The sequence below is a fragment of the Nostoc sp. NZL genome (assembly GCF_015714705.1).
Lineage (GTDB): Bacteria > Cyanobacteriota > Cyanobacteriia > Cyanobacteriales > Nostocaceae > Nostoc > Nostoc foliaceum_A.
Genome location: NZ_WBKL01000041.1, coordinates 1 through 48,272, shown reverse-complemented (window position 1 = coordinate 48,272; position 48,272 = coordinate 1). Strand labels below are relative to the sequence as shown.

Annotated in this window: 37 protein-coding genes, 1 tRNA gene and 3 pseudogenes; 16 read left to right on the top strand and 25 right to left on the bottom strand. The window is 41.7% G+C overall.

Annotated elements, in window-relative coordinates:
* Positions 1-280 precede the first annotated feature (280 nt).
* Both F8R90_RS33785 and F8R90_RS05940 read left to right on the top strand, forming a co-directional pair.
* Positions 281-1,113: pseudogene (locus F8R90_RS33785) on the top strand (IS982 family transposase).
* A 61-nt stretch (positions 1,114-1,174) separates the two neighbouring features.
* Positions 1,175-2,671, top strand: a complete 1,497-nt coding sequence (locus tag F8R90_RS05940; protein ID WP_196509988.1) for a hypothetical protein — start codon at positions 1,175-1,177, stop codon at positions 2,669-2,671.
* Here the strand turns inward: F8R90_RS05940 and F8R90_RS05935 are convergent.
* Together F8R90_RS05935 and F8R90_RS05930 are read right to left on the bottom strand one after the other, a co-directional pair.
* Entirely contained in the window at positions 2,662-4,023 is a 1,362-nt protein-coding gene (locus tag F8R90_RS05935; protein ID WP_196509987.1) for a cytochrome P450, read from the bottom strand. The two genes, F8R90_RS05940 and F8R90_RS05935, sit on opposite strands and share 10 nt — an antisense overlap.
* A 76-nt stretch (positions 4,024-4,099) precedes the next feature.
* Complete coding sequence (locus F8R90_RS05930) at positions 4,100-5,053, bottom strand: Rieske 2Fe-2S domain-containing protein (RefSeq protein ID WP_196509990.1); 954 nt, start codon at positions 5,051-5,053, stop codon at positions 4,100-4,102.
* A gap of 337 nt (positions 5,054-5,390) precedes the next feature.
* Between F8R90_RS05930 and F8R90_RS05925 the strand changes: the two genes are divergently transcribed.
* The 3 genes from F8R90_RS05925 to F8R90_RS05915 all read left to right on the top strand — a co-directional run bounded on the left by F8R90_RS05925 (position 5,391) and on the right by F8R90_RS05915 (position 6,746).
* Positions 5,391-6,047 (top strand): TetR family transcriptional regulator, encoded by a 657-nt coding sequence (locus F8R90_RS05925; protein WP_196509986.1) that lies wholly within the window; start codon positions 5,391-5,393, stop codon positions 6,045-6,047.
* Between the two features lie 127 nt (positions 6,048-6,174).
* Positions 6,175-6,414 (top strand): hypothetical protein, encoded by a 240-nt coding sequence (locus F8R90_RS05920; RefSeq protein WP_196509985.1) that lies wholly within the window; start codon positions 6,175-6,177, stop codon positions 6,412-6,414.
* Entirely contained in the window at positions 6,411-6,746 is a 336-nt protein-coding gene (locus F8R90_RS05915; protein ID WP_230966132.1) for a type II toxin-antitoxin system VapC family toxin, read from the top strand. The genes F8R90_RS05920 and F8R90_RS05915 overlap by 4 nt, the downstream gene beginning before the upstream one ends.
* A gap of 73 nt (positions 6,747-6,819) precedes the next feature.
* Here F8R90_RS05915 and F8R90_RS05910 read toward each other — a convergent pair whose 3' ends face one another.
* From F8R90_RS05910 to topA, 5 genes are all read right to left on the bottom strand, one after another.
* The gene (locus F8R90_RS05910; RefSeq protein WP_196509984.1) at positions 6,820-9,573 is read right to left on the bottom strand and encodes an HD family phosphohydrolase; all 2,754 of its coding nucleotides are present in this window, start codon (positions 9,571-9,573) and stop codon (positions 6,820-6,822) included.
* 327 nt (positions 9,574-9,900) lie between these two features.
* The gene (locus tag F8R90_RS05905) at positions 9,901-10,845 is read right to left on the bottom strand and encodes an ADP-ribosylglycohydrolase family protein (RefSeq protein WP_196509983.1); all 945 of its coding nucleotides are present in this window, start codon (positions 10,843-10,845) and stop codon (positions 9,901-9,903) included.
* 150 nt (positions 10,846-10,995) lie between these two features.
* A complete protein-coding gene (gene aroQ, locus F8R90_RS05900) occupies positions 10,996-11,496 on the bottom strand; it encodes a type II 3-dehydroquinate dehydratase (protein WP_196509982.1) in 501 nt (166 codons plus the stop codon).
* On the bottom strand, positions 11,471-11,611 hold the full coding sequence (locus F8R90_RS05895) for a hypothetical protein (protein ID WP_167407621.1): 141 nt from the start codon (positions 11,609-11,611) through the stop codon (positions 11,471-11,473). Before F8R90_RS05895 ends, aroQ begins: the two co-directional genes overlap by 26 nt.
* A gap of 258 nt (positions 11,612-11,869) precedes the next feature.
* Entirely contained in the window at positions 11,870-14,518 is a 2,649-nt protein-coding gene (gene topA / locus F8R90_RS05890; protein ID WP_196509981.1) for a type I DNA topoisomerase, read from the bottom strand.
* A gap of 414 nt (positions 14,519-14,932) precedes the next feature.
* Between topA and F8R90_RS05885 the strand changes: the two genes are divergently transcribed.
* The 3 genes from F8R90_RS05885 to F8R90_RS05875 are packed head-to-tail and all read left to right on the top strand — an operon-like array spanning position 14,933 to position 16,027.
* Positions 14,933-15,226 carry a hypothetical protein gene (locus F8R90_RS05885; protein WP_196509980.1) on the top strand — a complete coding sequence of 98 codons (294 nt, stop codon included), beginning with the start codon at positions 14,933-14,935 and terminating at the stop codon, positions 15,224-15,226.
* Complete coding sequence (locus F8R90_RS05880) at positions 15,213-15,668, top strand: hypothetical protein (RefSeq protein ID WP_196509979.1); 456 nt, start codon at positions 15,213-15,215, stop codon at positions 15,666-15,668. Before F8R90_RS05885 ends, F8R90_RS05880 begins: the two co-directional genes overlap by 14 nt.
* Positions 15,662-16,027 carry a hypothetical protein gene (locus tag F8R90_RS05875; protein WP_196509978.1) on the top strand — a complete coding sequence of 122 codons (366 nt, stop codon included), beginning with the start codon at positions 15,662-15,664 and terminating at the stop codon, positions 16,025-16,027. The genes F8R90_RS05880 and F8R90_RS05875 overlap by 7 nt, the downstream gene beginning before the upstream one ends.
* 162 nt (positions 16,028-16,189) lie before the next feature.
* Here the strand turns inward: F8R90_RS05875 and F8R90_RS05870 are convergent.
* The 4 genes from F8R90_RS05870 to F8R90_RS05855 form a co-directional block, all read right to left on the bottom strand.
* A tRNA-Phe gene (locus F8R90_RS05870) sits at positions 16,190-16,262 on the bottom strand.
* Positions 16,263-16,337: 75 nt separating this feature from the next.
* Positions 16,338-17,219 (bottom strand): metal ABC transporter permease, encoded by an 882-nt coding sequence (locus tag F8R90_RS05865; RefSeq protein ID WP_196509977.1) that lies wholly within the window; start codon positions 17,217-17,219, stop codon positions 16,338-16,340.
* Between the two features lie 26 nt (positions 17,220-17,245).
* A complete protein-coding gene (locus F8R90_RS05860; RefSeq protein ID WP_196509976.1) occupies positions 17,246-18,022 on the bottom strand; it encodes a metal ABC transporter ATP-binding protein in 777 nt (258 codons plus the stop codon).
* Positions 18,023-18,065: 43 nt separating this feature from the next.
* The gene (locus F8R90_RS05855) at positions 18,066-19,004 is read right to left on the bottom strand and encodes a metal ABC transporter substrate-binding protein (RefSeq protein ID WP_230966137.1); all 939 of its coding nucleotides are present in this window, start codon (positions 19,002-19,004) and stop codon (positions 18,066-18,068) included.
* 405 nt (positions 19,005-19,409) lie between these two features.
* Here F8R90_RS05855 and F8R90_RS05850 point away from each other — a divergent pair, with 405 nt between their 5' ends.
* Positions 19,410-21,029 carry an iron uptake porin gene (locus tag F8R90_RS05850; RefSeq protein ID WP_196509974.1) on the top strand — a complete coding sequence of 540 codons (1,620 nt, stop codon included), beginning with the start codon at positions 19,410-19,412 and terminating at the stop codon, positions 21,027-21,029.
* A gap of 522 nt (positions 21,030-21,551) precedes the next feature.
* On the opposite strand, the gene F8R90_RS05845 is transcribed toward F8R90_RS05850, so the two are convergent.
* Complete coding sequence (locus F8R90_RS05845; RefSeq protein WP_196509973.1) at positions 21,552-23,279, bottom strand: Rqc2 family fibronectin-binding protein; 1,728 nt, start codon at positions 23,277-23,279, stop codon at positions 21,552-21,554.
* A gap of 644 nt (positions 23,280-23,923) precedes the next feature.
* A pseudogene (locus tag F8R90_RS05840) lies at positions 23,924-25,159 on the bottom strand (glycosyltransferase family 4 protein); the annotation flags it as partial.
* A 680-nt stretch (positions 25,160-25,839) separates the two neighbouring features.
* On the opposite strand from F8R90_RS05840, the gene psaK reads away from it, so the two are divergent.
* Complete coding sequence (psaK, locus tag F8R90_RS05835; protein ID WP_190733200.1) at positions 25,840-26,100, top strand: photosystem I reaction center subunit PsaK; 261 nt, start codon at positions 25,840-25,842, stop codon at positions 26,098-26,100.
* Between the two features lie 84 nt (positions 26,101-26,184).
* On the opposite strand, the gene F8R90_RS05830 is transcribed toward psaK, so the two are convergent.
* The 7 genes from F8R90_RS05830 to F8R90_RS05800 all read right to left on the bottom strand — a co-directional run bounded on the left by F8R90_RS05830 (position 26,185) and on the right by F8R90_RS05800 (position 33,298).
* Positions 26,185-26,937, bottom strand: coding sequence for a metallophosphatase (locus F8R90_RS05830; protein ID WP_196509971.1), 753 nt, complete (start codon positions 26,935-26,937; stop codon positions 26,185-26,187).
* 95 nt (positions 26,938-27,032) lie between these two features.
* Positions 27,033-27,845, bottom strand: coding sequence for a metallophosphoesterase family protein (locus F8R90_RS05825; protein ID WP_196509970.1), 813 nt, complete (start codon positions 27,843-27,845; stop codon positions 27,033-27,035).
* Positions 27,842-28,618: a GTP-binding protein gene (locus F8R90_RS05820; protein ID WP_196509969.1), complete on the bottom strand. Its 777-nt coding sequence runs from the start codon at positions 28,616-28,618 to the stop codon at positions 27,842-27,844. Before F8R90_RS05820 ends, F8R90_RS05825 begins: the two co-directional genes overlap by 4 nt.
* Positions 28,619-28,755: 137 nt before the next feature.
* Positions 28,756-29,496, bottom strand: coding sequence for a DUF3891 family protein (locus F8R90_RS05815; RefSeq protein WP_196509968.1), 741 nt, complete (start codon positions 29,494-29,496; stop codon positions 28,756-28,758).
* Between the two features lie 420 nt (positions 29,497-29,916).
* A complete protein-coding gene (locus F8R90_RS05810) occupies positions 29,917-30,609 on the bottom strand; it encodes a manganese catalase family protein (protein ID WP_196509967.1) in 693 nt (230 codons plus the stop codon).
* Positions 30,610-31,041: 432 nt separating this feature from the next.
* Positions 31,042-32,424, bottom strand: a complete 1,383-nt coding sequence (gene hemN / locus F8R90_RS05805; RefSeq protein ID WP_196509966.1) for an oxygen-independent coproporphyrinogen III oxidase — start codon at positions 32,422-32,424, stop codon at positions 31,042-31,044.
* Between the two features lie 157 nt (positions 32,425-32,581).
* Complete coding sequence (locus F8R90_RS05800) at positions 32,582-33,298, bottom strand: biliverdin-producing heme oxygenase (RefSeq protein WP_196509965.1); 717 nt, start codon at positions 33,296-33,298, stop codon at positions 32,582-32,584.
* 422 nt (positions 33,299-33,720) lie between these two features.
* On the opposite strand from F8R90_RS05800, the gene acsF reads away from it, so the two are divergent.
* From acsF to F8R90_RS05785, 3 genes are all read left to right on the top strand, one after another.
* A complete protein-coding gene (gene acsF / locus F8R90_RS05795) occupies positions 33,721-34,797 on the top strand; it encodes a magnesium-protoporphyrin IX monomethyl ester (oxidative) cyclase (protein WP_196509964.1) in 1,077 nt (358 codons plus the stop codon).
* Between the two features lie 500 nt (positions 34,798-35,297).
* A complete protein-coding gene (locus F8R90_RS05790; RefSeq protein ID WP_196509963.1) occupies positions 35,298-37,565 on the top strand; it encodes a DUF1796 family putative cysteine peptidase in 2,268 nt (755 codons plus the stop codon).
* Between the two features lie 5 nt (positions 37,566-37,570).
* Positions 37,571-37,888, top strand: a complete 318-nt coding sequence (locus F8R90_RS05785; protein WP_196509962.1) for a hypothetical protein — start codon at positions 37,571-37,573, stop codon at positions 37,886-37,888.
* A 134-nt stretch (positions 37,889-38,022) separates the two neighbouring features.
* On the opposite strand, the pseudogene F8R90_RS32675 reads toward F8R90_RS05785, so the two are convergent.
* The 4 genes and pseudogenes from F8R90_RS32675 to F8R90_RS05770 form a co-directional block, all read right to left on the bottom strand.
* Positions 38,023-38,124, bottom strand: a pseudogene (locus tag F8R90_RS32675) (type II toxin-antitoxin system VapC family toxin); the annotation flags it as partial.
* A 40-nt stretch (positions 38,125-38,164) separates the two neighbouring features.
* Complete coding sequence (locus F8R90_RS05780) at positions 38,165-39,649, bottom strand: acyl-CoA synthetase (protein ID WP_196509961.1); 1,485 nt, start codon at positions 39,647-39,649, stop codon at positions 38,165-38,167.
* Between the two features lie 60 nt (positions 39,650-39,709).
* The gene (locus F8R90_RS05775; protein WP_196509989.1) at positions 39,710-40,690 is read right to left on the bottom strand and encodes a magnesium transporter CorA family protein; all 981 of its coding nucleotides are present in this window, start codon (positions 40,688-40,690) and stop codon (positions 39,710-39,712) included.
* Between the two features lie 108 nt (positions 40,691-40,798).
* Complete coding sequence (locus tag F8R90_RS05770; RefSeq protein ID WP_196509960.1) at positions 40,799-42,856, bottom strand: serine/threonine-protein kinase; 2,058 nt, start codon at positions 42,854-42,856, stop codon at positions 40,799-40,801.
* A 372-nt stretch (positions 42,857-43,228) separates the two neighbouring features.
* Here F8R90_RS05770 and F8R90_RS05765 point away from each other — a divergent pair, with 372 nt between their 5' ends.
* Positions 43,229-44,107 (top strand): hypothetical protein, encoded by an 879-nt coding sequence (locus F8R90_RS05765; protein ID WP_196509959.1) that lies wholly within the window; start codon positions 43,229-43,231, stop codon positions 44,105-44,107.
* A gap of 35 nt (positions 44,108-44,142) precedes the next feature.
* On the opposite strand, the gene F8R90_RS05760 is transcribed toward F8R90_RS05765, so the two are convergent.
* Entirely contained in the window at positions 44,143-45,951 is a 1,809-nt protein-coding gene (locus F8R90_RS05760; protein WP_196509958.1) for an aspartate kinase, read from the bottom strand.
* A 240-nt stretch (positions 45,952-46,191) separates the two neighbouring features.
* Here F8R90_RS05760 and F8R90_RS05755 point away from each other — a divergent pair, with 240 nt between their 5' ends.
* Entirely contained in the window at positions 46,192-46,959 is a 768-nt protein-coding gene (locus F8R90_RS05755) for a red chlorophyll catabolite reductase (RefSeq protein ID WP_196509957.1), read from the top strand.
* A gap of 24 nt (positions 46,960-46,983) precedes the next feature.
* Positions 46,984-48,018: a nitrilase-related carbon-nitrogen hydrolase gene (locus F8R90_RS05750; RefSeq protein WP_196509956.1), complete on the top strand. Its 1,035-nt coding sequence runs from the start codon at positions 46,984-46,986 to the stop codon at positions 48,016-48,018.
* Positions 48,019-48,272 lie beyond the last annotated feature (254 nt).

The following is a 48,272-nucleotide window of genomic DNA, read 5'->3' as shown; positions in this document are numbered from 1 at the left end:
GAAACGAGCGACGCTCGTTTCTCTCCCACCCTTTTTATGATTATCATTATTGTATTGTTTTCTGAATAGGTATACTACACAATAATTGTTAAAGGTCAGGATGCTTTAAGGCTGACAAGATAATATTTTTAACCTCTAATTTCTTTTGATTTGCGTTCTCTCCTATCGCTTTTAGTCTAAACTCCAGTAGTAACTCAAGTTGCTAGTTACTCTGGAAGAGGGATGACATAGGGGTAGAAAAAAAAGAAAATCCCTCCAAACAGACAATGAGGAGGGAGATATGTTAAATGAAATAGTTACGATCTATTCTGTGATAGATGACCTATTAAAGGCGATTGGACATGATCAGGATATTCGTTGTGAAATGAGTGATGCAGAAATTATCACAACGGCAATAATTGCAGCTATGTACTTTAGTGGTAATCATAGTAAGGCTTGCAGCTACATGAAAGATCATAATTTGATACCACGAATGTTAGAAAAGTCACGATTTAATCGGCGATTGCATCATGTCTCAATGTTAATTAACGATTTATTCCATCAAGTAGGAATGGCACTGAAAGAAATTAGTGAAAATACGGAATATCTTTTAGACTCGTTTCCCGTACCGATATGTGATAACATTCGTATCTTTAATGCGAAGCTCATCCAATCGAAAGAATATCGGGGTTATATCGCATCCAAGAAACGTTATTTTTATGGAGTGAGAGTACAGTTATTAACTACCAAAACAGGTATTCCAGTGGAATTGAATTTGTGTTCATGCCAGCCAGTGCGACAGATATACGGGGATTGAGTGCTTTACCTTTGAATTTACCACCTGGGACTCAGGTTTATGCCGATTCTGCCTATCTTGATTACACTGTGGAAGATGACTTAATTGAAACTAGTCAAATCTCGATGCAAGTCATGCGAAAAAGTAACTCTAAACGTCAAGATGCACCGTGGACTCAATACATTAAACAGTCTATTCGTCACTACATTGAAACCGTATTTAGCGGAGTTACGAGTTGTTTCCAAAAATCGATTCATGCAGTAACATATGAAGGGTTTTTACTAAAGTTACAAACTTTTATTTTTGCCTACACTCTGCAACAAGCTTTTATTGACTAAGTTACAAATGTCACTTTCTCTTCAACTCAACTAAATATTCATGATTGCACTTTCGTGGTAGTTGTATTTCGTACAACCGCTTATTTACTGTGCCTACATTTCCCATATCCTCATTTGTATTTTATTACCCGCAACTTGGGTTAGTACTGAATCTATAGAGCAAATAAAAGATAATAAAGACAAATATAATGCTAATAAAACTCGTGGCAAATACAACTTTTTGATAGAAAAATTAACAGTACAAAATAATGACAATTCTGAAATTTCAAATTCTCCAAGCCCTTTAGCTCAATTATTGCTTCATTTAGAACAACAATGGCAGAGTATTTCTCTTTCTAGCTCACAAGATACTTTTTTAGCCTGGCTCGAACAAACTGCACCACTATCTTACAACAATAAGCTTTCTGAAGCAGAATCATCAGCAATTGAAACTCTAGATTCACTGGATAGTATTTTACTGTCTGCAATTGTCGAAATTGAGCATCTAACAGCAAAAGATTTAAGCCCTAATGAGTTGGAAGAGCAACTTCAAAAAATTTGGCGGCGAAGCTTTGCATATTATGCAAGTTCCGAACAAGAAAGATTAGAAAATTTATTTATCAAGCGAGGTAGAGCATTAAAAACAGAAATTTATAGTAATTCTTCACAGCGTCGGCGTTTGTATCGTACCAGCCTGCCACCACGTGCTGGAAATGAACTTTTAACTATTTATCCTAGACTTAAAGAACAGTTACAAAAAGGTGAAAATTATATAATCTGTACATACGACCAACGCTTTAACTATATTCAAACTGTAATTGGTGATCTCGGAGAAATTTCAAAATTTAAACTGAAGACTCCATCAAAGAAAACTTCAGGTGATACTACTTGGAATGAAATATTACGCTGGTGGCTTGACCCTACCAAAGCAATTAAAAAACCGAAACCGACTCAAATTTCAAATTGGCATTCATATATTAGTCAAAATTTTGGATATAGATTCAACTGGGGCTTAGGAAGTGTTATTGCACTAGCAATAGATGAAGCTTTTGGTGGTGAGTTAGTTGAATCATCCCTCGAAAACTGGTCACAAACTGGGCTACCTTGGATTGTTTTCTGGATGAAAGAACTTATTGTATGGGGAACTTTAGACCCGGTAGCCTCATACTTGCTTGCTAAAGTAGAAGATGTAACAACTCGTAAACAAGCTGAAGAACTAGCGCAAACTTACTATCAGTATATTAGCGAAAGAGAATCGGAGCCAAATGAATATCTTAATGCAGTTAATATCAAAAACTGGGTAGAACAATCATTTTCCAGTGTTGAACGACATTTACCAACTCCCAAACCTGCTAATCAAATTAACGTCAATTTACTGAAAGATTTCAGTAAGGCTCCAAGTAAAAATTGGAGAGTAGTACCAGTAGAAATTGGGGATGATATTCAATGGTTTGATTTAGCAGGATTTCCACTCGCAATTTGCCAAAAGCCTGAAAAGTGGCAGTCTAATTTTCTAAATACCTATGACTTCATGCTAGATGCGGAAAATCGATTTGTTTCATCAAAGATTTATGTTTGACTCTTCAAGGGATGTTTTATCACCAAAGGTTCAATATATGCTTGTAGAGTATCTTTAACTTTAGAAGGTTGACGAACTGGAGCGATCGCAGAATAATCCGGTTTTACTGTCCAGTCGTAATGGCGAAGCAGTGTGGAAAGCACAATTTTCATTTCCATTTGGGCAAATTCCATGCCTAAACATCTGTGCGAACCATGACCAAAACCCATTAGTGCTAAAGGATGTTTCTTATCTTCTTCACGAGGTGGTGCAAAGCGATCGGGGTCAAAGCGATCGGGATCGGTATACAGTTCTGGTAGACGGTGAGTCAACATCGGCGAGATAGTCACAAACCAACCAGCAGGAATGCGATAACCTGCATACTCAATATCCTTAAGAACGCCACGATTATAGGCATACACTGGCGGATAGAGCCTTTCTGCTTCTTTGAGGACGTTGGTTAAATCTGGAAGTTGTTTGAGATGGGATAAACTAAGGGGATTATTTCCCACAACTGCTAATTGTTCTTGGCGCAATCGCTCTCGCCATTCTGGATGATTACCTAATTCAAATATTACCCAACTGAGCAAGGAGGCTGTTGTCTCGTGTCCAGCAAACAGTAATAGCAATGCCTCGTTGATTATCTGTGCTTCGCTGAATTTATTGCCGTCTTCATCAACAGCCGCTAGCAGCAATCCCAAAACATCTTTTGATTCTTCTAAGTTACCTTTCTCGATACGCTGGGCGATCGCTTCATGCAAGAAAGCCACTAACTTCGCCCTAGCATTTTGACCGCGACCATATAAAGTAAAGGGAAGATTCAATTTGAATATTGCCATACTGCTCTCTAGCAGTTGTGTAAACCACTGACTAGTTTGCTCAACTTCGCTCTTGTTCTGACTTCCCAAAAAGAGACGAGTAGCAACCATCAGGGTAAGCTGGCGGAAACTAGAATTTAAGGGAATCGTTCTCTGTCCCCAATCTTTGAGGAAGTCTTGCACAATATTTTGGATGGTGTCGAAATATGTAGCGATCGCTTTTCCGTGAAATGCTGGATACATTAAGCGACGAGTTAGCCGATGTTCTTCCCCATCTTGTAATAAAATATTATTGCCAAATGTTGATTCTAAGAAATACCACCCGATCCGTGACGACATGTGTTCGGCCTGTTCCACCAGCACTAACCGATTAGCATCAGGGCCAATTAAATAAGCACGTTTACGTCCCATAACGCTCGTCTTAAAAACTGAACCATGCTGCTGGAATCGTCGCCATACAAACAGGTCTAAATCCCGAAATATTTCCAAAGTCTCCCCCAAGATGGGCAAGCCATAGCTACCAGGCATTTCTTCGGCTGATTTTAGCTGCCGCATATTTGAGTACCTCCAGCAGGAATTAGCTACAGTATCTACTTAATTGTAAAGCGGAGTTAGGTTTTGCAAATCTAGATTACCAATCACGGTACAGTTTTTCTGCGTAGAACATAATCTCTTCATTTGGCAATCTAATTTTTGGTTTTTGCCGAGGATACAAACTTTCAACTGCACCACTATCCTGTTCAATAACTGTGGCTGCTGCTTGTAAAACTGAGTTTTTAAACAGAAATTTCATCAAAGGATTGACGACTTTGGCATACATCAAAATAAATGTCTTAGTAATTTTTTCTGTTTCCGGGTAGAGAATATGAATTTGAGCAATATCACCAATAGGTGTTTTCGCAAAAAAAGCTGTAGTTGAAGGAAAAGCGTATTCAAGTGTGTTAGCAAGAGTTTTAGGGAAGATTCCCAAAACAGGATTTTTTAAAATTTCTCCTAGGGTGTTGTTGTCTCTCTTCAGTTCTTGTTTGACTGTGGCATAGTATCCTTTTTCTTCAAAAGAGCTTACATGACAATATGTAATTTTAAATAATTCTTTATGAGTACCATTTTGGTGGTTATAGTCATAGTTAACCATCAGATTACTCAAAAAATCACCCTGAATACTTTTATCCCCAGTTACTCCGATGAACTCGTAATTATCGACAATTTTCTGATGCAAATCTGGAATGGGCAATCTTGGCTCAAATCCAGCATAAGTCCAGATGCAATCATCACTAATAATTAACTCTAACGGTTTGGTAATTGGCTGAGTGTCTTTTTTATCTCCTTGCTGTAGTCTGCCTTGTCCATCAAATTCTAGTGCATGAAAAGGGCAAGTAATAGTATCTTTTTCTTGACAAACCCAGCCGTCTGATAGGGGTGCTTGCATATGCGGACAAATGTTATCAAGGGCAAACACTTCGCCTTTTTGGTTTTGCCAAATGACATAATCCTGTCCATTTAATGTGATTTTATTAGGTTTATTCACTCCCAATATAGATTTGTGAGCGATTAACCAAGGCGCACCAGGTAAAATTGGTTCCATTTTTCCTCCAAAATATTGATAATTTCTTGAAAAATCGCTAGATGAGTTAGTAAAACGTCGCACAATCTTGAAACTTAAAAGTTGTAGACAAGCTAGTGTCGCCTGTCCTACATCACTCTTTTGAATGCAAATAGGGATAATTAAAGTCTTGTCTGCAATGGATGAACTAACACTACCGGGCATTTGCTCGGCTCACTTTGGTTATTGCATTGCTGAATTGTGCAAATAACTAACTAATTTTTTAGTTAATAGATATTAATTTAATAAATTTCATCTTCTATGTCAACTACTAACCAATTTTTTAGTTAATATGTTTTCGTTATGATGATGGAGCAACGTGGGTCGTTCAACGCAGTCAAAATTCTCAGCTAAAAAGCCGCGTCAGGTGCGCGATGCAGAAGTGACAAAAAAGCAGATTCTCGATGCGGCGGAAGCAGAGTTTGCCAGAAATGGACTTCAAGGGGCGCGAACAGAAGCGATCGCTAGAGGTGCAGGTGTCACCACGGCGATGATTTACTACTATTTCCAGAGCAAGGAAGGGCTATATCAAGCGGTTCTGCAACGTCCGGCGGTAGAGATGCACGAAGGGTTTGAGCAGCTAAATCTGGATCAGTTCCCACCAGAGGAGGCGTTGAAGGTGCTTGTCAAAGGAGCGATCGCCTACGAAGCTGCTCACCCACACAGAGGGATGCTTTGGTTTCAAGAAGCCAACCAAAACCAGGGAAAGTATTTTAAACAGGGGAATTGGCAAGAAAATTTTAGCTATCTCATCAAGATTTTAGAACGGGGGATGGCTGAGGGTTGTTTCCGTCAGATTGATCCATTTCTCACCACTCTGCATATTATTGGGGTTTGTAATTTATACTTCAACGCTTACGAAAATATCAAGCATACTAGACCTGATTTGCAACTACTGAGTCCAGAAATGATTGAGCAGCATAGTCAAGCAGCAGTTAATTTTATTTTGGCTGGTGTGCGACGTACTGAGGATTAGAGATTGAATATCGGGAAACTTCGTAGGCGTAGCCCGCCGTAGGCATCGCGTACCAAAGCGTCATAATAAAAAACTAGAGGAAGTAACTGACTTTCTCTTTCTCTCCATTAAAAATAGGAGTAACAAGATGAACGCTCATAAAGTAGAAGCTGTTTTAAGTGAAGATGGAACTTTAATACTGCGGGGCTTACCTTTTCATGCAGGGGATGCTGTGGAGGTAATTATTCTCGAAGCTAAAACTCCACAGCCTCAAGAAGCACCACCTAGCCAGTTAAAAACCAATCTTTATCCAATGCGCGGAAAACTACTCCGTTATGATGAACCAACAGAACCCGTCGCTCTGTCAGATTGGGAAGTTTTGCAATGATTATACTTGATACACATATCTGGGTTTGGTGGGTTGACGATAACGAGCGATTAATTAAAAAACATCGGGAATATATAGAAGAATATCAATCTCAGGGTTTAGGAGTAAATATTGTTTCTTGTTGGGAGGTTGCCAAATTAGTCGAAAAAAATCGACTGGTTTTTGCTTGTTCAGTTAATGAATGGCTGGAAACAGCTTTGGCTTATCCCGGAATACAGCTATTAAATTTGACGCTGCCGATAGTGGGTAATTCAACTCAATTAAGCTTATCACTTTTCATGTTGTGTTTTTCGTCTGGTAAACGAATAGTTAAAATTGCCATTTTTGTTTAGATCCTAATAACTTATTCGGGTTTTAAGATTGATAAGTTAGGAAATAAAAATTCAGCATTTTGGAAATCTTTAATTACGAATTTCGCGCAGCACCATTAGCCTTCAACTTAGGATAAGCAATCCGTTTATGATGAAATTGCTGCCAAACATCCACAAATATCTGGGCAATTTTTGACATTTCTTCTCGTGTTAGTCCTGAATCAACGAGTTGATTGTCTTGCCATTTGGCACGCAGGATATTATTTAGCATTGTTAAAGCTTGTTCGGTGGAGACATCTTTAACCGATCGCTTTTCCTCTTTTGAGGGAGACGATCCGCGAAGGGGACGCTTACCCGAAGCCGATGCTTCGAGCGATCGCAGCGCCGCTTCGCAAGAATCTGCTAACATAACAATTCCGGTTTCGCGTGATTGGGGAATCGGGCCATCGTAGCGAAAATCTGCGTCGTCTACTGTTAAAGTTGGATCTTCCTGAGCCATTTGCTGGGCTTGGTGATGGAAATAAGCAATTAGCATCGTTCCCTGATGCTCTGGAATAAAAGCTTGAATTGCTGTAGGTAAAAGGTGTTTACGTGCCATCACCAACCCTTCAGTTACGTGCTTTTTGATAATTTCTGCACTCCTCCAAGGGTCTTTAATCTCTGTATCATGTTTATTCGGCCCCCCCATTTGATTTTCAATAAAGCCAAGAGGGTCATGCATTTTGCCAATATCGTGATATAGTGTGCCAGCCCTGACTAGTTCAACATTGCATCCTAGTTGTTTGGCAGCAGCTTCGGCAAGGGTAGCCACAAGCAGCGTATGTTGAAAAGTTCCAGGAGTTTCAGTAGCAAGTCGTTTTAATAAAGGGCGGTTAGGATTTGCCAGTTCTGCTAGGCGGATTGGGGTAACTAAATCAAAAACTTTTTCTAGATAAGGACTCAAGCCTAAGGCGACAACACTCCAGCCTAAACCGGATAAAGCAAACAATCCGGCTTCTCGGAGGACGATATACCAAGTTGAACCAAATGCTTGACCAATTAAGATTTTAACAACCAGATAAATGCCGCCTTGAGTTAAAGCGATCGCAACACCTAATAATGCTAATTCTTCACGCGATCGTAATCGTTGTGCTATGTAACTACCTAATATTCCTCCCCCTGCACCAGCTAAAAGCGCAGCCTTGCTCATATCCGAGCTAATAGCTAATATCGGCAACAGCATTCCGACAACTGTTAACCCTAAAGTGGGGCCGTAAAAACTTCCCAATAATAAACCAAGGGCGCTCCAGGTGGTATAAGGCAATCCTAGCGTGATCACTCCTGGAACACTCAGAGTCAGCAGTAACACCAACAAGCGATCGCGTTGTCGCAATTCGTAATCTACATGCCGTTCTACCCAGACAAAAATGCCAATGGCGATCGCAATAACGCCTGCTAACTTCAGCAACGCCTGCCATTTTACATCCCGGCGAATCAGGTGATAATGCTCCAGCACCTCAAAGTTCCATGCAGTAATTTGCTCTCCTTTTTTGACAATCACCTCACCACGCCGGATCTTCTCCATCACGGGCGGTACTCCAGCAGCAGCCTTTTGAGCGTTTTCTCTCGTTTGTTCTTCATCGTTTTGCAGATTTGGCTTGAGTACAGCTAACAACAGCTTCTTTGCCAAAGGTTCAGCGGATTCTGGTACAAAGGTCTGCAATTGTAAACTCACCGCATCTTGTAAAATATTTTTTGGCAGTCCATGTGGGATGCCTTGTGTGAGAATCCGCTCTGCGCTCTGATGGATTCCCATTTGTGTTCTTTCCCATTCCACATCTGACAAATCCAAAAAAAGAGATTCCTCGTATACTGCTTCTGAGGTAACAGTCTCTAACTGTAAAAGTTTGGTATTGGCCTGGGTGTACCTTTGGCGGACTTGAGAAATTAGGGCAATCAGTAAAGACAAGTTTTTCTCAGAAGTTGTAATGAGGTAAGATTCTAGCTCGGCTTTTGCTTGAGTAAAGTCAGTGTTTTGAGAAAAATCAACTGGCTCTGTTTTCTGTGGTGTTGGTGTTGTGCTCGGCTGGCGTTCCTGATTGGGTGCAGCTATTGATGATGGATGGGATGAGGCGGCGGTTCGTCCCGTTATTTTCCTCTGCTGATTTTTAGTATTTTCTATAGCCAACAGCAGTGCTTGCCATTCCGAGTCAGGGCAAGAGCGGAGGTAACGTTGGCTAGAGATGGACAAAACTAAAGGATCAAAAAAAGGAAAAGCTCCAGCAACAGCGCGAATTTCGTTGCCATCATCCAGAAGTTGTTGCAATTTTCCGTTGATTTGTTCATTCATTTGCGAATCAACCATCAACACTTGTAAGGAGTTTTTACTAACAGCTTTGCGCTCGGCTTCTGTTTTTTTCTGATCTTCGATGCTAGCTGTGTAAGGCGCTGTAATCGTTTGGGGTGCGGGATTCCCTACTTGGAGTTGAGTCTGGTTGTATAATTTATGCCCCATAACGCCTGTGAGGGACAGTACAGCGATCGCTAAAATTACCAAGGAACGCTGTTCATGTACCCAATCTAAACCGATTGCATAAATACTACTTTTAGCTTTGAGCGATTTTGCCTTTGACTGGAGCGCTCTTTCTTGTTTTCGGAGATGCCTACGGCGGGCTACACCTACACTTTTATCATTGGTTTTTGAGAAAAATAAGATTACATTCTTAAAGGCAGTCCTTAAAAGTTCCCTTCTATGGCTTTTGCTTTTGGGATTTCTCATTAACTTTCCCTTACGGCGTAGTCCTTTGTACTGTCGCCGCCAGTAAGTCAATTGCTGGGTTAAGAACTGCAAAAATTGCTGCATTTTCATTATTTCTGCCTGTAATTGCTGACTTTGATAGCTCAAAATAAGACAATCATCAGGGAAGTTTGATCTGCTGCTATTGCAACTACGGTGGTGGAGCCTAGTTAAAGCTGATTTGCCACAATAGCTACCTACAGAATTAGTCCGAGGGTTTGCTGAAAAATTCTAGTATATAAGACTAATACACTATAAGGTGATTCTGCCCCAAGTCTTGTTAATTGAGATGTTAGCTGGATTTGCGCCAAGCTGTACGACTTAGTTTTTTTAGTTATTGGCTAGATTGGTAATTTTCGGCGTTTAATACCCGCACCATTGTTCGGTGAAATATTAGGATTAACGCGACCGAATAACGCGAGGAGCTGCGTAAACTGAAAGCAAAGCCACCTCACATCCCTCCTCTGTTAATTCCCTTGGCTTTAAGGCAATATCATACACTCCTGACCATACCGCCACAAATGCATCGGTCAATTTTAACATTTGGGAAAAGCTAGTTAATCCCCATGTTGGAGAATTTCTCTGTAACAGCAAGACTTGCCAATTTACGGGAATTCCGCTTATACCGTTATATGCTCCTGATAAAGCAGCAGTAATTGCACTTATAGCCTGGGACTTTAGAGGCGTAGCATCTTGCACATTAGAACTGCTATTGTGAGTAGCCTGCAAAAGTGACAGGCGAAAGTCTTCCAAGGTACTCAAAAAGCAATAAAATGCCATAGCGATACTATGACTGAGTGTTTCTTCCCTAGCAAACTCGGCTTGCGCCCTTGACAATCCAGCCCCTTGCTCTAACAAACTCTGAACTTTTAATAATTTTTTTGGTATTGATGTCGGCGTTTCTCCGAGAAAAGAAATTATTTGCGGAATAAGGGTTAAGGGGTGGAGTTTTTCAGTTAGGGCAAGAGCGATCGCATATCCTACTGCTAGTGTTCCATCACGTACTACTAGGTCATCCTCCCAGATTTTTAGCACATGCAGCAAGTTTTGTCGGAGCTTAATCGGATTTTCGTGAAAAAAAAGTGCTACTGGTAGTGTGGCAATAATTATTTTTGTTGATATGTCATCAGCTGCGGCTATGTGAAGAGATTCTTGTTGCTGACGCCCTACCCAATCATCTAAATCTAATCTACCCAACGCAATCAAACTCTGGGTACCCAGAACCGCCATTCTGCCCAAATCTGAGTAACTCTGAGACTGTATTTTACCACCAGTTGCTAAACTTCCGCCCAGGAATGCTCCGAGTAAAGTACCTCTAAACCGACTTATAGGAGAATAACGCATATAATTTTGGATTTTGGATTTAATAATTAATCCAACATTAGTTCGATAAACCTCTCAGAGGTCTTTTGATTCAGCCCGTTAGGCAAACACCATATGAGCCGTCAAACTCAGATTAATCCAAAATCCGAAACCTTCAACTTTAAAATCGATTCATTTTTCATCTTTTCTTAAAAAATGTACCAAAGCTTGTAAGCCCAGCAAGTAACTTTGGACACCAAAACCACTTATTTGCCCGATCGCTACAGGGGCGATGTATGAATGATGGCGAAAATCTTCCCGACGGTAAATATTACTCAGATGTACTTCTACTGTCGGTAAGTTAACAGCAGCGATCGCATCTCGCAAGGCCACACTTGTGTGGGTATATGCCCCTGCATTAATCAAGATTCCCTGATATATTCCTAATGCGCCATGAATAGTATCTACCAATATTCCTTCATGATTTGACTGCACAGAAAAAACTTTCGCCTGTATATTGAAACCCTCTTCTTCTAACAGGCGGTTAATTTCAGCCAGTGTCAACGAACCATAAATTCCTGGTTCTCGCTGTCCTAGCAAATTTAAGTTTGGCCCATGCAGTGCCAGAATGCTTAAGGGTTGCAAAGTCGAGTTCAGCACTTTGGGTCTAGTGGCGACGACGCGAGCGGTCATTCACAGGAATCGGAATCAGTTCCGGTTCCGGTTCAGCCTCTGGCCCTAACAGGCTTTCAATTAACCTACGTGCTAATTCCTTAACCTTTTCCAGCACCTTTTCTATATAGTCCATGAACTGACCGCTCCTGAGATACTACCTCAATTTTTGATTAACAGGTACGCAGAAAATGGCATATTTTCGCACCTCTGGCTTCCAACCGGGCTGATACACAATCCCGTGTTTGGGACATAAGCCACTTCTAAAATTTGGCGTTGTGTTTTCCCTTACTTTTTAGAGTATCACACTTGCAACCTACTGAACTGCATCCTATCAAGGATGAATATCAAGGGTCAAGAGTTAAGGATCGGACTTTGGACTCTTGACTTGCAATTAACCTTCTGTCGCCTTTCTTTTCGCAGTGGTTGTTGACTTAGCAGTTGACTTAGATTTAGAACTCGTTGATTTACTCGTTTTGCGAGTCGATTTTGCTGTCGATGCCTTAGCTGACAACAAGTTCAGCGCCTCAGCCAGGGTTATATTTTCTACCGTTTGACCTTCTGGGATACTCACATTAGTTTTGCCATGCTTGATGTAAGGACCATAGGGTCCATCGTAGATATTAATTGTTTCTCCGTCTTCTGGATGTGTACCCAATTCGCGTAAGGCTGCCTTGGACTTGCTGTTGGTGGAACTGCGTCCCTTTTTTGGCTCAGACAATAATTCCAATGCACGTTCTAAGCTAATTGTCAATACATTGTCAGCAGCTTTAAGGGAACGGTAATCTTTTCCCTCTTTACCCTGGTCATGAACCACATAAGGGCCAAAACGTCCTAAACTTGCTTGGATTTTGCCACTAGTGACTGGATGAACTCCTAATGTCCGGGGTAGTGCCAACAGACCAACAGCCATTTCCAGGGTAACGGTTTCTGGGGTAACACCTTTCAGTAGGGAGGCTTGTTTCGGTTTGGGGTTTTCGTCGGTTTTGTCACCCAATTGAACATAGGGCCCGTAAGCACCAATTTTTACATAAATCGGTTCGCCAGTTTCGGGATGCCGACCTACTTGGTCAGGTCCTGTGGTTTTTTGTCGCAGCAATACTTCTACCTGTTTGGGGTCGAGGTCTGCTGGTGTCAGGTCTTTGGGAATTGAGGCGGTGATAACTCCTTCACCATTTTCGACCTCAATATAGGGGCCATATTTACCAATGCGGACTTTGGCATCTAGATTCTCCAGTTCTACAGTCCTAGCTTTGGTGGCATCAATTTGACTTTCCCGTTCTTTTACCAGAGTTTCCAGCCCTTTCTCTCCCAGATAGAATTGCTGCAAGTAGGGTAGCCATTTCGCTTCACCTGTGGCAATGTCATCAAGGGTTTGCTCCATCTTCGAGGTGAAGCTGGGATCAACGATGTCCGGGAAATGTTTTTCCAGCAAGTCGGTGACGGCGAAAGCGGTGAAGGTAGGAATGAGAGCGTTACTCACCAAATGGGCATAACCCTTGTCGATGATGGTGCCAATGATGCTGGCGTAGGTACTGGGACGACCGATACCTTCGCTTTCCAAGGTTTTCACCAAAGTAGCTTCGGTATATCTAGCTGGCGGTTGGGTTTCGTGCCCGACGGCTTCCAATTCTGTACAATCCGGATGATCTCCCACTTTCATATTGGGCAAAATTACTTCCTGATCTTCCAGTGCTGCTTCCGGGTCGTCTGAGCCTTCAACATAGGCACGTAAGTATCCTGGAAATTCAATCCGTTTGCCAGAAGAACGAAATCCAGCGTCCTCAACTTGCAATTGCACGGTAATTTGAGTTTGCCGGGAATCAGCCATTTGACAGGCGACAGTCCGCTTCCAAATCAAATCATAAACGGCAAGTTCTCGACCGCCCAAAGCAGTTTCTTGGGGGGTGCGGAAGGTGCTACCCGCTGGACGAATTGCTTCGTGCGCCTCTTGTGCGCCTTTGGATTTAGTGGTGTATTGCCGAGGCTGGGGACTGAGGTATTGTTGACCGTAGAGCTTTTCTACACAACTCCGAGCAGCTGCGATCGCTTGATCTGACAAATGCACCGAATCTGTCCGCATATAGGTAATATACCCCTGCTCGTACAAATTCTGGGCAACCCGCATTGTGTCACGCGCTGAGAGGCGCAATTTCCGGTTAGATTCTTGTTGCAGAGTTGAGGTGGTGAACGGTGGCGCAGGTTTGCGCGTCACTGGGCGTTCCTCCATGTCGGTAACACTCCAGGTTTTCCCAGTTAGGCGTTCCTTGAGCGCTACCGCTTGGTCTTCGTTGAGCAGCAAGACATTGCGACCTGCGGTAATTTGTCCGGTCGTTGCGTCAAAATCGCTGCCGTTAGCGATTTTGGTTCCTGCCAATGTGACCAACTGAGCAGCAAAGGGGGTTTTTTCCTTTGACAAACTGGCTTTCAAATCCCAGTATGTACCCTCATGAAAAGCACGGCGTTGGCGTTCCCTAGTGACTAAAAGCCGCACGGCTACAGATTGCACTCGCCCGGCGGATAATCCCCAGGCGATTTTTTTCCATAGCAGTGGAGATAGGGTATAGCCCACCAGTCGATCTAAAATCCGCCGCGTTTCTTGGGCGCGAACCAACTGCTCATCGATATTGCGGCAGTTTTTCAGAGCTTTTTTGATCGCCTCTTGGGTAATTTCGTGAAACACCATCCGTTTAGTCGGAACTTTCGGCTTCAGCAATTGGTATAAATGCCAACTAATGCTTTCACCTTCCCGGTCTTCGTCCGTTGCCAGAATCAGTTCATCTACATCTTTGAGGGCATCTTTGAGCTGGGTAACAATTTTCTTTTTGTCTTTCGGGACAACATATACCGGTTCAAAGTCGGCGTCCACATTTACCCCTAGCTGCGCCCATGATTCCCCTTTGACGGCAGCGGGAATTTCACTAGCCGACTGGGGGAGGTCACGCACATGACCCATAGACGCCTCCACCCGATAGCCTGCTGGCAGGTAGTTGCGAATGGTACGAGCTTTGGTTGGAGATTCGACGATGACGAGAGTTGACATGGAAATTTCAATAAAAAGAATAGCTACTAAGCTAAACAGTCAAATTGAGGTAATTTTTGCAAATTGTCAAGATAAAAGGTCACGCTTAGGGCGGTGATTTAATCCTCACATAAACTGCCTGCTTGGGATAAAATATGCTGAACTTATGGCCCAGTCTATCCCAGAGGTTAAAGGAGGGGAACGCTGGGTGTGAAGTTCCAGCTATTTCAATCTTTAACTTATCTAACGCATAATTGGCGACTACAGTTTTCAAAATACCCCGCAAGAAGTGTAATTTCATTGGGGAATAGGGAATGGCGAGTGGAGACAAGGAAAATAATCAATGCTCAATTCCTAAGAGCTTGTGCCAAAATTAAATCAAATTTGAGAGCAAAAGCGAAGTGGGGTTTGTACCCATGTCAGGAAAGCAAAACCATGCGACCAATTCGTCAAGGTGATGTAATCTTACTGCCTGTGGAGCAAATTGAAGGACAAAAAATACCTCACTTAACTTTGGCAGAAGGCGAAGTTACGGGGCACAAGCATCGCATTACTGAGGGAAATGCAGAATTATACGAGAAAGATAACACACTTTATTTACGTGTGTTCTCAGAGTCGGCATTGCTTGCCTATGAGGAGCATAAAGCCATTTCGATTCCCCAAGGTGACTGGATGGTGAAAATTCAACGGGAATACGAACCGCAAGGTTGGCGATATGTCGATGATTGAAAAGTTAACGCCTCAGCAAGACGCTTTGATTCCAGTTTATCGCCAGAAGTGGAGAGCGATCGCGCTTTCAACTGAGCGGATTGATAAAGAAAAAGTAGAGGAAGTTGTTAAAGCTGCATATACAGCTATCGGTAAACAACAGCCGGAAATTATTTTTTGTAACAGTCTTTATGCTGGTTTAAAAATTATCAAAAAACAACATAATAAATTAAATTGGAATAACATAAACTTAAACAACAAGTTTATTAACTACATTTATTCAAATTTAACTAATACGGGTTTCAATTTTTCCTATCAAATAAATACGCAAATAATTAGGCATTTAACTATTTTTGAACGAGGTTTTATAACAGTTCTCACTTGGGTGCAGTACAGTTTTGACCTCTCTCCAAACCTCTCTCCTACAAAGAGAGAGGCTTTGATCGTTACTCCCCAATGCTAGTAGGGAAGGGCCTGGGGGTTAGGTCTGTATTCCATGCAATTGGGAACCGCTATATTACAGTAGAATATGTATTAGAAGATAAATTAAAGTCTAAAATTAAATCTAAAATCATTTTAGACCGTCTAGCCAGAATTTGCCAAGAATTACAAGCTATTGAATTAGATTTTTGGCATGAATACACGCTATTAAAAATTGATGCTGATGTTGATGAAGAACCAACTTACGTATTAAAAATGCCTTGCCATAGTACAGGGTTTATTCACGCCTTGCGAGTTCCACCGAACATCAACTCAGCGCGTGAAGCAATTCGCTGGGTAAATTGGGGAATAGAACCAGAAGAATTTGCTATGCAAACATAATTGCTTAAGGGACTTTCCGCATTTAGAAATTGTTCATGTAGTTAAAAAATTCTCACATGTAGCTGTTTTTTATACAAAATAAAATAGGATTATACTGTCCTAACCGTGAGTTAAAAACAACAAACCCCTTGAAGTCTAAGGATTTCAAGGGGTTTAGTATGATGCCAGGAACCGGACTTGAACCGGTGACACGAGGATTTTCAGTCCTCTGCTCTACCAACTGAGCTATCCCGGCTGGGGCTTTTGTGAGCCACGATTAATAAATGTAGCAAACATCAAAGAATATAGCAAGGCCTTGGAGAAAAATAATTTATGCAGCTTTCAATCTCAGCTTGAACCAGATGAAAACGGCTACAAATAGTAGAAACTGCACAAGAACAATACTCGGGCCAGAAGCAAGGTTGAAAATACCTGAGACAATGATGCCAGCAATGCTGCTGATGGAACCAACTATCACTGACATGACTAGAAAGCGGCTAAAGTGGTGACTCATCAGTTTGGCGGTAGAGGCGGGAATAACCAAAAAGGCGTTGACTAGTAAAACACCGACAGCTTTAATCGCTACAGCAACGGCGAGTGAAAGCAAGACCACAAAAACATAGCGGTACAATTGCACAGGAATACCTTGAACTTGCGCTACATCGGGATTAAGGGTTAATAAAATTTGCTGCCGTAGAGTTGATAGTAAAAATATGCTACCTCCTACAAGTACCAGCAGCGTCAAAATCAAATCTGTGGTATCGATCGCCAGAATATCGCCAAACAGCACAGCCATCAAGCTTCCACGATATCCTTTTATTAGACTGGTAAGAATTATACCGATCGCTAATGCCCCAGATAGCACTATGCTCAATACGCTATCGCTACCTAAGTCGGTTTTGTCGATAAAGTAGAGGACAATAACGCCAAAAACTAAGGTAAAAGGTAACAGCATCCAAGTAGGATTTACTTGTAGCAGCACACCTAAAGCGACACCTACTAATGCTGCATGACCAACCGCGTGGCTAAAAAAGGACAACTGGCGCAAGGTGACAAAACTGCCCAACATCCCGCCAAGTATTCCCATTAACACAGCACCTACGATCGCACGCTGCATAAAAGGCAATAGGAATAACTCTACCAAGTCATTCCTATTTGCGATCGCAAGCCAAGCTATCTGACAATCATTGAAGAAATCTATAATTACTAGCATCTTTCATTGTTTAATTACGAATTATTTTAATGTTGATGCTGGTAGCGACTAAAACCTGGGCCATAGGTTGCTAACAGGTTTTGCGGTGAAAGGGCAATTTCTGGCTTACCAGTACAAACAATGCTTTGGTTTAGGCAAAGCACGCGATCGCAATGGCGATTTACCATATCAATATCATGAGAAACTTGCAATACTGTCCAACCCTCCTCACGCTTTAATTCATTTAGCAAAGCGTAAAAGTCTGCTGAACCTTGTACATCAACACCAGCAAAGGCTTCATCGAGTACCAACAGTTTCCGAGGCATTACCAGACAATAAGCCAATAAAACCCGCTTGAGTTGACCACCGCTAAGGGTACCAATAGCTTGATGCTGTAAATGATAAGCATCGGTTCGTCGTAAAGCTTCTACCACTGCTGCCGATTTTTCGTGGTCTTGTCTCCACAGCCTGGAAAAAAAAGAATCCCCCCTTTTACCTTGATTCACCCATCCCAGTCCCACTAATTCGCTGACGGAAATGGGAAAGCTGCGGTCAAAGATGAAATTTTGCGGCATATAGCCCAACAAATGACGTAAACGCCCCAGTTTTGCAATTGGGCGACCCAATATTTCAATCGTACCAGCCCTTCGAGGTATCAAATCTAAAACCGCTTTTACCAGGGTACTTTTACCAGCACCATTGGGGCCAACTATGGCTGTATCTGTTCCTGGCAATAATTCAAAGGAAACATCTCGAACAGCTAGATAGCTGCCTTGATAGACAGTTAATCCTTCTACTTTCAAAATAGCAATGTCATTGGTCATTGGTCATTGGTCATTGGTCATTTGTAAAGGACAGCTAGCAAACTTATTTACACGCCGTTTCTAGAGTTTGCAAGTTAGCTTTCATAGCCTTGAAATAATGCTGTGGTTCTGTTGCGCCAGTTTCTAATGAATCTAGCGTCTGCAAAGTTAAATTTAAATCTTGAGAGAGGCTGGTTAGTAATTTGTTATCTACTCCTGGTTCACTAAATAAAGCCTTAACTTTGTACTTCTTTACGGCATTGACTACATTTTGCACATCCGTTGGTGAAAGTTGATCTTCGGGAATTTGCACCACAGCAACTTGCTTGAGGTTATAACGTTGAGCTAAATATGGAAACGCATCATGGAAGGTAATAAAGGTGCAACTAGGAGTTTTCTGCAAAGTCTGCTGAAATTCACTATTTAAACTTTCTAATTCTTTAATATAAGCCGCAGCATTGGCCTCATAAGTAGCTTTATTTGCCGGGTCGGCAGCAATTAATCCATCTCGAATATTAGTTACCTGCTGTTTTGCCAAAACTGGATCTAACCAAACGTGCGGATTACCTTGGCCGTGTTCATGGTCGTGGTCTTTTTCTTCTTTGGCCGTTTTCACAACGGGTGAAATTTCATTTAAGGGTTTAATACCTTTGCTAGCATCAATTTCAGCTAATTCGGTGTTCTGGGCATTTTTGACAGTATTTTTTAGAAACTCCTCTAAACCTAAACCATTTTTTACTAACACATTCGCAGTTGCGATCGCTTTGACATTTTCTGGTGTCGCTTGGTATTCATGTACCTCCGTACCAGGTGGCACTAGAAGTTCTACATCTGCTACATTTCCAGCTACTGCCTTAGTAAACAAATATATCGGCAAAAATGTCGTCACTACTTTCGTTTTTCCCGACTCTGCTCCTGGAGTAGAGGCGGCTTCCTGTGCTTGCGGCGACTGTTCGGAAGTTCTTCCCTGATTCGGATTTGATTCGCTACAGCCAGTAGCCATTGACAATATTAGCAGAGCAATTATGGGCAAGATGCCGCTTCTTTGTCTACCTGTTCTAAGCTCTCTGCAATTCACAATCACGCTCTTTTCTCCTCAAAACGGATGCTGACTCTGCCTGTGTCACAATCCCTATTGGCAATGAGACACAATTTTATATTTTAGACTATAATAATTCTCATTCTCATTTAAGATACATAATATCATTCTGAGTTTCCTGTGTAATGAGTAACAACAAAACTGTTTCAGACGGTACATCTTAGTTTTCCCTAAATAACTAGGATCTGTTGACTTTTTTTGTTAAAAAGTTTGCTTACTTCTGATAATATTACTGACAAATATTTTCATAAAATACACGTTTTTTAAACGTGCTTTGGGTGTGAATTGGAGACCAGTGTGAGGATAAAAATGCAAAAATTCTGTAAATATCTGCTAGTTAGTCCAGCAGTCTGCGGTGTAATGTTATTTGTAAATACTGCTACATTTGCAGGTGAAATATCCGGTAAATCTGAAATCAATCAACCGCAAGTTTTAGCTAATCCAGACACAGAAGTTCAGAACATAGCACCAGATCAGACAATAGGGCAAGTTACCTCTGTATCTCAATTTTCCGACGTACAACCCACCGACTGGGCATTCCAGGCATTGCAGTCCTTGGTTGAGCGTTATGGCTGTATTGCAGGATATCCAAATAGCACTTATCGGGGAAATCGGGCATTAACGCGATATGAGTTTGCTGCTGGTTTGAATGCTTGTCTTGATCGCGTCAACGAACTAATTGCTACAGCCACTGGCGATTTAGTTAATAAAGAAGATTTAGCCACATTACAAAAGCTGCAAGAAGATTATTCAGCCGAACTGGCGACACTCCGAGGTCGTGTGGATGCAGTAGAAGCACGCACTGCTGAATTAGAGGCGAATGAATTCTCAACCACAACCAAACTGCAAGGACAAGTTGTCGCAGTTGTCAGTGATGTTTTGTCAGGAAATACAGTCAATGGTGCGGAAATTACAGATGAAAATACAACTTTAGGGGTACGAGCGCGGGTAGAACTTGTGACCAGCTTCACAGGACAGGATACGCTGTTCACCAGAATCCAGGCTAATAATATTCTCAGCCCTAACATTGGTACACCAGAGGGTAACTTATTCTTTGCTGGCGAGGATGGTACTACTAATGCTGCGATAGATGCACTGTTCTACAGATTTCCCTTGGGCGAAAAAACACAGATTATCGCTATTGCTAACGCAGGTGCAGCAGACGACCTTACCACCACTGTCAATCTCTTTGATGGTGATGGGGCGTTTGGTGCTTTGTCAACCTTTGGTACACGCAACCCAATTTATAGCCAGATAGGTGGCGCGGGGTTGGGAGTAACCCACGAGTTCAGTGACAAATTAGCACTCAGTCTAGGGTATTTGAGTGGTACAGCGAATGACCCTACACCCAATAATGGTTTGTTTAATGGTTCTTACGGTGCGCTGGCACAGCTGACTGTTAAACCAAGCGATCGCATTACTGTTGGTTTAACTTACATTAATTCTTATAATCAACCACTACTCACGGGTAGCAATGCAGCAACTCTCACGCCCTTGGATTTAGATGCCGATGGTACGCTAGATTCTCGATTTTCCAGCAATTCTTATGGTGTGCAAGCATCCATCGGCATCACTGATAACATCGTCTTGGGTGGTTGGGCTGGATACACCAACAGCCGTACCTTGACTGGCAACCGTGGAGAAGTTGATATTTGGAACTATGCCGTTACCCTCGGCTTCCCTGACCTCGGTAAAAAAGGAAGTTTAGCCGGTATTATTGCTGGCGTGGAACCTAGATTAACAAATTCTAACATCGCAGGATTAGATAGTGATCCCGATACATCCTATCATCTTGAAGCGTTCTACCAGTATAAGCTGAGTGACAATATCACCATTACTCCAGGAGTCATCTGGTTAACATCCCCAGATCACAACAACAACAATGATGATGTTGTTATTGGTGCACTAAGAACCACATTCAGTTTCTAATTTTTAAAATCTTAAAAGAAGACGCAAAGGATAAATTTGCGTCTTTTCTTTTGTATGTAGTCTCAAAAATAAAACTCAAACCTAACGCAAAACCTAACCCCCAGCCCCCCAAGACCATGAGAGAGGAATGGAAGTGAGGTTATCCAGATAAGAATGAAAAGTCAGTGAAGTTACTAACCATAGATGCTCAAGGTGTTTGTAGTGAGTTATCGGATAACCAATTTATGAGCACTTTAAATACAAAAAGACCAGCCTCCCACAGCTGGTCTATAAAATGTTTTTTTGCGTTGTCTTCTCAAGAGAGTTAAAACCCAATTGCGCGTTCCCAAAATGCAACGGGCAACTTTTCTTAACAATATTGTAACAGTCAACACAGATTTTTCGTGAAATTTCATCAAAAAAAGATACGAGCAAAGCTTAAAAGCTTCTATCTATTAGGATAATTCAGCTAATCACAGGGTATAGATGGGTGAGGTTAGGTGAATAAGGGAGCAGGGGGAGCAAGGTGGAAAAAACCAATACCTAATGACTAATAACTATTTGTGGTTTTCCCCAGAGGATGCTCTCCTGCTTGTAAATGGCAATTCCTGGTTTTGCTCCTTTGGGTTTGTAGACGTGTTTTAGCTGGGTATAAACTACTGGCACTTGCTCACTCTGACGAGCGCGACTGTAGTAGGCGGCAAGATTAGCTACAAATTGCAAATCAGCTTCTTCTGCTACAGCACCCGGTTCTAGACGGAGTAATACATGACTCCCTGGAATTTCTTGAGCGTGGAACCATAAGTCATAATCCCCAGCTACACGAAAGGTTAATTGGTCATTCTGGCGATTGTTGCGACCGATTAATACTTCAAAGCCGCTGGGGGTAAGGTAACGATGAAAGTTGGTGCTGGGGGGTTCGTTTGCACTGCGGCTACGGTATTCTGGATCTTCTAGATACTTTTGCCCAATTAACTCTTCGCGGATTTCTTCTAAAGCTCGCAAATCTTCTGCTGTTTGGTAGGTGTCTATTTGAGCGATCGCAGCTTCTACTTGTTCTAAATACTCAATTTCTGTCTGCACTTCCAATAGTAGCGGTTCGACGGCAGCACGAGCGCGTTTGAGTTTTTGGTGCTGTTTGTAAAGACTTTGGGCATTTTGGACAGCATTTTTATCTGGTTGGAGAGCGATCGCTACTGGCAAATTTGTATCAAAATCAGCAAGGATAATTTCTTTCATCCCCGATTCCCAGTTTTGCAAATGAGCCATCAATAAATCAGCTTTCTGTCGATACTCATCGGCTTGATCTGATTGCTGCAAGCGCGTCTTAAAGGTTTGAGCTTTATTGCGTAATTTCGCCAAAATATTATTCAATTTCTGACTCAACTGATGGCGCAATTGAGAAAATAATTGTTGGTCAATTTGGTTACTGTAGTAGCGGTTGAGTAACTCCTGGATATCTTTGACCTTTTCAACTGCACCCCAACCCATTACGGTGTAGCCATCTTTTGTCCAAGCGGGTTGAAATTTACTGGAATCCAAGGCTTGTAGCCATTCTTGCCAGCGCTCAAACAGCCGTTGCCAGTCGTCGGGGTTGAGAGTATCGGTGGATGTTTCTGGTGCGATATTTGCTTCTAGTAGCATTAACTCCAGTAGTGCTGCACTCAAGCCACTATAACTTTTGAGCAATTGCCGCTTGATTGCTCCTGGTACTAAACTTACCCGTTCTTGCCAACGTTCTTGAGATTCGTTCAAACTGGGGACAGTCCCAGTCAGTTTTGGCGGTGTTTCATAAGGTTGTCCGGTTTGGATGGGACGGACACTAGATTGTTGCTGACTGACTTGATGAGCAGCAGTGATAATTATATTGTTGGCATCGGTGAGAATGACGTTGCTATACTTGCCCATGATTTCTGCATAGACATGATATAGGGCGGTTTCTCCAGGACGACGGGCAAATTGCAAATCAATAACCCGCTCCCAAGGAGCGATCGCTTCAATAGCTACCAGTGCTAAACCACTCAATTGGTGTATCAGTTGTTGGCTAAAGGTAAAGGTATCTGGCGATCGCGGTGGTGGATCACCGATACAAATATGTGCAGCTTGGGGATGCCAAGAAATTTGTAGCCAATCTCGCTGTTTCAGGGTGCGTAATGCTATGGCAATAGTGTAGCGATCGCGCTGGTAAACCTGTTCTAAGCGTGATGGTAGCCAGTTAGCGCGGATTTCGCTACAAGCAGCTGTGAGAGTGGTAAAGTCAACTGGTTGCAAAGCGATTAGTTGTTAACATTCAAATGGTAGCGATCGCTATGCTTTTATCTTCGTTTAGTCAAAGCATAGCAGACCTCAACTATCATAGCGGTTACTTGGTTTGGTGATAGCTAATGTACTTCCGAATAAAAAAATATACCATCGCTATAGAGGCAGAGGGGCAGGGAGCAGGGAGCAGGGGGAGGGAAAGTCGTAGTGAAGTCCAGAAATTGGATAATTTATTTTTTGGAGTTCCCTAACGCAGAAATCTATTATTCAGACAGACTCCCAGCATTTAGCTCATAGCTTACCCTTTTTATACATTTTTTAGTGCCAAGTTTTATCAGCTAAAGCTATATAAATAAACGAGCTAAGTAATTTCCATTAATTAAACTAATAATGGAAATCACTCAGCCTAGAGAAATATTTAGAAGAAATGATTGAGTAATGGTGAGTGACGACTAGGAAAATAAAATTATTGCTTACTTCCGAGTTACCCATTCACCATTATCTGTTACGCAAGAGAATTATTTAGCAACCAAAACTGCCTGTTTTGCTGTTGACTGAACTAATTCGACTGTTGACTCCACTAGTTCTTTTGCTGTTGACTGCACTAATTCGGCTGTTGACTCTACTAGTTCTTTTGCTGTTGACGCTACTGTTTGTGGCTGCAACAGTTCGGTGTAAAGTTCACTCAGTTGATGTGCTACGCCATCCCAGCTAAACTTATTTTCGACGCGCTTTCTGCCAGCTTTACCCAATTCATCTCGCCACTCTGAATTTAAGAGAATTCGGTCAATGGCAGAGGCAAAGGCATCTACATCTTGCGGTGGTGCCAATAAACCAGTTTCTTCATTAACTACAGTAAACTGAAGTCCGCCGACATCACTTGCTACCACTGGTGTACCACTTGCCATCGCTTCGATCGCTACGAGTCCAAAGGGTTCGTAGTGGCTAGGAACAACGCAAACATCAGCAGCTGCGTAATAAGTTGGCAAAATATCTTGACTCAGACGACCAGCAAGGGTGGTAAAGTCGCTCATCCCCAATTCGTTGATAATAGCCTCAATGCGATCGCGCTCAATGCCGTCGCTGTTACCTGGAGTACTACCACCACCAATAATTAGCTGGAGATTTTTAGAGTCGCGTAGCCCAGACTGGTTTACTGCCCGCACTAAGGTTTCTATCCCTTTGCGTGGGTCAAAACGTCCTACATATAATACAACTTTGGCTTCTTTATCAATTCCCAATTCAGCCCTGGCTGCTTCTCGTGCAATCGAACCAAACCGCTGAATATCTGTACCACAGGGAATGATGTCAATATTGCCTTTAGTGGAAACTAGCGATCGCATATGTTGCTGTTCTTGCGGACTTGTTGCTACAATTCGCTCTGCTATTTCTAAAACCTCTTTTTCTACTGCTAATCGCTGACTAGCAATCAGAGGAATATCTTCTATGGTGTTGTACTTGACTGCTCCTAATGAGTGGTAGGTGTGAACCTGTTTACTCTCTTGGATTTTCTTTAACTCCATTCCCACCCAACTAGAGAGCCAATAGTTAGTGTGAACTAATTGGTATGTAAAGTCATTTTTTACTTGAAATTTGAGGAAATTATCTACAAATTCAGGCAGATATTCAAAAATATCATCTCGTGGCACAAACTCAAGGGGACCAGCTTTTAAACGAATAGTTCGACAATTATCGCTATGTTCAACAATCGAGTCTTGCTCCAGGCTCACCTTGCGGGTAAACATATCAACTTGCCATCCCAGCTGCGCTAGTGCTTCACCCACATTACGCACATAAACATTTTGTCCCCCAGCTTCTTCTTTCCCTATTTCAATCGCCGGGTCTCCGTGGACGGAAATCAAGGCGATACGTTTTTCGGTGGTAGAGTTCATAGTTTGTGTGTTGCTGATTTTAACAAAGTTTTAGGCTTTACCAAGTTCGTGTATAGCACACTTGCCTAAATTGTTTAGGAACTTTGATTAATATTGATTTTAATTTACTATGCCTAATATTTTTTTACATCCTCTGCCAGAAGTATACTATTAGATTAAATATTTGTATTTAATTTCTTTAGATATAGAAAATTTATATCTCTATGCTTCATACTTCTGATAGATGACAATTATTATTTTTATATATCAACTCTAAATCATTAGTGAGAGACAAAACTGCTAAAAAGCTTATATATAAATGCTTTTAGCTTCTGTACTTTCTCTTGTTTCAATTCGGATTGCTATATTAATTCAGCATATCTAATGCTTTTGATAGATAAATATTATGTTTTTCGTCTTGTTTGTGCAGATATGATCCCATAGATACATGCATTAATGTGAGTTGGGCGAAGCGAAAAAGCAGCGACACGCAGAGCGTCTCGTTGAGAAGGTAGTTTTAGAAATTAAGCTTTTTGACGATTTTGGCGTAAATCGCTGAATTCATCTCGTTGAACTCACATTATATTAAGTAGTGAGAATAACTGTTAAATATTGATGCAAAATCGGGTACTTTCTGGAATTTGCCTCGGAAAGTTTCAGATTATATTTTCAATCATTAATAAATTTCAGGAGCAAATCAGGTGTTTACTTCAACCTTACTCGCTGCTGCAACCACACCTCTGCAATGGAGTCCCACAGTTGCACTGATTATCATTATCGTTAATATCGTTGCCATTGCCTTTGGTAAATCTACCATCAAATATCCTAACGCAGAACCAGGACTACCCTCAGCCAATTTATTTGGTGGTTTTGGTTTACCAGCCCTTTTAGCAACTACCGCCTTTGGTCATATCTTAGGAGTGGGTGTTGTCTTAGGGCTGCATAACCTGGGAAGAATTTAGGTTATTACCCAAGTTAGCCTTTATTTGATGATTATTTTGTCTCCAGCTTTGAGCCAGAGAACTAACTCTCTGGCTCTTTTTTGCCTAATAGGAACCTACTTTAATTGACTTCACCTGAAATCCCTTGCTGACACCGTAGCGCACAGTCCTAAATTCCAGATGATTTGTACTTGGTGTATAAAGGGTATATTTTGCTTCAGTAGGTGTTCGTCCCACATTACCCACACCAATAACTTGACGCGGGGAAATATTTATGGTTTTGGGAAATGCTTGACTATCAAGAGTAGTTATGCTTGTAGTGATAGAACCTGCTTGCAATTGATATTGAAAAGCCAAGCCAGAACGACCGCAAAACAAGTTATTTGCTTGCATCCGCGATAGGCGATCGCACATGATAATAGGGTGAGTTTTTGGTGTAAGTTCCTCGTCAACCGCTACTGTTGTGGCGTGAATTAACAAACAATCCAGTTCAAAGAAACCAAAGTCTAGTGTTCTCAACCATTGCACCGTTTGGCGAGAAACAGACTCCCACAGCAACTTAACTGTTTCTCCCCCATATTTTGCCATCAAATCAGTCGCTTCTCCAGTTGGGCCAAGACCATGTAGGATAAAACACTGTTCTTCCCACCAACCTTTACAAATCAAAGGTTCTAACTCTCCAGGTTGCGGGTTACGCACCCGTTTTACTAACTTCTCCGTTTCTAGTCTGGGCCCGACCAAATCGCCCAAAATATACAAAGCCTCTACAGCATTACCCTGACGCTTAATATCTGTCATTACAGCTTCATAAGCTGCCAGATTCCCTTCAATACCGCTCAAAATCGCCCATTTACTCATATCAATTTTAGATTTTAGATTTTTAGTTTAAAGATTGGGCATTGGGCATGGATTATTCTCCTTTTCCCCTCTCCCCTTGTCTCCCTCGCTCTTCTTTACCTCGTACAAACATGAGTCGGGTCATCAGCCCTTTCTGCAAATTCCAATCCTTGCGCCAAACGCCAAGCAAAAACTGGCGGTAAACCCTTTTCGATAATTGCCGCACAGGTTTTTTGATAATCGTAAGGTACTTCCCGCAAATTCACTTCTTGACTTTCTGTGTCATAAATCACATATGTCGCATTTGGTCGCCCGTGTCGAGGTTCTCCCACGGAACCTACATTAATAATTCGCTTGAGGGAGGTAGTGAAACTGAGTGGCTGTTCTTCTGCTGTTTCACCTTTGACACGAACCTGTAAACTGCCTGCATCCAAGTTACGCACATAAGGTACATGAGTATGTCCGCAAAATAGCACATCCGCTTCTGTGGAAAGTACTCGCTCTAGAGCGGCATAAGCATCAAGTTCTGGTAATAAATATTCGTGATTGCTGTGGGGACTACCATGAACAAACGCCAAATTTCCCTCACGTAAACTATGGGGTAATTGGCTTAAGAATTCGCGGTGTTCTGAATGAATTTCGTTATTTGTCCACTCGTGGGCGATTTTGCCACGTTTTTCAGCCAATAAAGAGGGATAACTGCAATCATAAGCATTCAGCCCTTCGACGATATCTTCATCCCAACACCCCGCGCAAGTAGGAATATCAAGGGAACGAATTTGTTCAACTACAGCATTTGGATAGGGCCCATATCCAACCAAATCGCCAAGACAAAAGATTTTCTCAGCTTTTTGGCGATCGCTATCTAACAATACCGCATCCAAAGCTTCATAGTTGCCATGAATACATGACATAACCGCGAATTTCACTGTATACTCTCCTCAATTAAGATTTGTTTTACCTGTTCTTGGTATTGTGCGATCGCAGTTTCTGACAAATAGCAATCTTGCAAGGTTTGTCTAATTGCAGACTCATCCAAGTTTTGTCCCAATACTTCCATCCCACTGAAGCGCTGTGGTCTACCTTCTAAATGGCGTGGTAGGTCTAATTCTAAAAAATCAGTTGCCGAGATACCCGCCACAAAATCTGCGTATAGTGAACGTCCATCAGCAACATCAAAAATTCCCTTAGCACGGGAAACGTGGCCGTAAGCGCCGTGGGTAATTTCGTACCAAAACTCGTTTAAACTGTCTTCGTCAATAACTTGACCACTGGTTGGCGCACGCCATAGTTGAGTTTGGGCAATGCTACTATCTACATCTGCGCCTGTGATAATTTTCTCTGCCCAGGTATGATATTCCGAATCTTTGAGGTGCGATGGTAGAATGGCGATCGCCCTGTAAGATAAGTTGTCTAATATTTGCTCAATTGCGCCTAATTCTAAGTAAAACCCTAGTTCAATATAGGCAAGTTCCGTAGCTACTAGCTGGTTGATAAACTCAACTTCTTGCCCATCCCCAAAGACTTTTAACTCTGGGAATTCCGCAGCCACGCGTGTCTGATCAATAGGAACATTCCCAGTGCCAGGACTAAAATAAATTACGTTTTTACTAGAAGTGGTATTGGACATCTGTTGGCAAATCCAAGTAGTTTTGCCACATCCAGCCGGGCCAGCAACGACAGTTATGATTGGTACACTCATATATAAATGATAATCATTTTCAGTGGATTGACAAGTATGGGTGAGCAAATTTCTCCAGTGAATGCTGTAGAAGCTTTTCCAATACCAAAAGCCCCCATATGGGGGCTTTTATTACTGACTATGGCAGTGACAAATATCTAATTCTTAACGAATGTCCACTCTAGTATCTTGATAGGAGCTTCTTGTAGTGCTTGAGTTAGTTCGGCACTGCTTTCAAATTTTACCTGGGAGAGGTCGCAGGCTTCGACATTGACCGTGAATTTATCCTCTTGGAAGGGCCAGGGTTTGACAACAACCAAATTATCACTGCGCTGCATGATGTCATAGCGCTGACCTTCAGGGCCCTTACTAATTTCTAAAAACCGCTCATCGTCTGGTAGTTCTTGCTGACATAAGATGAGAGAAAGGCGATCGCACCATTGCATAAATGCATAGGCTGCATCTACTTGTTCCTTTTCGATGCCCAGTTCCTTGCGCCAACGTTGCTGATTTTGAAGTTGCTCATCTAAAAGTTTATCTAGTTCTGAAAGCTGACCACGACTTGGCTCATTTAAACGGCTGATGTGCATGGAAATGAGTAGAGCCACCCACCGTCCTCGGTAGCGGGCATTCTTTGCCAGATCAGCCAATTTCTTAACACCAATCTCTGCATCCTTCTTTGTGGCGAGAGTGAAGTCCTTTGGCGCACCCGCTTCAGTAATAATGTCCTCTTCCCACTCTTTTTCTAGATCATCGTGATGGGAAATTGCAGCGACGGTTTCGTATAACCTTGCTGGCGCATCTTTACGTCGCCACTGTCCTGCGAGTTGAGCTGCTAATAAAGCATGGGCACGATGATAAATGACTTCCCAACCATTTGGTGTGGCGTTGACAATCACAAACCAATCTCCTGATTCTCAGTTTTGATTTTGAGTTGAATTCATTTCTGAATCCAGAAACGTCGGGATAAATATTGAAGAGGCGATCGCTCTGACTTCTTGAGTGTGGCTAAATTAAATATTTATAGCCATTTTCTATTAAGTCTAGGATAGTCCATTCTTCGTAGCGCAGAGATATATGTCCGAAACGCTTGTTGTATCCAAATGAATATCAGCAAATACTACTTGGCTTAGATTCCCGACTTCTTTAAGAAGTCGGAAATCTGGTTGTTTACAAATAATTTAGGATTGTCATAGGTTGGACAAAGATAAATTTCCCCTAAAAAATACCTGAGGTGGATAAGCTGTTACGCATTTAATTTGTACATTTACCTAATGACTGATGACTGTTAACTGTCAACAGTCATCAGTTAACGACCATTAAGAGTGACTTTCTAACGGATTTGCAATGTATTTGAATGTTGGTTCAGAATTCCAAGGGCCACGCTCATCTTGACCATTACCATCTGTAGATAGGTTGTAGTAGAGAGCAACAGTTTCATCTGGTTTAATATTACCAAAGAATGGATCTGTCAACTTACCTAGCGAATCTAGAGCTTTCATAAACATCTGGGTATGAGAAATTTCTCGTGTTAACAGATGGACTAAAGTCTCTTGGGTTCCTTTGTCAGTTGCCAACTTAATTAACTCTTCGTAAGTCTGACGAGCACCAGCTTCAGCTGCAACGTTAGCTCTTAAATCACGCACTACATCTCCACCTTCATTCAAGTAAGTTGCAGTCCAAGCATTACCCTGACTATCTAGGAAATGAGGCCCAATACCTCTGACAGCAAAGAGAGTACTCTTATAAGCCTCTGTTTGATCTGTATTCTTAGTATGAGCTTCGATGAGTTTACCAACCATTTCTAAATGGCTGAATTCCTCGATCGCAATGTCTTGGAGCATATCTTTAATTCCAGCATTCTCGACATGGAATGATTGAACCCAATATTGAAGTGCTGCACTAAGTTCTCCAGTAGCTCCACCAAACTGCTCTAAAAGCAACTGAGCAAAACGAGGGTTTGGTTCACTAACGTTAACTGCATGAATAGGTTCTTTTTTGTGAAAAAACATACGATTAGACTTCCAAAAATTATGATGTAACAGAAGAGAAAGACTTCACTTGTATTTAAGTTATCAACTCTGAGCCAAAATTCTTTCTATCAGATGGGATAAATGCTAAATCCAAAAGTTAGACAAAGGAAAAGAGATTACATCAAAACTGGATGATATTTGGCATTCTTATGCTATAAACGCCAAATAAAATTTTTTGTAATAGATGAATTAATTGATTATTAATATATAATTCTAAACCTGATTAGCAGTATAGCAATACAACATTAATCAATTGTTTTGTGTTATTTGATATCTATCTTAAGACATAAAAATTTTATCTAGCTTTTTGGAGATGCGTTAAAATAATTCGTAATTAGTTAAATCCCCTCAGCCATTATTTTAAAGGTAGATTGAGGGGATAATATGTAGCCAATATTTACAGAAGGAATATTAAATGGCGCGGGAAAATTTTGTCTCTCGCATTTTTGTGTGAGTATCAAAGATGACGGCAATATTTCTTACTAGTAATCTACCGATGTCGGTAATCTGAATCTGATTTTTTGATAAACTAACTAGACCATCAGCTTCTAGTGGTTTTAATGCCTCTAGCTCCTCAGAGAAATATTCATCAAAACTGATATTATATTTGTTTTCAACATCTTGCTTATGTAACTGGAAGTGAGACATGATACCCATGATCACGTCCCGCCTGATAATATCATTTTGAGTAAGCTTGACACCTTTACTAACAGGTAAAGCACCTGCTGCAAGTGTCTGATAATAATCCTTTAATTCCTTGTGGTTTTGGGCATAAGCATCTTCTAACATACTGATGGATGTAGAACCAAAACCAAAGAGTTCTGTTTCAGCGTGGGTAGTGTAGCCCTGGAAATTGCGTTTGAGAGTGCCATTACGTTGAGCGATCGCTAGTTCATCATTAGTCTTAGCAAAATGATCCATACCAATAAATAGATATTGGTTATTAGTCAATTCTTCAATGGTCATTTTCAGAATCTCTAACTTTTCCTCTGCTGGGGGTAGCGCCTCTTGAGGAATATTTTTTTGTGTTGGTTTTAGCCACGGTACATAAGCAAAGTTAAAGACAACAATTCGGTCAGGATCTAATTCAATAGTCTTTTTCAGCGTCTCGCGAAATGTATCGCGGGTTTGATAGGGTAAACCATAAATTAGGTCTACATTCACACTTTCAAACTTAGCTTCTTTGACCCAACTCATGACATCAAAAAGCATTTCTTCCGGCTGGACACGATTTACAGCTACTTGAACTTGGCTATTAAAATCCTGAATGCCAAAACTAATACGGTTAAACCCAATCTCTCTCAAAAAGAAAATGTAGTTTTTATCGATATAACGGGGATTAATCTCAATTGAGATTTCTGCTTGTGGATCGATGTTGAAATGACGATTTATATTTTTCCATAAAAATTCTATTTGATGACGATCCAAGTAATTAGGAGTACCGCCTCCCCAGTGAATTTGTAGCACTTTTCTGTCTGGATCGATTAAGGCTGCGGTGTTTTTAATGTCTTGAACCAAAGACTCCACGTAAGGTTTAGCAATATTCTTGTTATTGGAAATTACCGTGTTACAGCCGCAGAAGTAGCAAGCACTTTGGCAAAAGGGGATATGGAAATATAGAGAAAGAGGAGTTTTGCGTTGATTCGATGCTGCGATCGCGGCCTTAAAATCAGTTTCAGTGAATGTTTCGCTTAACTCTGTAGCGGGTGGGTAACTGGTGTATCTAGGTGCGCGAGTGTCGTACTTTTGGATCAGATCCAGATCAAACTTTACACCAGGTAATAGAAAAACCATTTAGTTGCTTTCCAATGAATGAGGGGAGTTGGGAGTGGGGAAGATGAGGAAGATGAGGGAGATGAGGGAAAAAGCTAGGCAAACTTCCGCCACAGGGTAGCAGAATAATTACTAACTCCTAACTCTTAACTCCTAACTCCAATGACTAATGACTAACTTAATTAGCCGCAGTTACTTCAGTACTACCTGAATTTTGGGAACGAGTGAGGCTATTAAACAGAACTTGACCGAGTGCTTTAATTAAACTTCCTTCTAACTCTTGAGCCATCTGTAAATTGAACCCAAAGGAATTATTAGCTTCTGCAACAATCCGTTCTGCTGTTATATCATCAATGGATAATCCATTTAATGCCTGACGATACTTATCCTTAAATGCCTTTTTGTCAGGAATTTGCTCAAAATTGTAAAAGGATGTGCCTTCATAGCCAGAAAGCTTCAGGGCTGACTGAGCAACTTTTTGTAGCATTTGACCTCCAGAGAGGTCGCCCATGTAGCGAGTGTAGGCATGACCTAGCAATAAGGCTGGTTCACTAACAGAAATTTCCCGAATGCGGCCAATATAGCTCTGGGTAACGGGTGAGGCTGTAACTTGCTGCCTCCAATTATTCCCATAATAGAACACCATGTCTTTTTCGAGCGACGATTGGCGATTAAGTTCTGGAAAGTAAACTGCACTAATCACAGGATGCTTTACATGGCTTTCTAATGCTGCTTCTAGTTCGCTGTAAACGTAATACAAGTTGCTTAAGAACTTGGCGAAGCAGTCTCTATCCACAACTCCTTTCAAAAAACATTTCATGAATCCCACATTTTCCGCAGATGTGTGGGCTTGTTGAGTTCCAGAGCGCAGTTTGATGGCTAGATTACTACTCATTGTTGCTTCCTTCGTGTTCAAGGGCAAGGTTTCTGGGCAGTCACCGACTCAGGATGCTTGCCAGGGCCAGCTAAAAGATTGTTATTCTAGGTTTAGAAAGGATCTGCATTACTACTATCTGGCAAGTACCACTGCCGATGCAAATCCCAGCTATTTTTATTTCTCCTAAGATTATTTAACTATTAATTTATATATAACTATAAAGATATTAGTATTTATTTAGGTTTTTCTGATTTTCACCTTTAGGCACATCCCACTTGAGTAGTAACAAAACTGGTTGGGGAATAGGCATTTAAACTCTCCTGAAACAACAGTTAATAAGTTTATTTCTCACAACTTGCTTTCAATAATTTAACTGATGCTTACAAACAGCTATTTATGCTTATATAACTTTTAAAGGATGAAATAATCAAAGGATTCTCATGGTTAAGTCTCTGGAAACCTCACAACCTGAGTTGCTGAAGCCAGGTGTAAAAGCGCCTGTTCAAGAAACATTATTAACACCCCGGTTTTATACCACTGACTTTGAAGCTGCGGCGCAGTTGGATATTTCGTCCCAGGAGGCTGAGTTACTAGCAATTGTAGAGGAGTTACGAGCAGACTATAACCGTCATCACTTTGTCCGTGATGAAGAATTTCAGCAGTGTTGGGATCACATTGATGGAGAAACGCGTGCCGCCTTTATTGACTTTTTGGAACGTTCCTGCACATCAGAGTTTTCTGGATTTCTGCTGTTCAAAGAATTATCGCGCCGTCTGAAAAACCGCAATCCGATTCTGGCAGATGCTTTTAATTTTATGGCGCGGGATGAAGCACGCCATGCGGGATTTTTGAATAAGTCAATGGCAGATTTTAATCTTTCTCTTGACTTAAGTTATTTAACCAAAAATCGCACTTATACCTTCTTTCCGCCAGAGTGGATTATTTACACAGTCTACCTATCCGAGAAAATTGGCTACTGGCGCTACATTTTAGTGTATCGTCACATGGAAAAACATCCAGAACACCAAATTTATCCTCTCTTTCGCAAGTTTGAGAGTTGGTGTCAGGATGAAAATCGACATGGAGATTTCTTTAAAGCGCTGCTGCGATCGCAACCTCAACTATGGAACAATTGGAGAGCTAGATTATGGGTACGTTTCTTTTTGCTGAGTGTTTTTGCTACTCACACATTGACAGTATTTGAACGCGCCACCTTTTATCAATCTATTGGGATAGACCCGCGCGAATATAATACTAGAGTCATTGAAGAGACGAATAACACCGCCGCACGGGCTTTTCCGTTGATTTTAAATACAAATCACCCAGAGTTTTTCCGACGGTTGGAGAAGTGTTTTGACCTTAATCTGAAACTAGCAGAGATTAACAAGAGCGATCGCTCACCAATTGTAAAATTCTGCCAAAAATTACCCTTAATAGCCTTCATTGTTGGGCATTTATTGCAGACTTACCTAATCAAACCTGTTGATGCTGAATCATTAAGAGGGACAGTTCATTAGACATCTGGTGAAAAAGAGACGTAGCACTGCTACGTCTCAATAAGGTTTCTAGATAAGGACTGAAGCAAAAATTTAACTTAACCTTATCCTTTTTTTGATTTGTTCTTAGTTGTGCCAAAACTTTTAATGCAATATCCTTTATTTTATATCTTCTATAAAAATCCAAATAATTTTTGAAAAGCTTGACTGCTGATAGCTTTGGGTAATGTAAATCAATACGCTTGGGTTAAGGCTTAACTCTTTGTCAAACACAGTCAATTTTTTAACGTAGACGCGGAGCGGCTTGCCGCAGGCTACCGCAAAGGGCGCAAAGGGCGCAAAGGAAGAGAAGAAAGAGAAGAAATGCTTAACTGAACTGTATTGTAATATAAATCAGAGCATCAATATACTTAAGAAAATTAATACGCAATTTTTAAGAGTTCTACGTGATCTTGCTAAAACAGGTTCAAGGATTCAGCCTTTCTGTCTGGTATCGTACTCACTAAATCAGGATAAGCTTTATGTATCGATTCCAGATAAATGGATACACGCAAACGGGCGAATCCATCGGTCTTGTCGGTTCTACTCCAGAGTTGGGACTCTGGGACATCAAGAAATGTGTCTACCTGCGTACAAGTGGCGATCATTATCCTTTATGGTGGATAGATATAGAAATTGACATTCAGCCGTCTTTAGAATTGGGCAATCGCCAGAGGGTTGAATATAAATATGTGCGTCTCGATGCAAACGGCAATGCCCGATGGGAAAGTTTACTAGATACAAACCGCTGGATACCGATTGACCCTAACGATCATTCCAGCACGATTATTGTAGATGATGGCGCATTCGGTTATTTACAACCTTACCCCTTTGGATACATCGAGAAGTCGGCTGTCAAGATTCCCCTGAACGAAGAGGCTGAGAAACTCAAAATCGTGGTCATTGGCAGTTCCGTTGCATTAGGTCATAAAGCCTGGTTTTTGAAAGGTTGGGTTTGGTTATTGGCACAGGCTTTACAGCAAAAGTATGGGCATCAACTTGTGAATGTGTCCGAAGTGGGGGCGAATGTCAGCAGAACGATCGCTCGATTTCCCTGGTTTGTCACCCCAGAAAAACCGGATATTGTAATCATAGCCTTATCTCTAGGTAACGAAGGTTTAGCCTACTGTCCCCCTCATGAACGGCGGGCAATACAACGGCGGTTTGAAAGTGGTTTGCAGCAGCTGGTAAAAATGACGCGGGACATTGGGGCTATTCCGATTTTGGGCGGTGTCTATCCTAATGGCGACTATTCCCTGGAACATTACTGGCTGATCCGAGACACACACAAGCGGATGCTTCGTTGGGATGTAACCGTACTGGATTGGTTGGCAGCCGTGGATGATGGGCAAGGACGATGGAAAGCAGGGACATCCTTTGATCCGGCTCACCCGAACACGGTTGGTCACAGCCTTATGTATCAGCAGATCGACCATCACTTATTTGACATCAACAAAGGTGAATTGGCAAAAGAAAAACAACGCTTCCGACAACCGAGTGAATTTCCCATCTACTTTGACAATGTAGGCTTTCATGTCTCTGTCTGTATGGAAGAGAAGCGTTTACGGATCATTAATCGATCACAATACAGCTACACGATCGCTCCCTATTGGCAGGAACTACAAACTGCACTGCAAAGTAAGGCTGGATTGATACCGGGTATCTACATTACGAAGAATACCCAACCAGGGACGCTCCCCTTCTTTGCTGTAGAGGATGGCGCGATCGCCACCACAGTAAATATCCCCCCTGGTGCCGACTTAGAATATAGCGCCGCCTTCAATCTTTTTTCGCCCAACAACTCACAAGTTTTGTTCTATGACGGACATTTGGGAATTTTGCAACCGGACAAACAACACCTCTGGGTGATCAACGAATCAGACAACGAGTACAACATCCAGCCGATGTGGACGGAGGTTTGCAACGCACTTAAAGCCATGCCATCGGGTATCTATGAAGATCCACTTTATCCCGATGCCCCCTTTCGCACCATGATGATTGGCAACGATGGGCTAGAAAGTCGGGTGAAAGCACCACCCAAGTCTGCGGTGTTTTTCCAATACAAATGTCAGTTATCGGATATCAGCCGTGTGGCGATTCTTCCCCTTGGCGATCGCTGTGCCGTCCGGATGATGCTGTATAAGATGGAATATGATGGCCCTGCTTTTCCCTTTGATCTAACGCGCACCACCAATATTGCAGATGTTGCGGATGCGATCGAAAATGGTTTTTATGATATGTGGAACCCTGCCTTCCTACACTACAGCCCAGATGCAGGCAGAATCTACCATAGTAAATGGTCGGGTTTGTCTTTTGCCCATGAAGTTGAGGAGACAGACGACCCAACGAGCGATATGTCTCCTGTCCATGAACGGATGCGCGTTCGTTACACAGCACGTTCCGAAAGGTTTTGGTACGCACTGCGGCACTGCGACAAAGTGCTTTTCGTCCGCACCGGAATTAGCGATCGCGGTGGTGTGATAGATTTAGTCAACAAGCTGCAAAAACAATGCCAGGGAAAACCATTTAATCTCTTACTTCTTTCTCCCCAAAGCGATGATGAGTTTTTAGACCTTCCCAATGTGCTGCACTACAATGTCGAGTTTAATCCCGATCGCATGTATGACGATTTGGGACACTGGATGTACTGCACAGAGGTAATGCGAGGAATTCTGGATTCCCTTGGGGTGTCTAGCAAAAACCTCTTCTGGTGTCCGCCTAAACCTCCAAAGGGGTGGGAAACTAGATAGGAGCGATGCCTACGGCTGGCTACGCCTACGCAATTGTTATTTCGGCGAACTCATTTGCTATTTCAGCGAACTCATTTGCTATTTCGGCGAACTCATTTGCTATTTCGGCGTTCGCAATTGTTATTTCGGCGAACTCATTTGCTATTTCGGCGTTCGCATTTGCTATTTCGGCGTTCGCAATTGTTATTTCGGCGAACTCATTTGCTATTTCAGCGTTCGCATTTGTTATTTCGGCGAACTCATTTGTTATTTTGACATTCGCATTTGTTATTTCGGCGTTCGCATTTGTTATTTTGGCGACTGGGTTGTTTGAGTGGCTGTGAAATGATCTGCCGATTACTTACAGCTTGTTTTTGTCGCAAATCATCACAAATTGCTTGTAAATCGTAATTGAAAGCCTTTGCATGTTCTTCTCGAATTCTATAAATCTCTTCAAGAATTTCATCTTTCCATATATCTACTCTCCCATTAGTTCGCTGGGTGTACAAAGGGTTGGCAACTCGTATCCGGCATCAAGACTGATTTGGGCTAGCTTCTTCTGGATTTGAGCATTGGCAAGTTGAAAATTTCTAGGTCTAGTTCAGCGTTTATGATCGCTATCAGCAAAATAACTCAACCACTGTCGGTTTAGTAACTTTCCCCATCGTGTTGCGCGGTAATTCTTCAACTATCAAAATTTGGGTTGGCACCTTATAAACTGCCAATCGCTCTTTTGCCCAACTCCTGAAAGCTTCTAATGTTAAAGGTTGTGAACCTTGCAATACTAACGCGGCACACACCCTCTCACCCCACTCTGGATCGGCAACCCCAACCACTGCACATTCCTGAATATCTGGATGCGATCGCAATGCTTCTTCAATTTCTAAAGCTGAAACTTTATACCCTCCGGTTTTGATGATATCCACACTCATCCGGCCCAAAATTCGGTAGTTACCGTTCTCAACTACGGCGGTATCTCCAGTACGGAACCAGCCATCTTGGAAAGCTTTGGCGGTTGCTTGGAGGTTTTGCCAATATTCTAGAAACACTCCAGGCCCTTTAACTTGGATTTCTCCTGGTGTTCCTGCGGGGACTAACTCTCCGCTGTCATCTACTAATCTCACTTCAACTTCAGGCAGAGGCTTCCCCACATATCCAGACAACCGTTCACCGTGTAAAGGGTTGGATAACGCCATGCCGATTTCCGTCATCCCATAGCGCTCAAGCAGAAAATGGCCGCTGATAGTCTGCCATTTTTCTAAAACTTGAACTGGTAACGCTGCCGAGCCAGAAACCATCAGGCGCATCTTAGCACAGCCTTCTGACATACTTTTTTGGCGTTCCTTAGAGGCCGTTTCCCAAGCAGCAATTAGTTTTACATAAATTGTTGGTACTGCCATAAATAGGGTTAAGTCACCATCACAAATTCGGTTCCAAACGGTTTCGGCATCAAACTTGCTCAACATCTGACACTCCGCCCCAGCCCATAAAGCACAAGTCAGTACGTTAATAATTCCATGAATATGATGTAGAGGCAGTATATGTAAAATGCGATCATCCAATGTCCATTCCCAAGCGGTGATTAAGCTAGTCACTTGCGCTTGAATATTTTGATGGGTTGTAACCACACCCTTGGGTTTACCTGTTGTACCGCTAGTGTAGAGAATTAAAGCGCGTCTAGTGATATCTACCTCTGGAAGGCGGCCAATATTAGATGGGAGGGTTTCTGAGGTGAGGATAAATCGCAAATTGTGTTCTTCAGCTAGCGATCGCAGTATACCCTCAAAATTAGGATGGGCAACAATAATCGATGCTCCAGAATTAGTAATTACATACTCTAATTCTGGGCGCGGATGGGAAACACACAGAGGTACAGCTATGCCACCAGCACGCCAAATCCCCCATTGAGTGGCTACATACTCAAACCCAGGCGGAATGAGAAAGGCAACTCGCTCCTCCTGTAAGTCTTCTGCATTCTGAAGAAGACTTGCCGCTATTTGACTGGAAGTGTAAAGCAAATCTCGATAGGTAAATGCTCCATCTGTTGTAGCGATTGCTGTTCTCTCGTTGTGTTTTTCAGCACGAATAATTAATGGGAGATTCACGTTTATTTACCGTTTTAGGGTTACTTTCTATTCCAACAATATTCTGTAACTTAATAGATGCTACAACCAACGTTGTTTTTTAGCATAAGCAATACTGCTAAATACAATTAATGCCATCATGCAGATCACAGCAGGATAAGCCCAAGGCTGATCTAATTCCGGCATATACTTGAAGTTCATACCATAGAAACCAGATATGAAAGTTATTGGTAAGAATATGGTCGAGAGGATAGTCAAACGATTAATTCGTTCACCAGTTTTGCTAGCAATATTATCGCGTTGAATTTCCATTAATTCTGACATCCAGGCTCTCAGAGATTGATATTCTTGCCAAAGTTTATCAACCTGATGAACTAATTCTTGATTGAATAGTTCCTTCACTGGCTGGGTGATCCATTGGAAATCTTCGTTATTCATAATAGCCATAAGTAACTTGATGCTTTGAAAATTACGTCGTCCCGAACGAGTAGATTGCCTCATGGTGGCAATTTTTTGGTAGGTTGATTCATCACCTGATTTTTCTAACACTTCATCTTCTAAATCATCAAGTTTTCTAGAAATATAATCAAATACATTATCATAGTTATTCAAAACATATTTTAGAATAAGATAAAAAAGATAGTCAATTCCCAGACTTGGAATATCTGGAGTTCGCTTTTGTAAATTATTAGTTAGATTGCTTAAAATTTTTAATTCTGTAATTTCAAAAGTGATAATAAAATTATTTCCAACCACAATATTGCCACGCACAACCTCAAATTCGTTATTTTTTATTTGAGAAGTTAGAATTTCATAGCTATCAAATAAACAATCTTCTACGTCTTCATCAATTCCTAGAGAGGCATGGTTAAAAATCATCTCAACACGAGATGGATTTAGTCCAAAGTGATTGATAATTCTGGCGGTTCCAGTGCGATCGCGGAAGTGAATACAGCGCAACCAAATATTGTGAGAACCATCAATTCTTTTCAGTACTGTATCGACATCACTACTGCTGAATAATTCCAGACTGTCTGGATAAAAAGTGAGGAGAGTTAGCATACAGTATCCTAATTGAGTCATAAGAAAATCCGGTAACTCATAGTAAGTACTTTATCCCTGATTTTATAAGCACTGAAGTGCTTACTACAAACTATATTGAGTCATAGCTCAATTTTTTTCTCTTTTCCCGGATTTAGGACGAGTAGTTGGCGCTGGTGCTGACTTATTTTGCAGAATTGCAATTTCTCTTTGTGCATCTTGATAACTATCTTTTTCTCCTTGCTGTTGGAATAGTTTTGCAGCTTTTTTGAAATCTGCGATCGCTCCCTGTTTATTTTTCTGCTTGGCGCGAATCACACCCCGATTATAGTAGGCTAAGGCATTGTTAGGATTAATTGCGATCGCTCGTGAATAATCCTGATTTGCAGCTTTTTTATTTCCCAGTTCTAGATAGGCGTTACCACGGTTGTTGTAAGCTGCTACATCATTAGGATCTAGTTTCAGTGCTTCGGTGTAATCTTCAATCGCGTCTTTATAATCTCCGAAAGAAAAACGGTGAATACCTCTGTGAATATAAGCTGCAATAAATTTAGGATCAATCTGTAAAATAGTGTTGTAATCTTCAGTAGCTTCTACTTTATTTCCCAAATCACTGTAAACATCACCACGATTCAGATAGGCTTCTATGTATTTGGGATTGATGTTAATTGCATCTGTGTAATCTTTAAGTGCTGCATATTTTTGCTTATTAATAGATTGAGTTAAACCCCTTTGATAATAAGCTTTGGCATCACTAGGATTAATCTTAATTACTGTATCAAAATCTTGGATTGCTCCTTGTCTAAGTCGGAGGCGACGGCGAAGAATCCCTCGCTGTAAGTAGGCTTCGGTATACTGTGGCTTGAGAGCGATCGCTTTGCTAAAATCTCCAATCGCTCCTTTATTATCCTTCGCTTGAGCACGAGCTAACCCCCGGCCATAGTAAGCATAAGCATTCTCAGAATTCAATTTAATCGCTTGGGTATAGTCTGCGATCGCTTCTTTGTATTTGCCTAATTCAGAAAAAGCAAATCCTCGGTCAAAATAGGCATTAGCATCTTGAGGATTCAGCAAAATGGCTTGGCTAGAATCTGCTTGTGCTTGCTCGTAGTCTCCTAATCGATAATAAGCATCACCTCGCCGATTATAAGCCAGAGCATTTTGCGGCTCTAATTCAATCGCCTGATTGAAATCTTCAACTGCCCCTTCATAGTTTCCTGCCTCATATTTATTTACTCCCTCTTGGTATAATGTCTGTTGAGCATCACTTACAGGTTTTAGCGACCTCAATTGCCAGGCTCCAACACCAAGTGTTATACAGCCAGCTATCCCCGTCAAAACTAGTAATAATTTTTTATCATGCTGTTTTTTCTGATCTTTAACATTTGTTAATTTTTTCAGATCGTCTAAAACTTCGGTTGCATACTGGTAACGCTTACGATAGTCGAAACGTACCATTCTATTAATAATTTTTACTAATTTTCTGTTAAATTTTGTATTTTTGTTATGCCAAACTATTTCGTCGGTCAGCCGATTTTTCTGATTTCGCAAATTAGATATTTCGTTTGCAGGTAAACCTAGAAGTGCGGCGATCGCAACCATACCTAAAGCATATATATCGCTGTTATATTTCAGGTTGCCGTTAACCTGTTCTATAGGCATATATTCGAGATTATCAACGGTATTAGTAATGGCTTCATTAAAATTACTAAAATCAACCAAAACTAACTTTTTATCTGACTCCCTGCGAATAATATTTGTTGGCTTAATATTCCGATGAATTACACCAAAGCTATGTACAATTACTAAAACTTTTAATATCTCTGATAAAAGATTAATTACTTGATCTTCCCTCAGAGGTTGTCCCTGGATAATTTCGTCAGCTAAAGGATTACCGGGTATGAATTCTTGGACTATATAAAATTCTTCATTTTCTTCAAAATAAGCAATTAGCTTCTGAATTTGGTCGTGTTCCTGCCCCAGTTTTTCTAAAGTTGCTGCCTTACTGGCAAACAAGCGGCGCAGGCTGGTTAAACTTTGAGGATTGCTACTAGGAGTATGTAACTGCTTGACTATAAATTGGCTGTCAGGAAGATTAGCATCCTCCACTAGATAGGTTTTTGCCTTCTCCCCATCATTTAGAGCTTTTAGTATTCGGTAACGTCCATCTCGTAAATGAATACGCATCAATATAAATATGTAATTAATAAATTGCTTGATTATAGCTTACGTGTTATTACTGGTAACTATTTTTTAAAAAAAATATTTATTAAAAAAAAACAATGCCAGAATGGCATGTAAAAGTATTAATTATTAGCTAATGCTTCATATTGCTAGTAATATTTGTCTTTGTTAAGCGAATATTACAGACTTAATACGCTTACATATTACCAAACTGAAGTAAAATTTGTGAGTTAAACTAGACTTAGTAAAATAGGTAAATGCATAGGGGGGGGATATTTTGATCCGGACTCTTCAGCAATCCCACTCATGACACCTAACCCTCAAATGGGGTAAAAAAATAACAGCTTGAATTATCCAAAACTCCATATAAAAAAATTGGAAATCAACGTATTTGGGCGAAAAAAAGGCTTGGTAGCTACTGCGAAGCGTCAATTGCTTAAGGCGCTCAATTACCGTGACATAGCTGCTATTACTAGCTTAATTGTAGAGTGGCAAAGAATTTTGGGATCGGAAAAGTTAACTGATTTGATTGTTAATGAGGTAATGGTCGAATGCGACTCTGACAGCCACAGTTGGTTTTGTCAAACTTTTATTGGACAAGCTCAATATGAACAGATGGAGGAAAAAGCTCAAAGTAACGTCTTTCAAATTTTAGTGAGTAAAGGTTTGGAACCGGGCAAGGACTTTAGCTCTGGGTCTGATCGCAGTATTATCATAGGCGATCGCGCCAAGGAAATCTTACTTAGCCAATTGCCACAGGAGGATCAAGCATCATTTGAGGCACAGTTAGAAACCTCGTTAATCTTAGATCCAGTTACTACCATCGAACAACAGTTGGGGTGTGCATTTTTTAGCAATTTGACTGAGATTGCCATCCAACAAATGGAGTTATTGAGTAATTCTCAAGCAGCAGCTTATTTAGGAGTGTTGTTGGCTGGATTAGTGTCGCGTCATCCTCAACTTAAGGATGCAGACTTTCCCACACGATTTATTGTCAATACTTTCCAAGGACTGTCCCAAGAACGAGCAATGCTAATCTTGAACGATCCAGAGACAAATCCTCAGTTCGATGAACTTATTATTTTTGGGCATTTATTAGCAGCAATGGAAGATAAAGAATATTATCGCATTGCTGAGGAAGATGGTGGTATTAGCCTGGAACAACTCAAAAAACTTGATTTAGTTTGGTGTGGTGAACGTCGGCTTTCGGAAATGGTAGCCATGATGGAAAAATGGCATTTCAAAAATAGATAATCAGCAATTCCAAATTCCAAATTCCAAATTTAGTTCTACGCTGGTACGACAAATTTTTCACTACCAGCTAGTTCAAAAGCAGCATGAATAGCTTGCAAAGCTTTAACACCTTGCTCTTGTGCCACGACACAACTAATTTTAATTTCTGAGGTGGCAATCATTTGAATATTAATTTGGTGTTCGGCTAGTGCTTCAAACATTTTTGCGGCAACACCTGGTTGTCCCACCATACCTGCACCGACAATACTCACCTTAGCGATCGCACTATCTAAAACAACTTCACCCCATCCTAACTCTGCTGCTACTTGGGTGAGCATTTCTTTTGCACTTTCACCGTCGATCCGCGAGACTGTAAAGGCAATATCTCGCCGAGGAACACCATCAATCACCCGACAGCGCTGAGATTGAATAATCATATCAACGCTAATATTATGTTTCGCTAATAGTCCAAACAACTTCGCCGCCATCCCCGGCCGATCTGGCAATTGGCGAATAGCAAGACGCGCTTGGTTCAAGTCTAAGGCCACACCACGAACGGGGGGAAAATTGGGCAGAGAAGAATTTGTGCATGGACTGTCCCCTACTTCGATCTCAAAAGCTGTGCAGAGTGCGCTGACGGCGCGATCGCATTCGGCTGCATCGACTACGCAACTTACTTTCACTTCGCTGGTGGAAATCATCTGGATGTTTACGCCAGCTTCGGCTAAGGTGGCGAACATTTTTGCAGCTACACCAGGACGGCCAATCATTCCTGCGCCAGCGATGCTGACTTTGGCAATGTTATGTTCTACCATTACCTCGGCTTCGTCAGATTTGGGGTTAGATTGATTCCTCAGTGCTGGGGCGATCGCTGCTGCTACTGCTTCTGCCCGTTTTAATATTGGTGTTGTAACTGTAAATGCAATGTCATTACTGTTACCTTCATGAACTGACTGAATAATCAAATCTACGTCTACTTTTTGTCGGGAAATTTCGCCAAATAACCTTGCTGCCACGCCTGGTTTATCGGGTACACGCAACAAAGCAACCTTCGCTTGGTCAGTGTCAAATTCTACATTATCTACTGGACGGGCAATTTCCAGATTGATCAGCGATCGCCCTTGGGGTTTAGCTGATGTCACCCAAGTACCGGGGGCATCTGTCCAGCTAGACCTGACGACTAGGGGAACACCATAGTTACGAGCAATTTCCACAGCCCTAGGATGCAGCACCTTTGCCCCTAAACTAGCTAGTTCCAACATTTCATTACAGGTAATGTTATCCATTAACTGAGCTTCGGCAACTAAGCGGGGGTCTGTAGTTAAAATCCCTGGAACGTCTGTATAAATTTCGCAAAAATTTGCTTTTAATGCGGCTGCGATCGCTACCGCCGAAGTGTCAGAACCACCACGTCCCAAAGTCGTAATTTCCATTTCTCCGGCGCTGGAAATGCCTTGAAAACCTGCTACTACAACTACTTTTCCGGCATTTATGTGGCGGCTAATGCGAGTAGTTTCAATATGTAAAATTCGAGCGCGGCTGTATTCAGCTTCAGTAACAATTCCTACTTGGGCACCAGTCATCGAAATTGCGGGTTGTCCGAGTTCCTGCAAAGCCATACTCAGTAAGGCAATAGTTACTTGTTCGCCAGTGGAAAGCAGCATATCCATTTCCCGGCGGTTAGGATTTGGAGAAATTTCATTAGCTAGTTTGACGAGTCCATCGGTGGTTTTGCCCATTGCGGAAACCACTACAACCAGAGAGTTTCCAGCTTTAACGGTTTTGTAAATGCGTTGTGCAACAGCTTGAATACGTTCGACTGAACCGACAGATGTACCACCGTATTTTTGAACTATGAGCGCCATAACTTTTAGTCAATCAATTGTGTCTGCTTTGATAAATGCCACCGTCGGGCCAGGAAACCTTGAAGGCTTATATAGTTTACTAAAGATGTTACTGCAATAGCTTTATCATGATTTAGTTGATGGGCTGTTTACCACAACCCTGAATTCGATGAATGCCTTGCTCAATATGGGCAACAAGCTAAACACCGGAAAGTGTCAAACTAAACATAAAGTCTATATATAAAGCAACAAACTCAAACTATGACTCAGCAACCAACTGATCTAGATAATAAAGCTGTATTTGAGCACTTGTGGGGAATTACAAAGGAACTTTACCAAAAACTGGAGGCTCGTTTTCAGTTACATCCAGACTCTTCTACACAAGATTTACAGCAATACCGCAGTCTCGATGGCAATATCAACGGATCGCTGACCACTTTTTCTGGACAAGAAATTGACTGGCTAGTTCATTCGTGGTTAGGAAACCCTGAAAAATCAAGCTTTAGCACCATGCGTCTCACCACTTGGTTGAAGTCGCATATCCAGGTTCCTCATTTGGCTTTTGAGTTTGGCACACTGCCGAATATTTTCTTTTATATAGATTACATTCCCCGGACTGAGCTTTTAACCGATTTGGAATATCTCGATCGCTACTATGAGCCAGTTAACCAAACATTCTTAAAGTTGCAGGATGATTCGCGCCTAAAAGTATTTACTAGCAAAAGTGTGTATGTCCGCCTATTTCAATCGCCTGTGAGCTTATGCTACACCGGCACACCTACTTTTGAGACCCTTGAACTAACTCGCACACTTGCACATGAAACCCTCGATCGCTGGCTAACTTGGGTAGATGCAGCTGAACCTGTACCAGAAGATGCACGGGAAGCTTTGGCGGCTCGTGATTTGTTGGTACGCCGTAACAGTGCTGAACGTGATCCAGGTAATAAATTTGCCGCACAGATGTTTGGGTCTGAATTAACAGATAAACTTGTTCGATCGCTCTGGGGTGGCGATCGAATTAGTCATTAGAAAAAGATAACTACCCAATGCCCCATGCCCACTAATCCAGAATCCTACCGCGCTTTAGCACTGCAAGTTACCTGTCATGCAGTCAACCAAACAAGCGATCGCCTCCAAGCGCGATCGCTCATGCAAAACTCCATCAACCGTATAGCGCAACAAATTGCTGCCAGTATCGCTTTCATTGGCTTCGATTGTCGTTTAATTGTACTGCCAGAATATTTCCTTACTGGTTTTCCGATGGGAGATTCTCTAGCAGGATGGGCAGAAAAAGCTTGTATAGAAATGGCTGGTGCTGAGTATGAGGCACTTGGTAAAATTGCCCAAAAGCACAAAATCTTTTTAGCTGGTAACGCCTACGAAGTTGACCCCAACTTTCCCGGCTTGTACTTCCAAACCTGCTTTATTCTTGACCCTTCTGGCTCAATTGTCTTGCGCTATCGGCGGCTAAATTCCCTATTTGCTCCCACACCCCATGATGTTTGGGATAAATATCTTGACTGCTATGGTTTAGAGGGAGTTTTCCCCGTAGCCAAAACTGCGATTGGTAATTTGGCAGCTTTAGCATCAGAAGAAATTTTGTATCCAGAAGTGGCGCGGTGTCTAGCGATGCGAGGAGCAGAGATTTTTGTCCATTCCACCTCAGAAGTGTATAACAAAAACCTCACACCTAAAGACGCGGCGAAAATCACTCGCGCCGTCGAAAATATGGCATACGTAGTTTCAGCTAATACTGCCGGGATAGCTAATATTGCTATCCCCATTGCTTCGGCCGATGGTGGCTCTAAAATCATTGACCATCGCGGAATCGTTTTAGCAGAGACAGGTGCAGGCGAGAGCATGGCAGCATTTGCAGAGATTGATTTAGGAGCATTACGCCGCGATCGCCACCGACCAGGGTTAAATAATTTACTTGCCCGCCAACGATTTGAGCTATACGCCGAAAGTTATCATCAATCACACTTTTACCCAGCTAATACTATGCTGGAGGGAGAAATAGACCGCAAACACTTCCTCGAAACACAGCAAGCCACCATTGAACGGTTAGCCAAACTGGGAATTATTTGAATTGGGGAATGGGGCAGGGAGCAGGGGGAGAATAACAAATGACTAATGACCGAAGAGGCAGGGGAGCAGGGGGCAGGGAGCAGGGGAGAAAGATTCTAATATTCCCCTGCCAAAAGGGATGCAGAGCAAATAAATTTATTTATGCCCAGGATAAAAACATTTATTTCGAGACGCTCAAGCGCAAGAAATAATGCGTCCTTGTTTCAGAGCAAATACATTTAATACATTTATGTATGGGGTTCTCTCCCCTGCCC

Bases quoted from the DNA above. Each gene is read 5' to 3' on its own strand.
- F8R90_RS05935 (WP_196509987.1), bottom strand. From the start codon at position 4,023: ATGCGGCAGCTAAAATCAGCCGAAGAAATGCCTGGTAGCTATGGCTTG.
- F8R90_RS05930 (WP_196509990.1), bottom strand. From the start codon at position 5,053: ATGGAACCAATTTTACCTGGTGCGCCTTGGTTAATCGCTCACAAATCT.
- F8R90_RS05920 (WP_196509985.1), top strand. From the start codon at position 6,175: ATGAACGCTCATAAAGTAGAAGCTGTTTTAAGTGAAGATGGAACTTTA.
- F8R90_RS05915 (WP_230966132.1), top strand. From the start codon at position 6,411: ATGATTATACTTGATACACATATCTGGGTTTGGTGGGTTGACGATAAC.
- F8R90_RS05910 (WP_196509984.1), bottom strand. From the start codon at position 9,573: ATGAAAATGCAGCAATTTTTGCAGTTCTTAACCCAGCAATTGACTTAC.
- F8R90_RS05905 (WP_196509983.1), bottom strand. From the start codon at position 10,845: ATGCGTTATTCTCCTATAAGTCGGTTTAGAGGTACTTTACTCGGAGCA.
- aroQ (WP_196509982.1), bottom strand. From the start codon at position 11,496: ATGACCGCTCGCGTCGTCGCCACTAGACCCAAAGTGCTGAACTCGACT.
- F8R90_RS05895 (WP_167407621.1), bottom strand. From the start codon at position 11,611: ATGGACTATATAGAAAAGGTGCTGGAAAAGGTTAAGGAATTAGCACGT.
- topA (WP_196509981.1), bottom strand. From the start codon at position 14,518: ATGTCAACTCTCGTCATCGTCGAATCTCCAACCAAAGCTCGTACCATT.
- F8R90_RS05885 (WP_196509980.1), top strand. From the start codon at position 14,933: ATGCGACCAATTCGTCAAGGTGATGTAATCTTACTGCCTGTGGAGCAA.
- F8R90_RS05880 (WP_196509979.1), top strand. From the start codon at position 15,213: ATGTCGATGATTGAAAAGTTAACGCCTCAGCAAGACGCTTTGATTCCA.
- F8R90_RS05875 (WP_196509978.1), top strand. From the start codon at position 15,662: ATGCTAGTAGGGAAGGGCCTGGGGGTTAGGTCTGTATTCCATGCAATT.
- F8R90_RS05865 (WP_196509977.1), bottom strand. From the start codon at position 17,219: ATGCTAGTAATTATAGATTTCTTCAATGATTGTCAGATAGCTTGGCTT.
- F8R90_RS05860 (WP_196509976.1), bottom strand. From the start codon at position 18,022: ATGACCAATGACATTGCTATTTTGAAAGTAGAAGGATTAACTGTCTAT.
- F8R90_RS05855 (WP_230966137.1), bottom strand. From the start codon at position 19,004: ATGGCTACTGGCTGTAGCGAATCAAATCCGAATCAGGGAAGAACTTCC.
- F8R90_RS05850 (WP_196509974.1), top strand. From the start codon at position 19,410: ATGCAAAAATTCTGTAAATATCTGCTAGTTAGTCCAGCAGTCTGCGGT.
- F8R90_RS05830 (WP_196509971.1), bottom strand. From the start codon at position 26,937: ATGAGTAAATGGGCGATTTTGAGCGGTATTGAAGGGAATCTGGCAGCT.
- F8R90_RS05820 (WP_196509969.1), bottom strand. From the start codon at position 28,618: ATGAGTGTACCAATCATAACTGTCGTTGCTGGCCCGGCTGGATGTGGC.
- F8R90_RS05810 (WP_196509967.1), bottom strand. From the start codon at position 30,609: ATGTTTTTTCACAAAAAAGAACCTATTCATGCAGTTAACGTTAGTGAA.
- hemN (WP_196509966.1), bottom strand. From the start codon at position 32,424: ATGGTTTTTCTATTACCTGGTGTAAAGTTTGATCTGGATCTGATCCAA.
- F8R90_RS05800 (WP_196509965.1), bottom strand. From the start codon at position 33,298: ATGAGTAGTAATCTAGCCATCAAACTGCGCTCTGGAACTCAACAAGCC.
- acsF (WP_196509964.1), top strand. From the start codon at position 33,721: ATGGTTAAGTCTCTGGAAACCTCACAACCTGAGTTGCTGAAGCCAGGT.
- F8R90_RS05790 (WP_196509963.1), top strand. From the start codon at position 35,298: ATGTATCGATTCCAGATAAATGGATACACGCAAACGGGCGAATCCATC.
- F8R90_RS05785 (WP_196509962.1), top strand. From the start codon at position 37,571: ATGCCTACGGCTGGCTACGCCTACGCAATTGTTATTTCGGCGAACTCA.
- F8R90_RS05775 (WP_196509989.1), bottom strand. From the start codon at position 40,690: ATGCTAACTCTCCTCACTTTTTATCCAGACAGTCTGGAATTATTCAGC.
- F8R90_RS05770 (WP_196509960.1), bottom strand. From the start codon at position 42,856: ATGCGTATTCATTTACGAGATGGACGTTACCGAATACTAAAAGCTCTA.
- F8R90_RS05760 (WP_196509958.1), bottom strand. From the start codon at position 45,951: ATGGCGCTCATAGTTCAAAAATACGGTGGTACATCTGTCGGTTCAGTC.
- F8R90_RS05755 (WP_196509957.1), top strand. From the start codon at position 46,192: ATGACTCAGCAACCAACTGATCTAGATAATAAAGCTGTATTTGAGCAC.
- F8R90_RS05750 (WP_196509956.1), top strand. From the start codon at position 46,984: ATGCCCACTAATCCAGAATCCTACCGCGCTTTAGCACTGCAAGTTACC.